General features: G+C 71.9%; 58 protein-coding genes, 1 tRNA gene and 2 pseudogenes (1 of these 61 only partly in view). 26 read left to right on the top strand and 35 right to left on the bottom strand.

The features are described 5' to 3' along the window. Positions 1–812, top strand: the 3' portion of a protein-coding gene (locus Q0116_RS12010; RefSeq protein ID WP_297888585.1) for a DMT family transporter. It extends 124 nt beyond the left edge of the window; 812 of the gene's 936 nt are visible here — the last part of the coding sequence; its start codon lies beyond the left edge, outside the window; it ends in the stop codon at positions 810–812. Positions 813–858: 46 nt separating this feature from the next. On the opposite strand, the gene Q0116_RS12005 is transcribed toward Q0116_RS12010, so the two are convergent. Further along, positions 859–1,431 (bottom strand): hypothetical protein, encoded by a 573-nt coding sequence (locus tag Q0116_RS12005; protein ID WP_297888582.1) that lies wholly within the window; start codon positions 1,429–1,431, stop codon positions 859–861. A gap of 122 nt (positions 1,432–1,553) precedes the next feature. Continuing rightward, positions 1,554–1,934 carry a 2Fe-2S iron-sulfur cluster-binding protein gene (locus Q0116_RS12000; protein WP_297888579.1) on the bottom strand — a complete coding sequence of 127 codons (381 nt, stop codon included), beginning with the start codon at positions 1,932–1,934 and terminating at the stop codon, positions 1,554–1,556. A 77-nt stretch (positions 1,935–2,011) separates the two neighbouring features. On the opposite strand from Q0116_RS12000, the gene Q0116_RS11995 reads away from it, so the two are divergent. Next, on the top strand, positions 2,012–2,995 hold the full coding sequence (locus Q0116_RS11995) for a biotin--[acetyl-CoA-carboxylase] ligase (RefSeq protein ID WP_297888577.1): 984 nt from the start codon (positions 2,012–2,014) through the stop codon (positions 2,993–2,995). A 23-nt stretch (positions 2,996–3,018) separates the two neighbouring features. On the opposite strand, the gene Q0116_RS11990 is transcribed toward Q0116_RS11995, so the two are convergent. Further along, positions 3,019–3,576 carry a universal stress protein gene (locus Q0116_RS11990; RefSeq protein ID WP_297888600.1) on the bottom strand — a complete coding sequence of 186 codons (558 nt, stop codon included), beginning with the start codon at positions 3,574–3,576 and terminating at the stop codon, positions 3,019–3,021. 148 nt (positions 3,577–3,724) lie between these two features. Between Q0116_RS11990 and Q0116_RS11985 the strand changes: the two genes are divergently transcribed. The 3 genes from Q0116_RS11985 to ptsP are packed head-to-tail and all read left to right on the top strand — an operon-like array spanning position 3,725 to position 7,038. After that, positions 3,725–4,927 (top strand): redox-regulated ATPase YchF, encoded by a 1,203-nt coding sequence (locus Q0116_RS11985; protein WP_297888575.1) that lies wholly within the window; start codon positions 3,725–3,727, stop codon positions 4,925–4,927. Between the two features lie 42 nt (positions 4,928–4,969). Next, complete coding sequence (locus tag Q0116_RS11980; RefSeq protein WP_297888573.1) at positions 4,970–5,272, top strand: HPr family phosphocarrier protein; 303 nt, start codon at positions 4,970–4,972, stop codon at positions 5,270–5,272. Next, positions 5,269–7,038 carry a phosphoenolpyruvate--protein phosphotransferase gene (gene ptsP, locus Q0116_RS11975; RefSeq protein WP_297888570.1) on the top strand — a complete coding sequence of 590 codons (1,770 nt, stop codon included), beginning with the start codon at positions 5,269–5,271 and terminating at the stop codon, positions 7,036–7,038. Before Q0116_RS11980 ends, ptsP begins: the two co-directional genes overlap by 4 nt. 31 nt (positions 7,039–7,069) lie before the next feature. Here the strand turns inward: ptsP and Q0116_RS11970 are convergent, their stop codons facing one another. The 5 genes and pseudogenes from Q0116_RS11970 to Q0116_RS11950 form a co-directional block, all read right to left on the bottom strand. Then, entirely contained in the window at positions 7,070–7,477 is a 408-nt protein-coding gene (locus Q0116_RS11970; protein ID WP_297888567.1) for a PTS-dependent dihydroxyacetone kinase phosphotransferase subunit DhaM, read from the bottom strand. After that, positions 7,477–8,193, bottom strand: coding sequence for a dihydroxyacetone kinase subunit DhaL (gene dhaL / locus Q0116_RS11965; RefSeq protein WP_297888597.1), 717 nt, complete (start codon positions 8,191–8,193; stop codon positions 7,477–7,479). Before dhaL ends, Q0116_RS11970 begins: the two co-directional genes overlap by 1 nt. Then, positions 8,190–9,188, bottom strand: coding sequence for a dihydroxyacetone kinase subunit DhaK (dhaK, locus tag Q0116_RS11960; RefSeq protein WP_297888564.1), 999 nt, complete (start codon positions 9,186–9,188; stop codon positions 8,190–8,192). The genes dhaL and dhaK overlap by 4 nt, the downstream gene beginning before the upstream one ends. An 88-nt stretch (positions 9,189–9,276) precedes the next feature. Continuing rightward, positions 9,277–9,680, bottom strand: a pseudogene (locus tag Q0116_RS11955) (PIN domain-containing protein); the annotation flags it as partial. Then, positions 9,681–9,931: pseudogene (locus tag Q0116_RS11950) on the bottom strand (AbrB/MazE/SpoVT family DNA-binding domain-containing protein). A 170-nt stretch (positions 9,932–10,101) separates the two neighbouring features. Between Q0116_RS11950 and Q0116_RS11945 the strand changes: the two are divergent. Genes Q0116_RS11945 through Q0116_RS11935 form a run of 3 tightly spaced genes read left to right on the top strand, consistent with a single transcriptional unit; the run spans position 10,102 to position 13,246 of the window. Beyond that, entirely contained in the window at positions 10,102–10,800 is a 699-nt protein-coding gene (locus Q0116_RS11945) for a hypothetical protein (protein ID WP_297888561.1), read from the top strand. Further along, positions 10,800–11,057 carry a hypothetical protein gene (locus tag Q0116_RS11940; protein ID WP_297888558.1) on the top strand — a complete coding sequence of 86 codons (258 nt, stop codon included), beginning with the start codon at positions 10,800–10,802 and terminating at the stop codon, positions 11,055–11,057. Before Q0116_RS11945 ends, Q0116_RS11940 begins: the two co-directional genes overlap by 1 nt. A gap of 2 nt (positions 11,058–11,059) precedes the next feature. Continuing rightward, the gene (locus Q0116_RS11935; RefSeq protein WP_297888555.1) at positions 11,060–13,246 is read left to right on the top strand and encodes a type B DNA-directed DNA polymerase; all 2,187 of its coding nucleotides are present in this window, start codon (positions 11,060–11,062) and stop codon (positions 13,244–13,246) included. 46 nt (positions 13,247–13,292) lie between these two features. On the opposite strand, the gene Q0116_RS11930 is transcribed toward Q0116_RS11935, so the two are convergent. After that, positions 13,293–14,489, bottom strand: a complete 1,197-nt coding sequence (locus Q0116_RS11930; RefSeq protein ID WP_297888552.1) for a pyridoxal-phosphate dependent enzyme — start codon at positions 14,487–14,489, stop codon at positions 13,293–13,295. A 112-nt stretch (positions 14,490–14,601) separates the two neighbouring features. Here Q0116_RS11930 and trpB point away from each other — a divergent pair, with 112 nt between their 5' ends. Further along, the gene (gene trpB / locus Q0116_RS11925; protein ID WP_297888549.1) at positions 14,602–15,765 is read left to right on the top strand and encodes a tryptophan synthase subunit beta; all 1,164 of its coding nucleotides are present in this window, start codon (positions 14,602–14,604) and stop codon (positions 15,763–15,765) included. Positions 15,766–15,800: 35 nt separating this feature from the next. On the opposite strand, the gene Q0116_RS11920 is transcribed toward trpB, so the two are convergent. The 3 genes from Q0116_RS11920 to Q0116_RS11910 all read right to left on the bottom strand — a co-directional run bounded on the left by Q0116_RS11920 (position 15,801) and on the right by Q0116_RS11910 (position 17,793). Continuing rightward, positions 15,801–16,373: a GNAT family N-acetyltransferase gene (locus tag Q0116_RS11920; protein WP_297888546.1), complete on the bottom strand. Its 573-nt coding sequence runs from the start codon at positions 16,371–16,373 to the stop codon at positions 15,801–15,803. A gap of 76 nt (positions 16,374–16,449) precedes the next feature. Then, the gene (locus Q0116_RS11915; protein WP_297888542.1) at positions 16,450–17,127 is read right to left on the bottom strand and encodes an MBL fold metallo-hydrolase; all 678 of its coding nucleotides are present in this window, start codon (positions 17,125–17,127) and stop codon (positions 16,450–16,452) included. A 54-nt stretch (positions 17,128–17,181) separates the two neighbouring features. Further along, entirely contained in the window at positions 17,182–17,793 is a 612-nt protein-coding gene (locus Q0116_RS11910; protein ID WP_297888539.1) for a peptide-methionine (S)-S-oxide reductase, read from the bottom strand. A 172-nt stretch (positions 17,794–17,965) separates the two neighbouring features. Here Q0116_RS11910 and Q0116_RS11905 point away from each other — a divergent pair, with 172 nt between their 5' ends. Next, complete coding sequence (locus tag Q0116_RS11905) at positions 17,966–18,970, top strand: Gfo/Idh/MocA family protein (RefSeq protein WP_297888536.1); 1,005 nt, start codon at positions 17,966–17,968, stop codon at positions 18,968–18,970. A gap of 56 nt (positions 18,971–19,026) precedes the next feature. Here Q0116_RS11905 and Q0116_RS11900 read toward each other — a convergent pair whose 3' ends face one another. The 4 genes from Q0116_RS11900 to Q0116_RS11885 all read right to left on the bottom strand — a co-directional run bounded on the left by Q0116_RS11900 (position 19,027) and on the right by Q0116_RS11885 (position 22,602). After that, positions 19,027–19,845, bottom strand: a complete 819-nt coding sequence (locus Q0116_RS11900) for a hypothetical protein (protein WP_297888533.1) — start codon at positions 19,843–19,845, stop codon at positions 19,027–19,029. Then, positions 19,838–21,184, bottom strand: coding sequence for a hypothetical protein (locus Q0116_RS11895; protein ID WP_297888530.1), 1,347 nt, complete (start codon positions 21,182–21,184; stop codon positions 19,838–19,840). The genes Q0116_RS11900 and Q0116_RS11895 overlap by 8 nt, the downstream gene beginning before the upstream one ends. 620 nt (positions 21,185–21,804) lie before the next feature. Continuing rightward, a tRNA-Ile gene (locus tag Q0116_RS11890) sits at positions 21,805–21,878 on the bottom strand. A 94-nt stretch (positions 21,879–21,972) separates the two neighbouring features. Continuing rightward, positions 21,973–22,602: an FxsA family protein gene (locus Q0116_RS11885; protein WP_297888527.1), complete on the bottom strand. Its 630-nt coding sequence runs from the start codon at positions 22,600–22,602 to the stop codon at positions 21,973–21,975. A 112-nt stretch (positions 22,603–22,714) separates the two neighbouring features. Between Q0116_RS11885 and Q0116_RS11880 the strand changes: the two genes are divergently transcribed. Together Q0116_RS11880 and Q0116_RS11875 are read left to right on the top strand one after the other, a co-directional pair. Continuing rightward, a complete protein-coding gene (locus Q0116_RS11880; protein ID WP_297888522.1) occupies positions 22,715–23,422 on the top strand; it encodes a DUF1405 domain-containing protein in 708 nt (235 codons plus the stop codon). 59 nt (positions 23,423–23,481) lie between these two features. Further along, positions 23,482–24,528 carry a hypothetical protein gene (locus Q0116_RS11875; protein WP_297888519.1) on the top strand — a complete coding sequence of 349 codons (1,047 nt, stop codon included), beginning with the start codon at positions 23,482–23,484 and terminating at the stop codon, positions 24,526–24,528. Positions 24,529–24,822: 294 nt separating this feature from the next. Here the strand turns inward: Q0116_RS11875 and engB are convergent, their stop codons facing one another. Beyond that, positions 24,823–25,443 (bottom strand): GTP-binding protein EngB, encoded by a 621-nt coding sequence (engB, locus tag Q0116_RS11870; protein ID WP_297888516.1) that lies wholly within the window; start codon positions 25,441–25,443, stop codon positions 24,823–24,825. Positions 25,444–25,522: 79 nt separating this feature from the next. On the opposite strand from engB, the gene Q0116_RS11865 reads away from it, so the two are divergent. Beyond that, positions 25,523–26,272 (top strand): 5-formyltetrahydrofolate cyclo-ligase, encoded by a 750-nt coding sequence (locus tag Q0116_RS11865; RefSeq protein ID WP_297888513.1) that lies wholly within the window; start codon positions 25,523–25,525, stop codon positions 26,270–26,272. A 27-nt stretch (positions 26,273–26,299) separates the two neighbouring features. Here the strand turns inward: Q0116_RS11865 and Q0116_RS14335 are convergent, their stop codons facing one another. After that, positions 26,300–26,503: a hypothetical protein gene (locus tag Q0116_RS14335; protein ID WP_308214397.1), complete on the bottom strand. Its 204-nt coding sequence runs from the start codon at positions 26,501–26,503 to the stop codon at positions 26,300–26,302. Positions 26,504–26,767: 264 nt separating this feature from the next. Continuing rightward, entirely contained in the window at positions 26,768–27,862 is a 1,095-nt protein-coding gene (locus Q0116_RS11860) for an archaeosine biosynthesis radical SAM protein RaSEA (protein WP_297888512.1), read from the bottom strand. A 181-nt stretch (positions 27,863–28,043) separates the two neighbouring features. Between Q0116_RS11860 and Q0116_RS11855 the strand changes: the two genes are divergently transcribed. Continuing rightward, positions 28,044–29,963 carry a bifunctional UDP-sugar hydrolase/5'-nucleotidase gene (locus Q0116_RS11855; RefSeq protein WP_297888510.1) on the top strand — a complete coding sequence of 640 codons (1,920 nt, stop codon included), beginning with the start codon at positions 28,044–28,046 and terminating at the stop codon, positions 29,961–29,963. 49 nt (positions 29,964–30,012) lie between these two features. Here the strand turns inward: Q0116_RS11855 and Q0116_RS11850 are convergent, their stop codons facing one another. Next, on the bottom strand, positions 30,013–30,453 hold the full coding sequence (locus tag Q0116_RS11850) for a hypothetical protein (RefSeq protein ID WP_297888507.1): 441 nt from the start codon (positions 30,451–30,453) through the stop codon (positions 30,013–30,015). Positions 30,454–30,637: 184 nt separating this feature from the next. Here Q0116_RS11850 and Q0116_RS11845 point away from each other — a divergent pair, with 184 nt between their 5' ends. After that, complete coding sequence (locus tag Q0116_RS11845) at positions 30,638–32,569, top strand: aldehyde ferredoxin oxidoreductase family protein (protein ID WP_297888594.1); 1,932 nt, start codon at positions 30,638–30,640, stop codon at positions 32,567–32,569. A gap of 97 nt (positions 32,570–32,666) precedes the next feature. Then, positions 32,667–32,999 (top strand): hypothetical protein, encoded by a 333-nt coding sequence (locus Q0116_RS11840; RefSeq protein WP_297888504.1) that lies wholly within the window; start codon positions 32,667–32,669, stop codon positions 32,997–32,999. Between the two features lie 33 nt (positions 33,000–33,032). On the opposite strand, the gene Q0116_RS11835 is transcribed toward Q0116_RS11840, so the two are convergent. From Q0116_RS11835 to Q0116_RS11815, 5 genes are all read right to left on the bottom strand, one after another. After that, a complete protein-coding gene (locus Q0116_RS11835; protein WP_297888501.1) occupies positions 33,033–33,389 on the bottom strand; it encodes an AzlD domain-containing protein in 357 nt (118 codons plus the stop codon). After that, entirely contained in the window at positions 33,386–34,075 is a 690-nt protein-coding gene (locus Q0116_RS11830) for an AzlC family ABC transporter permease (RefSeq protein WP_297888498.1), read from the bottom strand. The genes Q0116_RS11835 and Q0116_RS11830 overlap by 4 nt, the downstream gene beginning before the upstream one ends. Before the next feature lie 2 nt (positions 34,076–34,077). After that, the gene (locus tag Q0116_RS11825; RefSeq protein ID WP_297888495.1) at positions 34,078–34,956 is read right to left on the bottom strand and encodes an RNA methyltransferase; all 879 of its coding nucleotides are present in this window, start codon (positions 34,954–34,956) and stop codon (positions 34,078–34,080) included. Beyond that, complete coding sequence (locus tag Q0116_RS11820) at positions 34,953–35,540, bottom strand: hypothetical protein (RefSeq protein ID WP_297888492.1); 588 nt, start codon at positions 35,538–35,540, stop codon at positions 34,953–34,955. The genes Q0116_RS11825 and Q0116_RS11820 overlap by 4 nt, the downstream gene beginning before the upstream one ends. A gap of 143 nt (positions 35,541–35,683) precedes the next feature. Then, positions 35,684–36,082: a hypothetical protein gene (locus tag Q0116_RS11815; RefSeq protein ID WP_297888490.1), complete on the bottom strand. Its 399-nt coding sequence runs from the start codon at positions 36,080–36,082 to the stop codon at positions 35,684–35,686. Between the two features lie 131 nt (positions 36,083–36,213). Here Q0116_RS11815 and Q0116_RS11810 point away from each other — a divergent pair, with 131 nt between their 5' ends. Beyond that, the gene (locus tag Q0116_RS11810; RefSeq protein ID WP_297888488.1) at positions 36,214–36,813 is read left to right on the top strand and encodes a DUF192 domain-containing protein; all 600 of its coding nucleotides are present in this window, start codon (positions 36,214–36,216) and stop codon (positions 36,811–36,813) included. 34 nt (positions 36,814–36,847) lie between these two features. Here the strand turns inward: Q0116_RS11810 and Q0116_RS11805 are convergent, their stop codons facing one another. Continuing rightward, a complete protein-coding gene (locus Q0116_RS11805) occupies positions 36,848–37,276 on the bottom strand; it encodes a desampylase (protein ID WP_297888484.1) in 429 nt (142 codons plus the stop codon). A gap of 157 nt (positions 37,277–37,433) precedes the next feature. On the opposite strand from Q0116_RS11805, the gene folP reads away from it, so the two are divergent. Continuing rightward, entirely contained in the window at positions 37,434–38,672 is a 1,239-nt protein-coding gene (folP, locus tag Q0116_RS11800; RefSeq protein WP_297888482.1) for a dihydropteroate synthase, read from the top strand. Between the two features lie 162 nt (positions 38,673–38,834). Continuing rightward, positions 38,835–39,578, top strand: a complete 744-nt coding sequence (locus Q0116_RS11795) for a 6-hydroxymethylpterin diphosphokinase MptE-like protein (protein ID WP_297888480.1) — start codon at positions 38,835–38,837, stop codon at positions 39,576–39,578. Here Q0116_RS11795 and Q0116_RS11790 read toward each other — a convergent pair. Next, complete coding sequence (locus tag Q0116_RS11790) at positions 39,575–40,366, bottom strand: creatininase family protein (protein ID WP_297888478.1); 792 nt, start codon at positions 40,364–40,366, stop codon at positions 39,575–39,577. The two genes, Q0116_RS11795 and Q0116_RS11790, sit on opposite strands and share 4 nt — an antisense overlap. Before the next feature lie 142 nt (positions 40,367–40,508). On the opposite strand from Q0116_RS11790, the gene Q0116_RS11785 reads away from it, so the two are divergent. From Q0116_RS11785 to Q0116_RS11770, 4 genes are all read left to right on the top strand, one after another. Continuing rightward, positions 40,509–40,916: a nascent polypeptide-associated complex protein gene (locus tag Q0116_RS11785; RefSeq protein WP_297888475.1), complete on the top strand. Its 408-nt coding sequence runs from the start codon at positions 40,509–40,511 to the stop codon at positions 40,914–40,916. Continuing rightward, positions 40,913–41,653 carry a methyltransferase domain-containing protein gene (locus Q0116_RS11780; RefSeq protein WP_297888472.1) on the top strand — a complete coding sequence of 247 codons (741 nt, stop codon included), beginning with the start codon at positions 40,913–40,915 and terminating at the stop codon, positions 41,651–41,653. The genes Q0116_RS11785 and Q0116_RS11780 overlap by 4 nt, the downstream gene beginning before the upstream one ends. A 103-nt stretch (positions 41,654–41,756) precedes the next feature. After that, on the top strand, positions 41,757–42,776 hold the full coding sequence (locus tag Q0116_RS11775) for a DUF5821 family protein (RefSeq protein ID WP_297888469.1): 1,020 nt from the start codon (positions 41,757–41,759) through the stop codon (positions 42,774–42,776). A gap of 93 nt (positions 42,777–42,869) precedes the next feature. Next, a complete protein-coding gene (locus Q0116_RS11770) occupies positions 42,870–43,991 on the top strand; it encodes a pyridoxal phosphate-dependent aminotransferase (protein ID WP_297888467.1) in 1,122 nt (373 codons plus the stop codon). A 30-nt stretch (positions 43,992–44,021) separates the two neighbouring features. Here the strand turns inward: Q0116_RS11770 and Q0116_RS11765 are convergent, their stop codons facing one another. Further along, complete coding sequence (locus tag Q0116_RS11765; RefSeq protein ID WP_297888463.1) at positions 44,022–45,008, bottom strand: hypothetical protein; 987 nt, start codon at positions 45,006–45,008, stop codon at positions 44,022–44,024. A gap of 179 nt (positions 45,009–45,187) precedes the next feature. Between Q0116_RS11765 and Q0116_RS11760 the strand changes: the two genes are divergently transcribed. Both Q0116_RS11760 and Q0116_RS11755 read left to right on the top strand, forming a co-directional pair. Next, entirely contained in the window at positions 45,188–46,390 is a 1,203-nt protein-coding gene (locus tag Q0116_RS11760; RefSeq protein WP_297888459.1) for a methionine adenosyltransferase, read from the top strand. Between the two features lie 82 nt (positions 46,391–46,472). Then, the gene (locus tag Q0116_RS11755) at positions 46,473–46,925 is read left to right on the top strand and encodes a DUF5804 family protein (protein ID WP_297888457.1); all 453 of its coding nucleotides are present in this window, start codon (positions 46,473–46,475) and stop codon (positions 46,923–46,925) included. A gap of 20 nt (positions 46,926–46,945) precedes the next feature. Here Q0116_RS11755 and Q0116_RS11750 read toward each other — a convergent pair whose 3' ends face one another. From Q0116_RS11750 to Q0116_RS11740, 3 genes are all read right to left on the bottom strand, one after another. Further along, complete coding sequence (locus tag Q0116_RS11750) at positions 46,946–47,488, bottom strand: hypothetical protein (protein ID WP_297888454.1); 543 nt, start codon at positions 47,486–47,488, stop codon at positions 46,946–46,948. 2 nt (positions 47,489–47,490) lie between these two features. Further along, positions 47,491–48,702, bottom strand: coding sequence for a glycosyl transferase family 2 (locus Q0116_RS11745; RefSeq protein ID WP_297888451.1), 1,212 nt, complete (start codon positions 48,700–48,702; stop codon positions 47,491–47,493). Between the two features lie 121 nt (positions 48,703–48,823). Next, positions 48,824–50,008, bottom strand: coding sequence for an MFS transporter (locus Q0116_RS11740; protein WP_297888450.1), 1,185 nt, complete (start codon positions 50,006–50,008; stop codon positions 48,824–48,826). Between the two features lie 163 nt (positions 50,009–50,171). Between Q0116_RS11740 and Q0116_RS11735 the strand changes: the two genes are divergently transcribed. Continuing rightward, positions 50,172–50,342, top strand: coding sequence for an HVO_0758 family zinc finger protein (locus Q0116_RS11735; RefSeq protein ID WP_004595617.1), 171 nt, complete (start codon positions 50,172–50,174; stop codon positions 50,340–50,342). Between the two features lie 100 nt (positions 50,343–50,442). On the opposite strand, the gene Q0116_RS11730 is transcribed toward Q0116_RS11735, so the two are convergent. The 4 genes from Q0116_RS11730 to Q0116_RS11715 form a co-directional block, all read right to left on the bottom strand. Further along, complete coding sequence (locus tag Q0116_RS11730; protein ID WP_297888446.1) at positions 50,443–51,795, bottom strand: hypothetical protein; 1,353 nt, start codon at positions 51,793–51,795, stop codon at positions 50,443–50,445. Continuing rightward, a complete protein-coding gene (locus Q0116_RS11725) occupies positions 51,792–52,451 on the bottom strand; it encodes a hypothetical protein (RefSeq protein WP_297888443.1) in 660 nt (219 codons plus the stop codon). The genes Q0116_RS11730 and Q0116_RS11725 overlap by 4 nt, the downstream gene beginning before the upstream one ends. Positions 52,452–52,502: 51 nt before the next feature. Continuing rightward, positions 52,503–53,615, bottom strand: a complete 1,113-nt coding sequence (locus Q0116_RS11720; protein ID WP_297888439.1) for an aldo/keto reductase — start codon at positions 53,613–53,615, stop codon at positions 52,503–52,505. Positions 53,616–53,696: 81 nt separating this feature from the next. Beyond that, positions 53,697–54,320 (bottom strand): bifunctional 2-polyprenyl-6-hydroxyphenol methylase/3-demethylubiquinol 3-O-methyltransferase UbiG, encoded by a 624-nt coding sequence (locus Q0116_RS11715; RefSeq protein WP_297888437.1) that lies wholly within the window; start codon positions 54,318–54,320, stop codon positions 53,697–53,699. Positions 54,321–54,483 lie beyond the last annotated feature (163 nt).

Raw genomic sequence — 54,483 nt, 5'->3', positions numbered from 1 at the left:
TGTTCGCAGGCGTCAGGTACGTCGTCGCCGGCGCGGTCGTGCTCGGCTACGCCGCGGTCGCCGCGGACCGGTGGCTCCCGCGCGACCGGGACGAATGGCTCGGCGTCGCCGTCGCGGGCACGTTCGTGATCGCGGCGTACCACGGCTTCCTCTACCTCGGCGAGGTGCGGATCTCCGGGGCTGTCGCCGCGGTCGTCGTGAGTCTCGCGCCGGTGTTGACCGCCGTCTTCGCGGCCGCGCTCCTCCCGAACGAGCGCCTCGGCCCCGTCGAGATCGGCGGCTTCGCGCTCGGGATCGTCGGGGTGGTCGTGATCGCCGACCCGACCGCCGCCGGGCTGGGCAGCGCGGCCGTCGTCGGCGTCGCGCTCGCGTTCGTCGCCACCGTCGCCTTCTCGCTGGGCGCCGTCCTTCTGCGTCCGCTCCGCACCGACCTCCCGGTCGCCGCGCTCCAGGGCTGGGCGATGGTGATCGGGGCGGGGCAGCTGCTGGTCGCCGCCGTCGCGATCGGCGAATCGCCCGCCGCGATCGTCTGGAACCAGACGGCGATCGCCTCGCTCGCGTACCTGACGCTGCTCTCCGGCGTGGTCGCGTTCCTGCTGTACTTCGCGCTGCTCGACGCCGTGGGGCCGTCGCAGCTCCACCTCGTCGGCTACGCGGAGCCGGTCGTCGCCGCGGTCGGCAGCTGGGCCCTGCTCGGGCACCTCGTCGACGCCGAGGCGCTGATCGGGTTCGTCGCGATCCTCGCCGGCTTCCTCGCCCTGGAACGCGAGGAGATCGCCGACTACGTCGGACTCGACCGCCTGCTCGGGTAGCGCTCGGGGACTCGACCCCATCGGAAGAGCGCCCGCGGCCGACCGGTCAGCCCTCGACGTCCCGGCTCAGTCCCGCGCGGAGGTCCCGGCCGAAGTAGTGTCCGAGGAGCGCGAGCGCGAGGCCGACCCCGCCGCCGACCGCGACGAGCGGGAGCCCCCACTGCGAGAGGTAGTCGATCCCGATCGGGAGGAAGCCGACGCCGAGGACGCTCGTCACCGCGCTCGTCGCGCCCGCGGCGGCCCCGGCGACCCCCGTCTCGGCGTACCGGCGCGTCGACAGCACTATGCCGAGGAGGAACGCGGCGAGGAACACGCCGCCCGCGGTCCCGACCGTCCCTCCGATGAGCGGGATCAGGCTCCCGACGAACACGCCGACCGCGACCGTGACGAGCGCGAGGCCGAACGCCTTCGCCGAGAACCACCGCCCCGAGGCGCCGATCCGGCCGGCGTCCCCGGAGCCGGCCTCGCTCCCCGCCGTCGACTCGGGGGTCGCGACGCCGCCGGCGCCTGCGTCGGCGTCGGAGTCACCCTCGCCGCCCGCCAGGTCGTCGTCGAGGAGGTCGTCGAGGTCGTCCATTGGGTCGTCCTCGGACGACTCGCGCTCCTTGGAGGGTTGCATACCGAACGGTTCGGGCCCGCGGACTTGGCTTTTGCGCCGGTCGCCGCCGCGCGGTCGCGTGTGACGCGCTACCGTTCGCCGTTTCACCGGAAACGCGGTGTCCCCGGCCGCCGGTCGCGGGCCTACTCGCCGTCGCTCGGCCGCCGCCCGCCCCACACGCGCTTGTCGACGAGCGCGACCGTCGTCGGGCGGTCGACCGCGATCTGACAGGAGAGCCGCGGGTAGCCGAACCGCTCGGCGAGGCGGTCGTGCCAGTGGTCGGCCACCGGTCCCTCGCGGACGCGGACGCCGCAGGTGGCACAGATCCCCCGCCCGCCGCAGTTCAATCGGCGCGTCGCGGCCGCGTACGGCGACAGGTCGGCGTCGAGCAGGGCGCGGCGGAGGTTGCGACCGCGCTCCACGCTCAGTTCGACGCGCTCGTCGCCGTCGACGACGACGAGCGGGACCGTCTCGGGCCCGCCGTCTGCTCGTCCGCGCTCGCCGTCGCGGTCGGCTTCGGTCATGTGCGACGCTTCGCGCGCCGGGCACAAAGCGTCTCGGACCCGGAACGGCTTTCGGCCCGGGCGGCGGATCGGGCGGTATGGACACGCGGCGCGCGCTGCTCGACGCCCTCGCTGCCGACGACGGCCCGGTCTCCGGGCCCGCCCTCGCCGAGTCGCTCGGCGTCTCCCGGGCGGCGGTCTGGAAGGCCGTCGAGGGGCTCCGCGAGGACGGGTTCGCGGTCGAGTCGACCTCGGAGGGGTACGTCGCCCCCGACGACCCGGGCTACTCCGGGCCGGGGATCGCGTTCGGACTCGACGCCCCGTACTCCGTGGCGTACCACGACCGGATCGCGTCGACGAACGAGCGCGCCCGCGAGCTCGCCGCGGAGGGGGCCGCCGACGTCGCCGTGGTCGCCGACGAGCAGACCGGGAGCCGGGGCCGGCTCGACCGCGAGTGGGTCGCGCCGAGCGGCGGCGTCTGGCTCTCGGTCCTGACGCGACCCGACGTGCCGACGGCGCGCGCGCCGCTCTTCACCCTCGCGGCCGCGGTGGCGACGACCGACGCCGCCCGGCAGGCGGGCGTCGACGCGCGGATCAAGTGGCCGAACGACGTCCTCGTCGGGGGCGACGGCGGCGGCTCGGCGGACGACGACCCGACCGGTCGCGGCGGCCGAAAGCTGGCGGGGATCCTCACGGAGATGGAGGGCGAGGCCGACCGGGTCGGCTGGCTCGTCGTCGGCGTCGGCGTGAACGCGAACATCGACCCCGAGACGCTGCCCGCGGGCGCGACGTCGCTGTCGGCGGAGCGCGGCGGCCCGATCGACCGGCGGCGGTTCGCGGCGACGCTGCTCGAACGCTACGCGGCGCTGACCGCCTCGCCCGGCGCGCTCGACGAGGTCCTCTCCGCGTGGCGCGAGCGGGCGAGCACGCTCGGCCGGCGCGTCCGGGTCGACACCGCCGACGGGGTCGTGGAGGGAACCGCGGTCGACGTGGCGGAGCCGGGCGCGCTCGTGGTCGACACCGACGAGGGTCGCGAGCGCGTCCACGCGGGCGACTGCGAACACCTCCGCGACGCGGCGTGAGCCGGTCGCTCCGGCCCGGCCCGCTACCCGGTCTCCGTCGCGTCCGATACCGAGCCGTCCGCTTCGGTTCCCGGAGCGGCCGCCGACTCGTCGACCTCGGTCCCGGCGGTCGCCGACTCCGCCGCGGTCGCGACCTCGCCGTCCTCGCCGATCCGGACGGTCAACACCGGGATCGACGAGCCCCGGACCACCTTCTCCGCGACGCTGCCGAGGAGCAGGCGGTCGATCCCGCCGCGCCCGTGGGTCCCCATCACGACGAGGTCGCAGCCCGCCCGCTCGGCGTGGGTGATGATCTCGCGGCTCGGCGAGCCGTCGACGACGGACGTCTCGACGTCGACCCCGCGGTCGGCGGCGAGTTCGCACACCGTCTCGAGCGCCGCCTCGCCGTCGTCGTACAGAAGGTCGCCGACGCCCTCCCACGTTGTCTCCATCGGCATCCCGGCGTACCGCGCGGTGTCGACCACGTAGATCGCGCGCACCGAGGCCCCGTGGACCGCGGCGAGGTCGAGCGCGTGACACACCGCCAGCTCCCCCTCTTCGGAGCCGTCGGTCGGGACCAGAATCCGATCATATAGGGGCATGTTCACGTGTAGCATGAATCCGACCACTGATAACCCTTTGTTCTTGCCGGTTTCTCGCCGGCGCCCCCGGCCGACGTTCTTCGTCACCGATCCCCACGCCACGGCGCGTCTCGCATCGCTTTTTACGCCGCGTCGCGCACCGATGGTAATGAGTTACCGGATCGGTCTCGTCGGCAAGCCCTCCGTGGGGAAGTCGACGTTCTTCAACGCCGCGACCATGAACGACGTGCCCGAGGGCGCGTACCCGTTCACCACCATCGACCCGACCGTCGGCGAGGCGTACGTCCGCGTCGACTGCGCCGCGCCCGAGTTCGACGAGACGTGTACGCCGAGCGTCGGCGTCTGCCGCGAGGGGACGCGGTTCGTCCCCGTGAAGCTGGTCGACGTCGCCGGGCTCGTCCCGGGCGCACACGAGGGGCGCGGCCTCGGCAACCAGTTCCTCACCGACCTCAACGAGACCGACGTGCTGATCCACGTCGTCGACTTCTCGGGGAAGACCGACATCGAGGGCGAGGCGACCGAGGGCCACGACCCCCGTGAGGACATCGACTTCTTAGAGGAGGAGCTCGACGCGTGGTACCTCGACGTGTTGGAGAAGGGCTTAGAGAAGTTCGAGACGCGTTACCACGGCGCGGACGCGGCGATCGAGGAGGAGCTCGCCGACCAGATGTCCGCGTTCGGCATCGACAAGGACCGGATGAAGCGCGTCATCCTCGCCGAGGAGCTCGAACTCGACCCGGACACCTGGGACGAGACGGACAGAGTCGAACTGGCCCGCGAGATCCGCAAGCGCACGAAGCCGATGGTGATCGCCGCCAACAAGATGGACACGCCCGAGGCGCAGGCCAACTGGGCGGAGATCACGAGCGACCCCGACTACGACCACCTCTCGTTCGTCCCAGCGAGCGCCCACGCGGAGAAAGCCCTCAAAAACGCGGACGACGCCGGCGTCGTCGACTACACGCCCGGCGACGACGCGTTCGAGGTCGTCGGCGACGTCTCCGGCGAGCAGAAGGCCGGCCTCGATCAGATCGGCGAGTTCGTCGCCGAGTACGACGGGACGGGCGTCCAGGGCGCGCTCGAGGCCGCCGTCTTCGACGTGCTGGGCTGTATCGCCGTCTTCCCCGGCTCCGCGAACGGGAGCAGTGACGAGAAGGGCGTCTTCCGCGACTGCTTCATCCTCCCCGAGGGGTCGACCACCGAGGACTTCGCGTACCACATCCACTCGGACATCGGCGAGGGGCTCCTCCACGGCACCGACTGCCGGAGCGGCCGGCAGGTCGGGACCGACAACGAGCTCTCCCACCGCGACGTGATCGAGCTGATCTCGACGAAGCAGGCCGCCCCTTGAACGCCCGATCAGCTCTTATCGACCGGCGTCGAACGGCCCCGTATGGAACGGACCGTCACCGTCGAACCCGAAGCCGGACTCCACGCCCGACCCGCCTCGAAGCTGGTACAGACGGCGAACCGATTCGACGCAGAGGTGTCGATCGGCCGCGACGACGACGGGCTCGTCCGCGCCGACAGCATGCTCTCTGTGAGCGGGCTTAACGTCGAGCACGGTGAGTCGGTCCGCGTGGTCGCCGAGGGGCCGGACGCCGAGGCGGCGCTCGACGCGGTCTGCGAGCTGCTCACGAGTCCGGTCGAGGAGTCCCCCGACGGCGCGGGCGACGACACGGAGGACGCGCCGTGAGGACGCTCGACGGGATCGGCAGCACGCCTCGGTCGGGCGTCGGCGCGGCGCGCTGGTACCGCCCGGACGCCGACCTGACGCTCCCCGACCGCCCGGACCCGGCGTCCGTCGATCCCGGTGCGGAGCTAGCGCGGTACGAGGCGGCCCGGGACGCGGTCCGCGAAGCGCTGCGTGACGCCCGCGACCGGACGGCCGAGCGCGTCGGCGAGGACGAGGCGGCGGTGTTCGAGGCCCACGAGGGCTTCCTCGACGACCCGACGATAATCGACGACGTCGAGGCCGCGATCCGCGACGGGACGCCCGCGGCACACGCCGTCGCCGACCGGTTCGACGGGGCGGTCGCGCAGTTCGAGGGGATGGAGGGCCGGATGGCCGAGCGCGCCGACGACCTGCGGGACGTCCGCGACCGCCTGCTCCGCGCGCTCCTCGTCGGGGCCGGCGAAGCGGACGCGACGTCCGGCCCCGACTCGGGCGAGTCACTGGGATCGGCCGCGGCCCGCTCGCCCCCGGACCTCGGCGCGCTCCCCGAGGGGACGGTGTTGCTGGCGGAGCGGCTCACCCCGAGCGACACCGCCGCGCTCGACCCCGACGCGGTCGCCGGGATCGCGACGGTCGAGGGCGGTCGCACCTCCCACGCCGCGATCATCGCGCGGTCGCTCGCGATCCCCGCGGTCGTCGGCGTCGGCCCGAATCTCGAATCGATCGCGACGGGGGAGACCCTCCTCGTCGACGGGGAGGCCGGCACGGTCGTCGTCGACCCCGACGAGACGCGCCGCGCCGCGGCGGTCGAGTCCGGCCCGGAGGCGGTCCGCGAGCGCGTCGAGACGGCCGACGGTCGCCCGGTCGAGGTCGCGGCCAACGTGGGCGGCGAGGCCGAACTGGCCCCGGCGACCGAGCGCGGGGCGGACGGAATCGGGCTGTTCCGGACCGAGTTCCTCTTCGTCGACCGCGAGGCGGCACCGACCGAGCACGAGCAGTTCGAGGCGGTCACGGCCGCGCTGTCGGCGTTCCCCGACGACCGCGTCGTCGTCCGGACGCTCGACGTCGGCGGGGACAAGCCGGTCCCCTACCTCAACCTGCCGGACGAGCCGAACCCGTTCCTCGGGCGGCGCGGGATCCGCCTGTCGCTCGGCGAGCACGGCGACCTCTTCGGGACGCAGCTCCGGGCGCTGCTCCGCGCCGCGGCGACCGAGCACGGCGACGGGCTCGCCGTGATGTTCCCCCTCGTCACGCGGGTCGAGGAGGTCGAGCGCGCGGTCGCGACAGTCGAGTCGGTCGCCGCCGACCTCGCCGACGAGGGCGTCTCCCACGCGGTGCCCGAGCTGGGCGCGATGGTCGAGACGCCGGCGGCGGCGTTCCTCGCGGACGCGCTCGCCGAGCGCCTCGACTTCCTGAGCGTCGGGACGAACGACCTCGCGCAGTACGTGATGGCGGCCGACCGCGGCAACGACGCCGTCGCCGACCACCACGACCCGCTCCACCCGGCGGTGCTGCGCGCGCTCGACCGCACGACCGCGGCCGTCGGGGGGACCGACGCGTGGGTCGGGATGTGCGGCGAGATGGCCGGCGACCCGGCGCTGACGGAGCTACTCGTCGGACTGGGCTTCGACGAACTCAGCATGAGCGCGGTGACGGTCCCAGACGTGAAACGGCGGGCCCGCGAGGTCGACGCCGCCGCCGCGCGGTCGCTCGCGGCCGACGCGGTCGCCTGCGAGACGCGCGCCGAGGTGCTCGACGTCTTGGGGCTCGACCAGCGCGGGGCGTAGGCCCGCCCGGGCGCTCGCCGCGGCCCCGAGGTCAGAGCTTGTCGACGTCGCGGGCCGCCTCCGCCTGCTCGCGCACGGACTCGACCGTGGCCGACGGGTCGGTGGCCGCGACCGCCGCGTTGACCGCGCCCTCGAGGACGGGCGCGTCGGCGATGGTCGCCTCCGCGTCGCTCAACTCGACGGCGACGTCCGCGTTCATCACCGCGCTGCCGAGGTCGACGAGGACGACGACCGGGTCGAGGTCGCCCGCGTCGCCGCCCTCGTCGCCGCCGGCCGCGGCGTCGATCGCCGCCTCGATCGCGTCGGGGACGGTGCCGATCCCGCCCTGCCCGTCGCCCCCGACCGGCTCGATGCGAGTGTCGCCGGCCATCTCGGCGGCGATCTCCGAGATCCCCTCGGCGGCGCGCTCGCTGTGCGAGACGACGACGATCCCGACCATCAGTCGTCCTCTGAGGCCCCTTCGTCGGGGTCCTCGTCCGGGATCGTCGGCGACGTCGCGTCCGTCTCCGGCGCGTCGACGCCCAGTCGGTCAGCGGCGACGGCGAGCAGCTCTTCGAGGATGAACAGCGTGCTCGTCGCGCCGGGGTCCTGATGGCCCACCGAGCGCCAGCCGAGGTAGGAGGCGCGCCCCTTCCGCGCGCGGATCGGGACGGTGAACGCGACGCCGCGCTCCGCGGCGTCGACCGCCTTCGCGAGCGCCTCGATCGGCGGGAGGTCGTCGGTCTCGATCGACTTCTTGAACGTGTGGACCGCGGGCGTGAGCGCGTCCACCATCGTCTGGTCGCCGACGCGCGCGTCACCGCGGTCCTCGACCTTCTCGAGGTACGTCTCGGCGAACGCCACGGCGGTCTCGGCGTCGACGCCGCCGTCGAGCTCCGCCGCCGCGAACACGAGCGACCCGCCGAACAGCGGGCCGGAGGCCCCGCCGACCTCGCTCATCAGCGTCTTGCCGACCGTCTTCGCGACGGTCCCGGTATCGGGGTCGTCGAGGTCGCGCGCGGCCTCGGCCGCCGCGGCCCAGCCGCGCGCCATGTTCCCGCCGTGGTCGGCGTCCCCGATCGCGGAGTCGAGTTCGGTCAGGTGGTCGCGCTCCGCTTCGATGCGCTCGGCGACGGCCGCGACGGCCGCGACGGCCGCCGCCCCGTCCTCGGTCATTTCGTCGTCAGCGCCGGGGTGTCGGCCGGCGCGTCGAACAGCTCCTTCAGCTCGTCGTCGACCGCGCAGACCGTGATCGACGCGCCGGCCATGTCCAGCGAGGTCATGTAGTCGCCGACCCACGCGTCGTACGTCTCCAAGCCGTGCTCGCCGAGCAGCTCTTGTAGCCGGCGGTTCACGACGAACAGCTCCATCTGCGGCGTCGCGCCCATGCCGTTGACGATCGTGAGCACCTCTTGGCCCTCGTCGAGGTCGAGGTCGTCGAGGACCGCCTCGGTCAGGTGCTCGGTGATCTCGTCGGCGGGCATCGTCTCCGTGCGCTCCGTGCCCGGCTCGCCGTGGATCCCGATGCCGAGTTCGATCTCGTCGTCGCTCAGGTCGAAGGTCGGCTCGCCCTTCTCCGGGGTGACACAGGAGGTGAGCGCGGTGCCCATCGTGCCGACGTTGTCGACCACCTTCTCGGCGACGCGCTTGACCTCGCCGAGGTCGGCGCCCTGCGCGGCCTTCGCGCCCGCGACCTTGTGGACGAGGATCGTCCCGCAGACGCCGCGGCGGCCGGAGGTGTACAGCGAGTCCTCGACCGCCACGTCGTCGTCCACGACGACGCTCTCGACCTCGGCGCCCTCCATCTCCGCGAGCTCGATGGCGGTCTCGAAGTTCATCACGTCGCCCTCGTAGTTCTTGATCACCGCGAGGACGCCGTCGCCGGCGTCGCAGGCGCCGATCAGCGCCTCGAACTCGTCGGCGGTCGGCGAGGAGAACACGTCGCCCGCGGCCGCGCCGTCGAGCATCCCATCGCCGATGTACCCCGCGTGCGTCGGCTCGTGGCCGCTGCCCCCGCCGGTGACGATTCCCACCTTGTCGTCGACCGGCCCGTCGTCGCGGACGACCACCTGCGTGTCCGGCAGGCGTCGCAGGCGGTCGGGATACGTCGCGGTCATCCCGTCGAGCATCTCGTCGACGACGTCGTCCGGGTCGTTGATCAGTTTCTTCATGATCGATCGAAATGACTCGCCCAGACCGGTTAAGCGTAGTGGGGCCTGCGAACACGTCGCATTCGGCGAGCGTTCGGTTCGGCTCGACGTCGAGGCGCGAGATTCCGTCGGCGGCGTCGAAGCCGCCGTCGAACGCGTACAGGTAATCGATCCCCTCGGCCCGCATGTACGCGACGAGACACGCGTCGACGAGCGAGAACCCCTCGTGTCGCCGGAAGAGGCCCTTCGCGGTCGCGAACGCGTCCGCCGTCAGCGACTCGGCGTGGAGCCGCGCGTTTTCCTCCACCCGGTCGAGGAAGTCGACGGCGGCGTCGTGGCCCACGTGCGTCGTCAGGCCGTCGAGCGTCTCCGCGGGCACGTAGTCTACGATTACCGCCTCCGGGAGCTCTCCGGCGTCGATCCCCCTGAGGATCGGGAGCGCGTCGCCATGCGCGCCGTCCCGACGGTAGCCGCCGCGAAGAGCACGGTCGTGTCGACCAGCGCCCGAGGCATCTACTCGGGGTCGGCGCCCCAGGCGTCGTGCTCGGTCTCGACGTCCGTCTCTCGGCCGCCGTCGTACCCGGCGAAGTCAGCGAACGTCCCGCTGCGCTGTTGAACGATCCGGACGCGAACCGTGCCGTCGTCCTCGATCTGCCACCGGAGCGTGTCCCGTCATCGATCTCCAGCTCCCGGCGAATGTGGGCGGGAATGTTCGCTTGGTTCCACGAGACCGCGCTCTCCGAGTCGACACGCTCGCTGTCCATACTCGGGGGTATGTGAGTGTCCGTGATAGAATTAGTGTGCCTTCACACTACTCGTCGGCACGTCGATCGTCTCTGGACTTGCCGTGACGACCCACCCGCCACGCGCCACTTCCACTTTCACCGCCCACCTATGGCTCACCCATTTTACCAATCTCCCTGTCGTCCCTACCATGTCCACTCGTTCCGACCGACCGCCCGCCGACCTCCCGGAGCTCTCGCCGGGGGTCACGCTCGTCGACGTCGACGACGACCTCGGCGTCACGCCCGTCCAGGCGCTGCTGCTCGACCGCGTGCTCGGGAGCGACGGCCCGGCGTTCTGGGTCGACGGCGCGAACCGCGCGAACACGACGCGCCTCCGCGAACTCGCGCCGGCCGACCGCGTGCTCGACCGCGTCGAGGTGGCCCGCGGGTTCACCGCGCACCAGCACACGGCGCTCCTCGACCGCCTTGCGGGGCGGCTCGCGGCCCGCGACTCGCCGTCGGTCGTCCTCGCGACCGGCCTCGACGCGCGCTACCGCGCCGCCGACGTCGACCGCGAACTGGCCGGAGACATGTTCGTCCGCGCGGTCGCGTCGGTCGCGCGGGTCGCCCGCGTCCACGACGCGCCCGTCCTCGTGACGCGCCGCGAGGCGGACGAGTTCTCGCGCCCGCTCCGCCGCGCCGCCGAGGCGCACCTCACGTGCCGGGCGACGTCGTTCGGCCCGCGCTTCGCGGACGCCGCGGGCGAGACGGAGACGCTCGTCTACCGCGGGGCGGACGGCTGGCTCCAGACGACGCTCGCGTACTGGCGCGAGGTGCTCGCGCACCGCGCCCGGCTCCACGGCGCGGCGACTCCGGACCGCGAGACGGCCGCGCCGGGGGTCCGCTGATGGGGCGGACGAACCCGACGTACCGCGACCGACTGGCGGCGGTCGAGGACGACTGGGGATCGTTCCGCCGCGCGCTGCGCCGCGCGGACCAGCGCCGGTTCGACCGGCTGTTCGGCTACGCCCGCGACCGCGCGGACGCCGCGGGCAACCACAACCACGCCGACCCGCTGGCGGCCGTGTGGCTGTCGATCGCGCTCGAACAGGAGCGCCGCATCGCCGAGCTCGAGTCGCGGCTCGACCGGCTCGCCGACGCGTAGCCGTGGTCCTCACGGTCGACCACCTCGGCGACGGGCGCGTCGCCGAGTGGCGGCTCGCGCCGGACGGCGTCGAGCGCGACGTGCGCGAGGGGTACCGACCGACGCTGTTCGTCGGCGACCCGGTCGACGACCTCTACGGCCGCGCGGGCGGCCCCGACCCGACGCCGCCCGCCCGCGACGGGCTCTCTGACGCGCTGTGTTCCCTCCGGTCGTTCCTCGACGGGCAGGCGGCGGTCGCCGACCTCGGCGTCGAGTCGCACCGGCAGACGTTCCGCACGGCGGCCCGTCCGCTCCTGCGCGTCGACGCGGCGTCGATCGACGCCGTCCGGACAATCGCGAGGCGCGTGCGGCGGTTCGACCGCCCCAGCGCGTACACCTGCTACGACGTCGACCTGACGCGGGAGCTGCGCTACTGCCTCGACGCGGCCGTGCCTGCCGGCCCCGACCGGTCGGTCCGCGACCTCCGGGCGATGCGCCTGACGCTCCCCCGCCACGCGTCGGGCGTCGAGTCGCTGCCGCGGCTCTCCGTGGACGGCGACCCCGTCGGCTCGTCGCCGGGCGAGGTCGTCGCGGGCGTCCGAGCGGTCCTCGACGACCGCGACCCCGACGTGCTGGTCGTCTCGACCGCCGACCTCGTTCCGCTGCTGTTCGAGGCGGCCGACGCCGCCGGGGTCGACTTCGAACTCGGCCGGCGACCGGGATATACGAAGCTCGCCGGCGAGTCGACGTACACCTCCTACGGGCGGGTGGGCCACTCGCCGGCGCGGTACGCGGTGCCCGGCCGCGTCCTCGTCGACGAGTCGAACTCCTTCTTCCACCGCGAGTCGGGGTTGGCGGGGTGTCTCGACCTCGTCTCGCGCTCCGGGCTGCCGCTCCAGGAGCTCGGCTGGGCCTCCATCGGGCGCGTGCTGACCGCGATCCAGATACGCGAGGCGCGCCGCCGCGACGTGCGCGTCCCCTGGCGGGCGTGGCGGCCGGAGCTGTTCAAGCCCGCCTCGACGCTCGACGACGCGGACCGCGGCGGGACGACGCTCGCCCCCGACGTGGGCGTCCACGAGGACGTCCACGAGCTCGACTTCGCGTCGCTGTACCCGAACGTCATCCGGACGCGGAACGTCTCGCCCGAGACGGTGCGGTGCGGCTGCTGCGACACCGACGACGTCCCGGGGCTCGGCTACTCGATCTGCGACCGCGACGGCTACCTGCCCGACGTGCTCGGCCCGCTCATCGACGCGCGGAGCGAGATCAAGGCGGCCCTCGCCGACGCCGACGGCGACGAGCGCGAGCGCCTCGAGGCCGCCTCGTCGGCGATCAAGTGGATCCTCGTCTCCTGTTTCGGCTACCAGGGGTTCAGCAACGCGAAGTTCGGCCGCATCGAGTGCCACGAGGCGATCAACGCGTTCGCCCGCGAGCTCCTGCTCGACGCGAAGGCCGCCCTGGAAGACGCCGGCTGGCGCGTCCTCCACGGGATCGTCGACTCCCTCTGGGTGACGCCGGCCGAGGGTCGCGCGCAGCGGCCGCTCCCGGCGGTGGCCGACGAGATCAGTCGCGAGACCGGCGTCGAACTGGAGTACGAGTGCGCGTTCGACTGGACGGCGTTCTGTCCGACCCGGGACTCCGGATCGGGAGCGTTGACCCGATACTTCGGAAAGCGACGCGGAGAGGAGTACCCGGAGACCGGCCTCGGCGATGCGATCAAGACCCGGGGGATCGAGGGCCGCCAGCGCTCGACCGCGGCGTGGGTCGAGGCGGTCCAGCGGGCCGCGCTCCGCGCGTTCGACGAGACGCGGTCGCCGGAGGCGGTCTGCGACGCCCTCCGCCGCCGGCTCCGCGACCTCCGCGGGGGCGAGGTCGACCCCGCCGACCTCGTCGTCGACACCCGCGTGTCGAAGGCCGTCGGCGACTACACGATGGAGACGCTCACCGCGGCCGCGCTGGAGCGGGCGCGGATCGAAGGGACCGAGATCGCGCCGGGGCAGACGGTCCGCTACGTGGTCGTCGACGCGGACGCGCGCGGCGCGGCCCGCGTCCGACTGGCGTTCGAGGACGGCGACCGATACGACGCCGAGTGGTACGAGGACGCCGCCGTGCGGGCCGTCGAGAGCGTGCTGTCCCCCGTCGGCTGGCGCGAGGCGGACATCAGACGACATCTCGCCGACGCCCGCGACGAGACGCTGGCGGGGTACTGAGACGACACCGCCCGTCTCGTCGAACGATGTGGCCGCGTTCGAGCGCTCACGACACGATCTCGCGGACGGCGTCCGGCACGTCGGCGCGGTCGACCTCTCGGACGGTCGAGCCGTCGGCCTCGCTCGGCCCGTACTTGTACCCCGACCCGGTCAGTATCGCGGCGACGTCGTCTTCGGGCCCGAACTCGCCGGCCGCGGCGAGCTTCCGGACCGCGGCGGTCGCCACCGCGCACGACGGCTCGACGGAGACCCCGGCGTCGGCGGCGAGCCGTTCAGTCTCCGCGAGCATCGCCTCCTCCGAGACGGAGACGACGGCCCCGTCGGTCGCTCGTACGGCGGCCAGCGCCCGGGTCCCGCTCGGCGGGTCGGCGTTGTTGATCGAGACGGCCGCCGTTGGCTCGCCCTCCACGGGCTCGACGCGCGCGTCGCCCCGCCGAAACGCCCGCGCGATCGGGTCGCACCGAGCGGCCTGCGCGAGGTAGATCCGCGGGACCGCCGGGAGCAACCCGGCCGCGTCCAGCTCGCGGAGCGCCTTCCACACCCCGCTCGCCTGTCCGCCGCTGCTGACCGGGAGGACGATCGCGTCGGGCGCGTCGGGGGCGAACGCCTCGCAGATCTCGTACGCGACCGTCTTCTGGCCGGCGACCCGGAGCGGGGCGTCGGAGTTGAGGAAGGCGACCCCGAGGTCATGCTCGAGCGTGTCCTCGTAGAGCCGCCCGTACTCCCCGCGGACCCGGAACAGGTGCGGGTCGTGCTGGGCGATCATCGCGAGCCGCGAGTCCGGGGTGTCCTCGGCGACGAGGATCACGGCCTCCCGGTCGAGCGCCGCCGCGTGCGCGGCGACGCTCAGCGCCATGTTGCCGTGCGAGACGGTCCCGACCGGGCCGTCGAGGCGACCGATGCCGACGGCCGTCCCGCGGTCCTTGAAGCTCCCCGTCGGGTTGGTCCCCTCGACCTTGAGGTGGATCCGCGGGCCGTCCGCCGGTTCGACCGACGGCGCGCGGAACAGCGGCGTGCCCCCGGCGGCGGCTGCGAGACCGCCCGGCGGCGACGCGGGCAGGACGGACTCGTAGCGCCAGAGGAAGTCCCGTCCGAGTCGGACCCCGCCATCACCGTCGCTCGCGTCGGGCCACGAGAACTCGGTCCCGTCGGTGTCGAACCAGAGCGGCTCGCCGCACGCGCAGCGGGCCGCCTCGCCGGCGGGGGACGTCTCGCCGCAGTCGTAACAGACCAACCGGTCCATACGCCACCGTCTCGGCCGCGACACAAATCGTTGGCCACGGGCGGGCGTCGCGACCGCGGCAGCGCCCGGGGGTTCCCTCGTCTTTTTTGAGCCGCGGCCACACCCGTTTCGCATGGGTACGTCAGGCGAGTTCGGCGAGTTCGGCGGCCGACACGTCCCGGAACCGCTGGAGGAACCGTTGGCTGAGCTGGCGGCGGCGTACGAGGAGGCCGTCGCGGACGAGGAGTTCATGGCCGAGTTCCGCGACCTGCTCGAACACTTCGCGGGGCGGCCGACGCCCGTCTTCTACGCGGAGACGCTCAGCGAGCGGTACGGGGCGGACATCTACCTCAAACACGAGGACCTGCTCCACGGCGGGGCGCACAAGCTCAACAACACGCTCGGGCAGGCGCTGCTGGCGAAGCGGGCCGGGAAGGACCGCCTGATCGCCGAGACCGGGGCGGGCCAGCACGGCACCGCGACGGCGATGGTCGGCGCCCTGCTGGACCTCGACACGACCGTCTACATGGGCCGGCACGACATGCAGCGCCAGGAGATGAACGTGTTCCGGATGCGCCTCATGGGCGCCGACGTGGAGCCGGTCGACCGCGGCAACGAGGGGCTCGCGGAGGCGGTCGACGCCGCGTTGGAGGACTTCGCCGAGCACGTCGACTCGACGCACTACCTCGTCGGCAGCGTCGTCGGCCCCGACCCGTTCCCGCGGATGGTCCGCGAGTTCCAGTCCGTCATCGGGACCGAGGCCCGCGAGCAGATCCAGGAGCTCCACGGCGACCTCCCCGACGCGTGCGTCGCCTGCGTGGGCGGCGGGTCGAACTCGATCGGCCTCTGGCACGCGTTCAAGGACGACGACGTGATGTTCTACGGCGCCGAACCGGGCGGCACAGACGACGCGAACCACTCGGCCCCGCTGTCGAAGACGAAACAGGAGGAGCCGCAGATCTTCCAGGGGATGAAGACGAAGACGATCGGCGACGACACCGAGAACCACTCCATCTCGGCCGGCCTCGACTACCCGGCCATCGGCCCGGAGCACGCCGCGCTCCAGGAGATGGGCCGCGCGGAGTACCACGCGGTCTCCGACGACGAGGCGCTGGCCGCGTTCCGCGAACTGAGCGAGGCCGAGGGGATCATCCCGGCGCTGGAGCCGGCCCACGCCCTCGCGCTGGCCGCCAAGCTGGCCGAAGAGGACCGGCACGACACGCTGTTAGTCAACCTCTGCGGCCGCGGCGACAAGGACATGCAGACGGCGGCGGAGCACTTCGACCTCTCCGGGTGACTCGCCGTCTCCGGGGACTCCCCCCGGAGTGGGCCTCAGAGTTCCTTCTCGAAGTGAACGAGTTCGTACGCGCCCGCGGCCGAGGTGGCCGCCCGCTCGTACCCCCGACTCGCGTAGAAGTCGAGCGCCGCGGACTGCCGGGTCGACGTCGTCGCGAGGAGCGTCTCGAACCCGTCGGCGGCGGCCCGCCGCTCCAGTTCGTCGAGCAGCGCGCGCCCGTAGCCGCGGCGCTGGGACGGCGGCGCGACGCGCATCCGGTGGAGCTCCGCGGCACCGGATCGGTCGCGCTCGTCGCCGTGCCCGGCCTCGTTCGGCACGTACCCGCCCATCGCGGCGAGCGTCCCGTCGTGCGTCGCCAGCTCGTCCACCTCGCGTGCCGACGTCGAGTCCCCCGGCAGTTCGCCCGACGACGGATCGGCGTCGACGACGCCGACGACGAACGCGCCCCCCGAATCGAGGTACGACGCCGTCACGGACCGCAGGTCGTCGGTCCCGGGGATGTCGGACGGGTCGACGCCTGTCTCCCGCATCGCCCATTCGTGAAGCGCCCACACGGCCGCGTCGTCGCGGGGGTCGTACGACCGGAGCGAGAGTTCGTTCGCGTCCACGACGAATTGTGACGGCCGGTCGGGCTTGAAGACACGGATCGCGCCGCACTCCGCTCGTCGGCTCGCGGCGCGACGGCTACCGCTCGGCCGCGATCTCCGCGATGCGCTCCGTCCCGGCCTCGACGTGCCCGCCGTGGAAGCAGAACGTCTCCGCCACGTCGCGGTCGGCGAGCGTCACGACGCTCTCGCGCGCCGTCTCGAGGTCCTGCGTCACCTCCGGGCGCGGCCCGACGAGATCGCCGTCGACCACGTTGAGCGCGTCTGCGCCGACGAGCAGTTCCGCGTCGGGGAAGTACGCCGACACGTGTCCCGGGCTGTGACCGGGGGTCGGGACCACTACCATCGGCCCGGCCGCCGTCGCGAACGTCTCCCCGCCCGTCAGTCGGACGTCGACGGTCGTCGGCTCGATCGCCATCGGTCGCTCCTCGCTGGACTTGACGAGCTCCTTCTCGCCCTCTAGGTACGGGGCCTCGACCTCGTGGGCGAACACGACGGCGTCGGTCCGGTCGGCGACGGTCGCCAGGCAGCCTGCGTGGTCGACGTCCTGATGCGTGACGAGGATCCCCCACGCGTCGTCGAGGGCCAGCCCCTCGTCCGCGAGCGCGGCTTCGAGAACGTCGACCTCGTCGGGCAAGCTGACGTCGATCAGGAGGAGCCCCCGCGGGGTCTCGACCGCGGTCGGATTGAACGTCGCCTCGCGGTCGTCCATCGATACGTGTAGCGGGAGCCCGTGTACGCCCGGCGCGAGTTCCATAGGAAAACGTGGTCGCGAATCGACTTCAAACGGACGGGCGGGCGCATTCCGAACTCACCCGGACGCGGGGAGCTCCTCGGCGACGTCGACCTCGTGTCCGGCGGCGTACCCGTTCAGCTTGGCGGCGAGCGGCGACTCGCGCAGGTCCTCGTCGTCGTATCCGGCCGCGTCGAACGCGTCCACCAGCGACGAGGCGGAGCGGAGCTTGTACTTCTGGTGGTAGTCCTCCGCGGGGTAGAACCGCGACAGCTGCTCGACGCGCGTGTCGATCCCCTCGGCGGTGAGGCCGCGCCCCGCGAGGAACTCGTCGATTTCCTCCCGCTGGGCCGCGCTCTCGGCCAGCACGACGTTCTGGTACTGCGCCTTCCGGGTCTGTCGCCGCGGGTCGTGCGACGCGAACACCCGTTCGAGGATCTCCCGGTACGTCGTCCGGTCGGGGTCGAACTCGACTTGGACGACCTCCGTGTGGTCGCCCAGCGAGTGGTACGTCGGGTCGCGCTTCGTACCTCCAGCGTACCCCGCGCGGGTTCGGACGACGCCCTCCATCGCGCCGAACTGCGCGTCCGGCCCCCAGAAGCAGCCGACGCCGAACGTCGCCGTCTCGGTCTCGCCGCCGTCGGGCGCGCGGCGGTCGTACTCGCGTACCTGCGTCTGTGTGATTTCCATGGGAGTCACCTGTCTGTAGAGTCGCCGGAGCGCCGTTCGCGGGTCGGACCGCATCTACCACGTATGGGGCTCGGAGAGGGATATATCTCGCGTCGACGCGGGCGCTCGCCGGCGAGCGAACACCGCGCCGGGGGACCCAAACCACTTGAGGTGGGACCGCGTCGCCGCGGACATGAGCGCTCACTCGTCCGACTCGGCCAGCCTCGAGTTCGGCGTCCTCGGCACCGCGGGGATCGCCGACACGGCCGTCGTTCCGGCCATCGCCGCCAGCGACCACGCGGTCGGCGCGGTCGCGTCCCGCGACGCCGATCGCGCGGCGGCGTTCGCCGCGCGCCACTCGATCCCCCGCAGTTACGACTCTTACGAGGCGCTGCTCGACGACGACGCCCTCGACGCCGTATACGTTCCTCTGCCAAACGGACTCCACGCCGAGTGGACGAAGCGCGCCGCTGACGCCGGGCTGGACGTCCTCTGCGAGAAGCCGCTGGCGGCCGACGCCGCCGAGACGCGAGACGTCGTCGACCACTGCGAGCGCCGCGGGGTCACCCTGATGGAGGCGTTCATGTACCGGTACCACCCCCGGACGGAACGCGCCGTGGAGCTCGCCGCGACGGCGCTCGACGACGTCCGCACGGTGACCGCGACGTTCCGGTTCCCGCTGTACGACCGCCCGAACGACGTCCGACTCGACCCCGAACTCGCCGGTGGCTCCCTGATGGACGTCGGGTGTTATCCGGTCTCGCTGGCCCGCGCCGTCCTCGGCGTCCCCGACCGGGCGTACGCCCACGCGGGCGACACCCGCGACGCCGGGGTCGACACCGAGCTCGCGGGCGTGCTGGCGTACGACGACGGCCGGTCGGCGCGGGTCGCGTCCGGGTTCGACACGCGACACGTCGAGCGGTACCGCGTGGACGCGACGAACGGCTGGGTCGAGGTCGAGAACGCGTTCGACGCCCCGGCTGACGAGCGGCTGGAACTGAGGTACGAGGTCGACGGCCGCAACGGGGTCGAGACGTTCCCGGCGGTCGACCAGTACCGACTCCAAGTGGAGCACTTCGCCGATCGCGTCGCCGCCGACGAGACGCCCCTGACCGACGGCGCGGCGGCCGTCGAGAACATGCGCGTCCTCGACGCGCTGGCCGAGAGCGCCGCGACCGACGCGCCGGTGGACCTCTGAAGCGGACCGCAGCGGCGCTCGTCCCCCGTTCGCGTCGCGGCGAACCGTCCGTCGAGCTACGGCGCACCGCCCGTCGCGTCCGCGCTCCGTTTCAGCCGGATTATCAGGCTGATCAGGAACGACCCGATCATCACTAAGAGGACGTTTATCGCACCGGCGACCGCCGGCTGCGGCACCGGCGCGACGACGGCGCCCTCCGTGACGCTGACCGCGCCGACGCAGAGCAGGACGGCGATGGCGTACGTCACGGTGGCGTCAAGCACCGTCCCCTGGGTCACCCGCCGGGCCCGGATCGCGTGGCCGAACGAGACGCCGTACACCGTGAACGCGGCGGCCGCGACCGCGAGGATCACCCGCGCGACCGCCGTCGGCCCCACCCAGACGACGATCGGGAACTGGACCAGCGCGAGCAGCATGAACGCGGTCTCCACCCGCCGCGCCGTCGACAGCGACAGCCGGTCGCCCTCGGTGGACGTCGTCGGCTGCGCGTAGTACAGCTCCCGCAGCGACAGCGCGAGGAAGACGGCGAAGAACAGCTGCGCGAGGAGCCTGAACGCCAGCACGGTCGTCCCGACGCCGGTCGAGACCGCCTCGACGACGGTCAGGGCGGCGAACGCGCCGCCGACGGCCGTCGACAGCGCGACGTACCGCCAGACGAGCGTGTCGTGGGGCTCCCGGCTCGCGTTTAACAGCGCGTACCGCGTCGTCCCGAGGCACGCGACGAGCACGAGCACCCCCGCCACGAACCGGGTGACTCCGCCGCCGACGGGGACGGTCGCGGCGCCGACGACGCTCGGGACGGCGTCGCCGACACCCGGAACGAGGCCGACGCTCGCGAGGCGACCGGCGAGGGCGTCCACTCCCGTCTCAGGCATCGTCACCCCCCGCCGCGAGCTCGCGCTTGAACGCGGCGGCCGACGCGTACCGCTCCATCTTCGCGGGCTTGAGACACTTGGCGAGGACCGTCGACAGCTCGGCGGGGAGCCCGGCGGCGACCCCCTCCGGAAGGCCGGCGGTCCGCTCCTCGCGAACGGGCGCACCGCCGGTCAGCAGCTCGCACCCGAGCGCGCCGAGCCCGTAGATGTCGGTCGCTGCGTCGACGCGGCCGAACCGGTCGGGGGCGACGTGCTCGGGCGCGGCGTACCGACGCGGGAGCTCGAAGCGCCCCTCGCTCGGGCCGAACGTCTCCCGTAGCCCCCAGTCGCCGACCCGCGGGTACGCCCACGCGTCGGGGTCCTCGACGGCGTTCACGAAGGCGACCGACGCGGGCTGGAGCCCGCCGTGAACCACGCCGGCGGCGTGCGCGTACTGGACCGCGTCCGCGATCTGCGCCAGGACCCAGCGGGCCTCCGACGGCGGAAACGGGGTGTGCCGCTCGGCGAGCGAGTCCGGACCGCCGCGCTCCGAGACGAGCCACGGCGTCGGTCGCGTGCCGCCGTCGACGACGCGCGCCACGGCGTCGTGGTCGTCGATCCGACGCCAGCGGTCGAGCGCGCTCCGGTACTCGTCCTCGTCGGCGGCGCCGACGCTCACCGAGCGCCAGTGCGTCCCGGTGAACTCCCTGCCGCCCTCGGTGAACCGGACCTGCTCGCCCGGCGATTCGCTCCGCCGCCCCCTCGCCGCGTCCGGCTCGTACTCGGTCAGCGACCGATCGAGCCGCGGCGGCTTGGTGGGCGGTTCGCTCGGCGGGTAGCCGGCCGTCTCCGCGTCATCCGCGTCGGCCGCGTCGTCGGCCGAGGACGCTTCGGAATCGTCCCGTTCCCCGACTGCGGCCGTCGAGGTCGGCGCGTCCGTCTCGTCTCCCTCGTCCGTGACCACCGAGCCGTCGGCCGTCGGATCGACGGGCCGATATCCCGCGACGACCCGCCGCGCGACGGCCCCGTCGATCGTCCGTTCCTCGACCGCTCCGTCGACGATGTCGGCGACCGCCTCCCGGTCGTGTTCGGCCGCGACCGCGAGCGTCCGGAGGGCGGCCGGCCGGGCGTCTGGGTCGCGGAGCGCGCGACGGAACCGCCCCGCGCAGTCGCCGACGAGCGACGGCGTCTCCGCGGCGACGAACCGGATCGCCCACGACGCGGCTCGTCGGACCTCGTCGTCGTCGTGCTCCAACGCCGCGACCAACCGAGCGGTCCGCGCGGCGTCGTACGACTCCGGATCCGTGAGCGCCGGTTCGAGCAGGTCGTCGGGATCCGGGCCCTCGTCGGTTCGGTCCATGATAACTCGGGCGGCGAAGCGCCCCTCTCGCGTCTGCGTCGTGGGACGGGAGCCCGATACATAAATCGCTCCGACTTCCGCCAACCGAGACTTCCCGTCACCGCGAGCTCTGAGTCTACATCTCGCGGCCGTGTGACTGCTGCTCCGAGCGTAGTCAGGAGCGTTGAGTAATTCGAGACGACTGGTCCGAAGGTCGCCGTATCACTGCCGAATTCGGTGTCTCGATTCCTCGACGGTCGTCTCTCCCAAGCGCGGAGTCGTGTCCGGGCAGTACTCGGCGCTCATCGGCGAGCGCGCGCGGCAACATTCCAGCAAATATTCTCGCATTTAACCCCTCCGACGAGTCGGTGTGTTCGGCACACCACGTCAGAGGCACACGACTGCGTGTTCCCACGTTCTCTCCCGCCGGAGCCGCTTTCGGTTCCTCGTTACTGTGAGTGACGTGACGACAGTGTGACATCGGCGTACGCAAATTAAGGGACGGTGGAAACTCCCGGCTTGGCTTTCGTCCGCTCTAGGCGCGCTAACGATGTCTCTAGCGGGTTGAAACGACGGAATTGGGTGGCTGGGGAGTCCCAGCCCACCAATCCCGCACGGCCAAAGACCGTGCGCGTTGTAGGTGGGCCAACACGGATTTGAACCGTGGACCTCCCGGTTATCAGCCGAGCGCTCAACCTGACTGAGCTATTGGCCCAGGTGAGCGCATTCAGTCGTTGCGCGGGTAGGATTTTAAGGGTTTCCTTTCGCGAGCCGCCCGCCGTGTGGCGGTTTCACGGGGGTCCGCGCAGTCAGTCGGTTCCCTTCCGCTCCTCCTCTTCGACGGTGAAGTCCACGTCGACGACGTCGTCGTCGGTCGTCGACCCGCCGCCGGCGTTCGCGTCTCCGCCGACGCCCCCGTCGGGGTCCGCACCGTCGCCGCCGGGGAATCCGTCCGGGCCGCCGTCGGCACCGCCGCCGGGGAAGCCGCCACCCATCGAGAATCCGCCTTCACCGTCGCCCGGGAAGCCGCCGACGTAGACGTTCCCCGAGAAGAAGCCGTCCGTCTCGCGTTCGAGGTACGGGACGACGACGTATTTCTTCAGGGCCATCCGAATCGGGACCCGCGAGAGCGGGAGCGCAAGCAGGAACCCGACCGCGTCGGTGACGAGCCCGGGCGTGAGCAGGAACGCGCCCGACGCGATGAGCAGCCCGCCGTCGAGCAGTTCGTCGGTCGGTGGCGACCCCCGCGCCAGCTTGCGCTGGATGCGCGCGAGGGTCGCGCGCCCCTCGGCGCGCAGGAGCAGCATGCCGAGGACGGCCGTCAACACGACGAGCGCGACCGTGACGGCCCACCCGAGCCGCGTCGCGACCACGATCAGGAACAGCGCGTCCACGAGGGGGACGACGAGCAGCAGCGCGAGCAGCGTTCGCGGGCGCATACCCTCGCCTTCCCGCCGGGCACGCATAGCCCTTTTCGTCGCGGTCGCCCGCATCGCCGGTCGCGTCCACCGCGACCGCCACCGCTTTGCCCGCCCGGTCCGAGCCCGCGGTATGGACATCGTCGGCGCGCTCGGACGCGACCCGCCGGACCGCGAGTCGTTGCCGCGGTGGGTCGCGCCGCTCCCGAAACGGCTGGAGGACGTCGCCTTCCGGTTCGCGTGGGTCATCGTCGTCATCAACCTCGTCGGCACCGCGTTCGGCTTCTGGTACTACCGGTTCCAGTTCCGCGCCCTCCCGACGGAGATGTGGCTTTTCATCCCCGACAGCCCCGGCGCGACGCTGCTCATCGCGCTCGCGCTCGGCGCGTGGGCGCTCGGGCGGTCGAGCGACACCCTCGCCGCGCTCGCCTTCTTCGGCAACGTCAAGCTCGGGCTGTGGACCCCGTACGTCCTCGTCGTCTTCTGGCCGGAGTTCCTCGCGGTCAACGGCCCCGCGCTGTACGCGTTCCTGCTCGTGAGCCACCTCGCGATGGTCGTCCAGGCGTTCGTCCTCCACCGCATCACCGACTTCCCGCTCCGCGCGGTGGCGATCGCGACCGCGTGGTACACCGTCGACCTGCTGATGGACTACTTTGTCCCCGTGATCGGCGACGTGACACACACCGCGCTGCCGTACGCCGACGGCGAGCCGTGGTTCACGACGACCGTGCTTCAGGTCGCGGCCGCCGGCGCGGTCGTACTTACCGTGATCCCGCTGTTCTGGACGCTCGGAACCCGGATCGCGACGCTCCGACGTCGCGGGGGCGACCTCGGGACGTAATCGGTCCGACGCCGTTTCCCGCTCACCTATTTAAGTGGTCGGCTCGCCTCGACTGTGCCATGAGCCACTACGAGCGGATCGCCGACATGTCGGTGACGATCGAGTCGGTCGCCCGCCGCCGGCAGGTCGCCGACACGACGAGCGGCTTCGAGCGGACGACGACGGAGTACCGGCTCTCGGGCGACGGCGTCGTGGGGCGCGGCGAGGACGTGACCTACGAGACGGCCGACCACGACGCGCTCGCCGGGACCGACCCGATCGACCTCGAGGGCGAGTGGACGATCGACGCGCTCTCCGACCGCCTCGACGAGGTCGACCTCTTCCACGGAAACCCGCCCGAGAACGAGACCGCGCGCAACTACCGGCGGTGGGCGGTCGAGAGCGCTGCGCTCGACCTGGCGCTCCGGCAGCGCGAGGAGACGCTGGGCGACCGGCTCGGCGTCGACCCCGACCCGGTCCGGTTCGTCGTCTCCACGCGCCTCGGCGACCCGCCGTCGACCGACCGCGTCGAAGGGCTGCTCGCGCGCAACGCCGACTTGGAGTTCAAGCTCGACCCGACGCCGGAGTGGCCGGAGTCGGCGTTCGAGGCGCTCCGGGAGACCGACGCCGTGCGCGTCCTCGACCTCAAGGGGTGGTACGAGGGGACCGAGGTCGACGTCGAGCCCGACCCGGAGCTGTACCGCGACGTGTTCGCGGCGTTCCCCGCGGCGGTCGTGGAGGATCCCGCGTTCACGCCCGCGACGAGCGCGCTCGTCGAGCCGCAGGCCGACCGCCTCTCGTTCGACTACCCGATCGACGGCGTCGAGAGCCTCGAATCGCTCCCCGTCGAACCGGGATGGTGTAACGTCAAGCCCTCGCGGTTCGGAACCCTCGAATCGCTGTTCGAGACGATCGCGTACTGCGAGCGAGAGGGGATCCGGATGTACGGCGGCGGCCAGTTCGAACTCGCCAGCGGCCGCACGGCGATCCAGACGCTCGCCGCGCTCTGTTACCCGGACGGGCCGAACGACGTCGCGCCGCGCGCGTTCAACGACCCCGACGCCGAGCCGCCGTACCCGAAGAGCCCGCTCCGACCGAGCGACGACGCGGTGGGCTTCGAGTTCTGAAACGGGCGATTCGAACCGGAGATTTGGTCACCGATTTATCAATACATCTGCGGTGGCGCGTGCCTGCGAGCGACCGCCCCCGGCGGCTGCGAAGCCAGCACGCGCGAGGGAGTCGGTCGCCGAGCGAAGCTCTCTCGTTATCACGAGACGCCTCCGGCGTCTCGAACGACAGCGAGCGCACCGACCCCCCGCGACTGGGGATTTGGAGGTGTTCACCGTCGATCAGCAGCTGATGACCTGAAAAAATACTCCCGAGTTCACGTAGCGATCGCCCCCGTGATCAGCCGTCACTACTTATGAGACGAACTTCAGCAGGTCGTCGCGGTTGTGGTCGTGGAAGCGCGTCCGGAGGCACTCCTCTAACGCCTCGACGTCGCCGCGCTTCGCACAGATCGGAGCCACCCGGTCGGACCACTGCTGCCACGGCGGGTACAGTCCGAGACGGTCACAGATCGCGTCCAGCCGTTCGTCGATGTCGTCGATCTTGTCGGTCTTGTTGACGGCAACGATGGGTTCGACGCCCACGTCCTCCAGGAAGCCGAACATCTCGACGTCGTGGGGGACGTTCCCGCGCTCAGCGTGGCGGTCGATGATGTCGACCGCGGCCTTCCCGTCCATCACGACGACCCCCGCGAGGATCGAGTCGGCGTTGTCCTCCAGGTAGCGGACGATGTCGGTCTTGATCTGCTCCCGGTGCTCCTCCTCGACGCCGGACATGAAGCCGAAGCCGGGCAGGTCGGTGAACATGAACCCCTCGCTGGCCCAGTCGAAGTGGTTCGGCTGGCGGGTGACGCCCGGTTTGCCGCCGGTCGAGAAGTCGTGGCCCGTCAGCTCGCGCATCAGCGTGGACTTGCCGACGTTCGAGCGCCCCACGAGGACGACCTCGGCGTCGCGGTCCGGCCGGTCTTCGAACATACCCGACCGTGCGCGCCTGAACGGGTTAAAAGGCGCGTCGCGGCGGCGGCTACTTACCGCCGGCCCCGCACCCTCCGACATGGACAAACAGGCCGTCCGCGAGGCGGTGTGGGACGCGTTCGACGAGGGCGACCAGGCGCGGTTCCCGTTCCCGCCGCACGACCGGATCCCCAACTTCGCCGGCGCGGACGCCGCGGCGGAGCGGCTCGCGGAGACCGAGGCGTGGGACGCGGCCGCGACGCTGAAGGCCAACCCCGACGCGCCGCAGCTGCCGGTGCGCCGGGCCGCGCTCCGCGCCGGGAAGACCGTCTACGTCGCGCAGCCGCGGCTCCGCGACCCGGACCCCTTCCTCCGGCTCGATCCGACCGAGATCCCGCCCGACGAGATCGACGACGCGACGACCGTCTCCGGCATTTCGGAGTACGGGACGCCGACCGCGCCCGAGGACGTCGCGCGCGTCGACCTGATCGTCGCCGGCTCCGTCGGCGTCACGACGGACGGCGCTCGGATCGGCAAGGGCGAGGGGTACAGCGATCTAGAGTGGGCGGTCCTCCGCGAACTCGACGCGGTCGACGACGGCACGACCGTCGCGACGACCGTCCACGAGCTCTCCGTCCTCGACGGGCCGGAGTCGGCGGTCGGGACCGACGTCGACCTGCCGACGCCCGACGCCCACGACGTGCCGCTCGACCTCGTGGTCACGCCGGAGCGGACGCTCGCGACGGAGGCGACGGACGCGCGACCGGACGGGGTCGACTGGGACGCGCTCGACGCGGAGAAGCTGTCCGAGATACCGGTCCTCGCGGAACGGGCGCCGGAGAGGGGGTAACGACAGTTGCGGGCCGCGTCGGGAGGATTAGTCTGCGTGTTGCGGCGTCGGTGCCGATCGCGCCGTCCGATGGTCGGCGACGTGGCCGCACTCCGGACAGACGATCGTTCGTTGGTCGCCGTCGCTGACGACGAGCCACCCGTCCGACAGGGGGCTTTCGAAGCGACACTCCGGACAGAAGAGGACCGACTTCCCGCGGGAGGGCGGGGAACCGCTGGCGTCTGCGTTCATGCTCTACCGTACGGGTCCGAAGTATAAGGGCCTTGTTCGACCTGATCGTTCAGTATGATCGACTTTACCACGCCGAATCGTGACTCTTAGTCGAGTATTCTGGGCCATTCGTTCACAGAACGAGAGAAATACTGATCGGCATCGTTCACAATCGTTCCGCGGAGACCGGCGCGGGATCGGCCGGCCGCGTCCGGGGGTTTGGCGGGGGCCGTGCTCGCGCGAGGGCGCTCCCCTGCCCGCTGTGGGTCGACGCGCCGACCGTGCTTACCGCGCCAGCGGCATGTTGTAGCTCGTCTCCTCGTCCATCACGTACTCCCAGGTGGCCTCGCACTCGCAGGAGACCTGCTCGAACACGCTCGGGTCCTGCCGTTTGTCGAAGTCCTTGATCGCGGTCTGGACGCGGTCGTCGCACTCGCCGCAGTTGTGCGCGCCGCGGTCGGAGCCGTGGCCGACGGGGTCGGAGACGACGATTGCGTCGACGTCGGCGGTCTCCTCCAGCACGTGCGCGACCGACCAGAGCCACGGCGGCCGGTAGCCCCCCTCGAAGAACAGCTCGTCGACCATCGTGTAGCGTTGGACGTTCGTCGGATTCATCGAGACGGTGTGGCAGCCGTCGACGGCGGCGCATCGCCGGATCGAGTCGACCATGTCGGCGGCGGCCTCGGGCTCCGCGAGGAAGGGCGGCTTCATCAGGAGGTACGCCTTGATCCCCACGTCGGCCGCGAACTCCCCGTCGGCCGCGTCGGCCTCCTCGCAGGCGGCCTCGAAGTCGGCGAAGTCGAAGTACTTGTTCACGCAGTCGTGGCGGACGCGGTCCGTCGCGGTCTCCAGCCCGACCGCCACGTCGGTCGCGATCCCGTGGTCCGCGAAGTCGGCGATCTTCTCGCGGTCGACGAAGTCCGGCAGCGACTCGACGACGATCCGGTCGCGGTCCGCGAACGTCTCGGCGATCGCTCGCCGCGTCTCCGCGGGGACCTCGCGCTCGTCGAGGAAGGAGCCGGAGGTGTAGATCTTGATCAGCTCTGCGGGTTCCTCCGCCTCCTCGGCCTCGTGGTCGAGGCACGCGTCGATCTGGGTCATCAGGTCCTCGTGGGCGACGCTGCCGCCCTCGACGGACTCGGCGACGTAGCCGCACATCGTACAGCCGCCGGCGCGCGCCCACCGGCAGCCGCCGGTGTTTAAGATGATCGTGAGGGAGTTCACGACGCCGTCCGGCGTGTTGTCCTCGTCGATCCAGACGCGGGTCGGCTCCGTGGGGTCGTACGTCTCCGAGCGCTCGGCGCGGATGTCGCGCATCACGTCGTTGTGCGCGTCCATCCCGCGCCCCTGCTCGTACGCCTCGGGGCTCGGCTGGCTCATTGTCGGACGGAGCGGCCGAGCGCGTAAAGCCGTGTCGTCATCGCCGACCGACCCGGGGTCCGCGTTCCTCAGTTGAGAGTCTTTGTCTCACCCGTTGTGAGAATCTCTCAAAAGAACTTATTGATAAATATATAGTCAATTATAGAAAGATTTTATAAATTTCTCTACTTGGAGCAATTCGATGTCACGGGACCGTGACTTCGGACGGCGCGAGGTACTGCGAGCGGGTGGAATCGTACTCGGCGGGTCGCTCCTGTCCGGTTCGGCGACGGCCGCAGAGGGCGACGGATCGACGACGCTCACAGTTCTGTCGTACAACGACATTCAGACGGCGGCGGCGGAGGACAAGAAGTTCCCGCGGCTGGTGACGCTCATCGAACAGCGCCGCGCGGCGGCCGACGGCCCGGTCGTCGTCGTCGGCGGCGGCGACGAGATCGGGCCGCACGCGCTCAGCCCGGTCTCGCAGTGGCGCGCGCCGGTGGACGTGCTCAACGAGGTCGGGCCGGACGCCGACGTGATCGGGAACCACGAGTTCGACTACGGGCTCGACCCGATCTCGGACGTGACGACCGACTCCGAGTTCCCGTGGCTGGCGACGAACCTCGTCGACAGCGAGGGCGAGGCGTTCGACGGTACGGAGTTGACGGAGATCGTCGAGCGCGGCGGCGTCAGCGTCGGTATCATCGGTCTCGCCGACCAGGGGGCGACGACCGGGAAGACGAACATCGACTTCGAGGGCGAGGGCATCACCATCGAGGATTACACCGAGAAAGGCCCGGCGACGGCGAAGCGGCTCAGGGATGAGGAGGACGTCGACGTCGTCGTCGCGCTCGCCCACACGGGAATTGACGACGCCGAGGACCTCGCGGAGGCCGACGCGGACGACGATATCGACCTCGTGGTCGTCGGCGACGACGAGCAGTTCTATCCGCCCGAGTCAGTCGACGGGTCGATCATCTCCGAGGCGCGGGCCCGCGCGGCGTACCTCAGCGAGATCGAACTGACGGTCGCCGACGGCGAGGTCACCTCGTTCGACGGACGGCTGATCGAGGTCACGGATGACATCCCGAAGGACCCCACCGCCTCCGAGATCATCAACGACTACCGCGCCGAGGTGGGGCTCGACTCGGTGATCGTGGAAACGGAGACGCCGCTCGACGCGAGGTTCGGCTCGAACTACCACCGCGAGACCGGGTACGGCAACCTCGTCACCGACGCGATGCGCGAGCGAGCCGACGCCGACGTGGCGATCACGAACGCCGGCGGCATCCGCTCTGACTCGGTGTACGGCCCCGGCGAGATCACCGGCGGCGACATCTTCAACACCCTCCCGTTCCCGAACACGCTCGTCACGCTGGAGCTGACGGGCGAGGAACTCGTCGACGCGCTGGAGAGCCAGGTCATCACCCTGGAGAGCGAAACCGGCCAGAGCTTCGGCGAGGAGATCTCCCAGCAGGTCAGCGGCGTGCGCTTCGAGTGGGTGCCCCACGAGGGCGTCGACGAGCAGATCCGCGACGTGCGCGTCGGCGACGAGCCGCTCGACCCCGACGAGACCTACGATGTGGCCGTCAACAGCTACATCGCCAACGGCGGGAGCGGCTACCCGCTCGAAGACAAGCCCGTGATCGAGGACACCGACGAGCTGCTCGTGACGCTGGTCGTGGACTACCTGCGAGAGCGGGACACCGTCGCCCCGGAGCCCGAAGGTCGCATGCAGCGCGTCGACCGCGACCTCCCCGACGCGTCGGTCACCGTCGACGGGAACGGCAAGGTCGTGACGCAGTTCGACGCGCCCGACGACGTCCGGTCGGTCGCCGACGACACGGTCGCGGTGTGGACTCCGGACGGCGAGCACCTCGACGCCGAACAGGTCGTCTTCGGCGAGGGCGACGAGACGCTTGTCGTCCGCGTCGACGACGGCGACCTCGCCGAGGCGGTCGACGACGCCGACGACGGCGACGAGATCGCGCTCGACTGCTACGCGGAGTACGAGTCGAGCGAGTTCGAGCAGATATACTTCGAGCGCTCGCGGCTGAACGCCGACGTCGCGGCGACGGTGCGGCGTCGGGGTCGCGGTCGCGCCGGTCCGCCCGGCCGCTGACGACCGCGCCGTTAGTTCCGGTTCGGCTCGATCTCTCCCGGTTCCCGGTTCAGCGGACCGTTCGCCACGCTAAGAAGGCCCCCGCTCCGACCGTCGCGCCGACCGCGTTGACCGCGGCGTCGCTCCACGCGAACGACCGCCACGGGATCGGGGCTTGAACGAGTTCCACGCCGAACCCGAACGCGGTCGCGGCCGCGACGCCGACGGCGGCGGCCCTCGCCGTCGTCCCGCCCCGTCCTACGAGCACTCGGACCGTGAGGGCGGCGAGCGCGGCGTACCCGATCAGGTGAAAGGGCGTGGTGAGCCCGATCCACTCCGGGAGGAGTGGGAGCGTCTCCCCGCCGGTGCCTCGTCCGGCCGGCACCGGGATGACCGACGCCGTGAGAACGAGCCCCGCGACCCCGGCGGGGGTACGCCGATCCTCGCCGCCGGCCGATCGCTCGCGCGGGTCTTGACCGCGTCCGTCGGCCTCCTCGTCGCGGCTGTTCACGCTCTCTCCTCGGTCCCGATTCGGGTTAATTCTCCGTTTCGACGGCCCGTCGCCTCTCCCGGCGAAGCCGGCGCACCGAACGCCGCACCCGCCGCGAGGAGGCCAGAGTCGGTAACCGCTATCGGTTACGCCGCCGAATCAACAACTAACCCGATACGGTCCTAATATAATGATAGAGCATTACATGACTGAAATGGGCGGCTACAGAGACCGTGTGGCACAGGTCGATCTCGGCGGCGGGGAGGTCAACTATCAGGGGATCGACGACGAGGACGCGGAGAAGTACATCGGCGCCCGCGGGCTCGGCGTCAAGTACGTCTTCGACAAGGGTCCCGACGTGGACCCGCTGGGGCCGGAGAACCGACTGGCGTTCATGACCGGGCCGCTCACCGGCACCCAGACCGTGATGAGCGGTCGGATCGCCCTGGTGACGAAGTCCCCGCTGACGGGGACCGTCACCGACTCGCACCACGGTGGCTGGTCCGGCGCGCGGCTCAAGTGGGCCGGCCTCGACGGGGTCCTCCTCGACGGGGAGAGCGACGAGCCGGTCTACCTGTTCGTCGAGGACGGCGAGGTCGAGGTACGCGACGCCTCCCACCTCTGGGGCCAGGGCGTCCACGACACGATCGACCAGATCGGCGAGGAGGTCGACGGCAAGGTCGGCCGTGACGTCTCCGTGATGGCGATCGGGCAGGGCGGCGAGAACGAGGTGCGCTACGGCTGCGTCATCAACGAGGACGACCGCGCCTCGGGCCGCGGCGGCACCGGCGCCGTCATGGGCGCGAAGAACGTGAAGGCGGTCGTCGTGAAGTCGGGCACGAACATGCCGAAGCCCGCCGACCCCGAGACGTTCCAGGAGGGCTACCAGCAGGCGATGGAGGTCATCCGCGAGTCCGACGTCACCGCGCCCAACGAGGGCGGCCTCTCGATGTACGGGACGAACGTCCTGATGAACGCGACCGAGGAGATGGACGGCCTCCCGACGAAGAACGCGAAGTACACCTCGACGGAGGCGTACCACGACGCCGAAGGCGCGGACATCGAGGCGGAGCGGGTCTCCGGCGAGAACGTCCGCGAGAACATCCTCGTCGACGAGCCGACGTGCCACTCCTGTCCCGTGGCGTGTAAGAAGGAGGTCGAGGTCAACGTCACCCACAAGGGCCAGGAGATGAACGTCCGCACGGAGTCGTACGAGTACGAGTCCGCGTGGGCGCTCGGCCCGAACTCGGGCCACTCCGACCGCGACGAGATCGCCCGCATGTTAGAGCAGTGTAACGACCTCGGTCTCGACACCATCGAGGCCGGCAACATGATGGCGATGGCGATGGAGATGAGCGAGGAGGGCAAACTCGACGGCGTCGGCCACCTCGACTGGGGCGACTCGGAGACGATGATCGACCTCATCGAGGAGATCGGTCACCGTTCGTCCGACCTCGGCGACCTCCTCGCGGAGGGTCCCGAGCGCGTCGCCGACGCGAAGGACGCGCACGGCAACAAGCTCTCTGTGAAGGGCCAGACGATGGCCGCCTACGACCCGCGCTGTATGAAGGGAATGGCGATCGCGTACGCCACCTCCAACCGCGGCGCGTGCCACCTGCGCGGCTACACGCCGGCCGCCGAGATCCTCGGGATCCCGGAGAAGGTCGATCCGTACGAGTGGGAAGGGAAGGGCGAACTCACCGCCACCTTCCAGGACCTCCACGCGGTGTCGGACTCGTTCGACATCTGTAAGTTCAGCGCGTTCGCGGAGGGGATCGAGGAGTACGTGCTCCAGTACAACGGCGTGACCGGCCAGGACCTCTCGGAGGACGAGCTGTTCGAGGCGGGCGAGCGCATCTACAACCTCGAGCGCTACTACAACAACCTCGCCGGCTTCGGCGGCGCGGAGGACACGCTGCCGAACCGGTTCATCGAGGGCCACCCGGACGCCATCCCCGGCACGGGTGCCAGCGAGGGCGAGCTCGTCGAGCTCGACCAGCTGAAGGCCGAGTACTACGAGACCCGCGGCTGGGTCGACGGCGTCGTCCCGGACGAGAAGCTCGCCGACCTCGGCATCGACGTCGGCCCCGGCACCGGCGTCTCCGCAGGCGACTCCGCGGCCCCCGCCGACGACTGAGCGAGACGCGCCGCGAGCGAGGGCAATCACGCTCGCGCTCGCCGTCTCTCGCCGCTTCGCGTTTATTTTTAAGTGAGTTCCGTCGGAAGCTCCGCGTATGGCACACGACCCGCTTTCGCCCGCCGAGGCCCTCCGCACGCGCGTCGGCGGCGCGCTCGCCGCCGTGAGCCTGTTCGTGTTCGTCTACTCGCTGCTGATCCTCGGACAGATACTGCTCGGCGTCTGGACCGTCCTCGTCCTCACCGTGGGACCGTACCTGTCGTACCGGCTGTTCGCGGCGCTCGACTCGCTCGCCGACGCCGCCCAGCGCATCGCCGCCGCCCGCGAGCGCGAGGCCGACCGAGACGCTCGGTTCGACCGACCCGTCGACCGCGACGAGGCTGACGCGCGCGAACGCCGAACGGAGCGACAAACCGAACGCGAGCGCTGACGACCGCGTCGCCGGCCGGACGCCACGCCGGTCTCACGCGAACACGACGAATCGGAACGCCCAGAGCGTGACCATCCCGGTCGCGATGGTGGCGAACACGTTCTCCGTCCGCCACGCGACCGCGCCGGCGACGAGGCCGGCGACGAGTCGCTCGTCGAGCAGGGTCGCGGCGACGGACGGCTCGAGCGTCACAAGGTCGGGGAGCACCAGCGCCGCGAGGACCGCCGGCGGGACGTACCGCAGCGGCCGCTGGAGCCGCGTCGGGACGCCGTCGATCCGGCCGAACAGGTGGATGAACGAGAGCCGGATCCCGTAGGTGAGGACCCCGATGGCGACGATGGCGACCCAAGCGCGCGGCGAGGCGACGACCGACGCGAGCGCGCCCGTCACGCCCCGGTCACCTCCGTCACCAGTCCGGCCGCGATCCCGCTGAGCGCCCCGACGAGCAGGCCGAGGTTGAGCGGGAGGCCGGCCGCGACGACCGCGACCGCGCCGCCGGCCACGCCCGCGACGGTGGTCGGCCGGTCCTTCATCGCGGGGACGAGGAGCGCGAGGAACACGAGCGGGACCGCGAAGGTGAGCCCCCACGCGTCGGGGACGCCCGCGCCGAGGACGACGCCGGCGACCGTCCCGACCTGCCAGACGACCCACAGCGACGCGGCCGCGCCGAGGTAGTAGCGCCACCGGCTGCGGTCGGGGTTCTCGTCGAACTCGGCGACCGAGAGGGCGTACGCCTGGTCGGTGAGGAGGTACGCGAGCCCCGCGCGGAGCCGGCGACCGTACTCCGCGAAGTGCGGGGCGATGGAGGCCGAGTACATCAGCATCCGGAGGTTGATGACGACGGCAGTCCCGACGACGACGGCGAGCGGCGCGTTCTCGCCGAGCAGTTCGAGCGCCGCCAGCTGGGAGGCGCCCGCGAACACGATCACGGACATCCCGACCGCCTCGGGCAGGCCGAGGCCGGCGTCGACCGCGGCGATGCCGGCCACCAGCGCGAAGGGGACGATCCCGAGCATGAGCGGGGAGACGTCGCGCACGCCGGCGACGAGGTCCTCGTCGATGGCGGGGCCGCGCACGGCTACCGCTCCGTGGGATACGGCGGCTCGTCGTACTTCGCCGCGAGGTGGTCGGCGTGCTCCAGCTTCGCGTTCGCCTTCCGGAACGTGCCGAGCAGGGTGTGGATCTCGCGCTCGGTGGGGTGCGCGCGGCCGAGCAGCCGGCGCATCAGCAGCTCGTTCTTCTCGCGGACGTGCTCTCGCTGGCCGGTCGCCGCGAGGAACTCCCCGTAGAACTCGTGGAAGCGCTCGACGTCCGCCTCCGGGGCGCGGGTGACCTCGGTGTCGGGCTGCTGCGTCTCGTCGACCGTGAGACCGCGCAGCTCGTACAGCAGCACCGTCGCGGCCTGGCCGAGGTTGAGGACGGGGTAGTCCTCGTCGGCGGGGATCGAACACACCTCGTCGAGCCGCGAGAGCTCCTCGTTGTTGAGGCCGCGCCCCTCGCGGCCGAAGACGATGGCGGTGGGCGCGTCGACCGTCTTCAGCGACTCGCGCAGCTCGACGGGCGTCTTGAACGGGTAGCGCTCGTGGCTCCGGTCGTCCTCGCCGGTGATCGCGGTGGTGCCGACGGTGTGGTAGTTCGCGACGACCTCGTCGAAGCTCACCTCGTCGGCGTTCGGCAGCACGTCCTCCCGCGCGTGGCCGGCGAAGCCGTACGCCTCGCCGTCCTCCGGGATCTCCGGCGGGTTCACGAGCTTGAGGTCCGTGAGCCCGAAGTTCTTCATCGCCCGGGCGATGGTGCCGACGTTGCCCGGCGTCTCCGGCTCGACGACCACGACGACGGGTTTCCGCCGCGACCGCGCGGGCTCCGAGTCGTCGGTCGCGTCCGGCTCCGCGCCGTCGGCAAGCTCCGCATCGTCCGCGGGCTCCCCACCGCTCCCCGCCTCGTCGCCGTCGCTCATCGGTCCGACGGGTAGTCGGTCGAGAGGTCGAGGTCGGAGTCGGCGACCTCCTCCTCGGTCAGCTGCTCGTCGGACCGCTCCTGCCCGGCGAGTTCGAGGATGTCGATCCGGTCGCCCTCGAAGTCCTCTTCGAGCCGCTCCTGGACCTCCTGCTGGTCGGGGAGGTCCGGGAGTCCGTCGGGGTCCTCCTCGACGTGCTCGACCGAGCCGTACCCCTCCGGCGCCTCGTTGCCGGCGGCGACCCACTCGTGGAAGCGGTCGGCGAACTCGACGGACCCCTTGTGGTCGCTGCCGCCAGCCTCGCGGAACCAGTAGAGGAGGTCGCGCTCGTGTTCGGGGCAGAGCAGCACCTCTCCCTCTGGCTCGCCGTACACGATCTCCGCCTCCTTACACCGGTGGACCTCCTCCTCGCCGTAGTCGAGGTAGCAGACGTCGCAGGGCTCCTCGACGAGCTTGACGAGCCGCAGGAGCCGCTCTCGCGGGTCCTCCGGGATCTCGTCGAGGGGCTTCAGCTCCTCGTCGTCGGTGAATATCTCGTCCTCCTCGAAGCGCCACCCGCGGAGGCCGATGCTCACTTTCGCCATGTCCCACGCTACGCTCCGGCGGCGATAAAAGCGCGTCCTTCCCGGCACGAGGGGTCGCTACGCCGCGTCGGAGGCCCGGCGTCCGAGCGCGGTCTCGGTGCCGGTGGCGGCTCGACGACCGGGCCGCGGGAGGGACGGGAGGTTCATACCGCGGACCGGGTTCGTCCGGGCGGATAGCATTTGTCGGAGCCGTGATAGCACGACGGTGACGCGACGGCGACGGCTCCCGAGAAGCCGGGGTAGTCCACGGCGAAGAACGCGAGACCCAGCGCCGCCGCGAGCGCCGCGAGGCCGAGTGCCACGCGGCGGCGCGTCCCCGCTGAGAGCCCGGTCCGGCCACCGACCCGGTCGACCGCGAAGACGCCGGCGAACACGAACAGGAGACCGACCGCGGCGATGTGGCTTCCACCGCTCGCGGACGCCTGATACAACAGGAGACCGGACAGCGAGACCGCCGCCCCGGAGACGATCGCCGTGCCGCCGAGAACGCTCGCGTTGTCTGGCGTCCCTCCGCGCGACTTTCGGGTACTTCTACCGCTCATGCCGACGACTGTTCGCCGGCGAACATAATTTCCTCGGACCGTGCCGTGCCGACCGCAGCCCCGCCGTTCCGAGCGCGCTCCCGACGCGAGCGACGCGGCCGCTTATATCCCCGGCCGGCTTGGTTACGCCCATGAGACGGCGGCGACTCCTCGGACTGACCGCGGCCGCGACGGCGGGCGTCGCGGCGGGCTGTCTCGGGGGCGACGGCGCGCCCGGAGCGAGCGACGGGGATACCGGTGGCGGCGACGGCGGAGGCGACGACTCGGGGGCCGGCGGAGGCGACGAACCGGGCGAGGACGGAACAGACGACGTCGACTGGCCCAGCGGGACGTACGCCGATTACGAGACGACGACCGTGACCGTCGAGGGCCCCGCCGGCGAGGCGCGCGGGTCCGTCACCGCGGCGGTCGCCGACACCGGAGACAAGCGCCTGCTCGGGCTCAGCGACGCCGAGTCGCTGCCCGAGGACGGCGGCATGCTGTTCGCCTACGATTCGCCGCAGGACACGCTCACCTACGTGATGCGCCGGATGAGCTTCGGCATCGACATCGTCTACGTCGACGGCGACCGGCAGATCACCCGGATCCACAACGCGCCCGAACCGGGGCCGAACGAGGACGGCGAAGAGCAGCAGTATCCCGGCTCCGGCCAGTACGTGCTGGAGGTCCCCTACGAGTGGACCGACCGCCACGGCGTCGCCGTCGGCGACTCGCTGCGCTTCGAACGCTGAGCAGAGCCTGCGAGGGGTCGCTCGCCCGGCGGCGTCACCGCTCGGACCGCACCGAGACGGTCTCCTGTTCGAATCCATCCTCGTCGCCCCGCCACCGCCAGGACCCCACGAACGGGTAGCCGTCGAGCGCGCAGATCACGTACGAGCGGTCGGGCCAGGTCGCCCGCGCCGCGTCGGTCTCGCTCGGGCGGGGCGGGCCAGCCGGGTGCGAGTGGTAGAAGCCGACCACCTCGAGCCCGTCGCCCTCGATCGCCTCGATGAGCTCGAGCTGCTCCTCGGGGTCGATGCGATAGCGGATCTGGGGCCTACCGGCGACGTTCTCCGCCCGGCGCGCGTCGCTGACGACGGCCGGCTCGTCGGCTTCCCCGCGAGTCCCGGCGAGCACGCCGCAGACCTCCGCCTCGCCCCCCTCGTACGCGTGGCGGACGACGTCGTCGTACGCCTTCCGCGACAGCGCTATCATACTCGCGAAGAGGGGCGTCTCGGTCATAAGTGCCACCCGCCCGACGAGGGCCGCCGGCGTCACTCGGAGCCACGCGCCGGCCGCGCTCGGCGTCAGTTCTCCGGCGAGCGCGTCGGGTACTCGCCCCGTTTATGTCTCTCGCGCCCGTGGTAATCGTATGCGAAACGTGGACGCCGCAGGGCTCGGGATCGGCGACGACCACCCGCCCCGGATCATGGGCGTACTCAACGTCTCGGAGGAGTCGCCGTACGACCCCAGCGTGTACGACGACCCCGGCGAGGCCGCGGCGTACGTCGACGAGGAACTGATCGGCGAGGGCGCCGACATCGTCGACGTCGGGCTCGAATCGGCCAACAAGGACCTCGACGTGCTCTCCGCCGAGCAGGAGCTCGACCGTCTCGACACCGCGATCGAGACGCTCGAGTCGACCTCCGGCGACGCCGTCTGGTCGATCGAGACGCGCTACCACGAGGTGGCCGACGAGGCGATCTCGCGCGGCTTCGACATGGTCAACGACATCTGCGGGTTCGCCGACCCCGAGATGCCCCGCGTCTGCCGCGAACACGACGTGGCGGTGTCGAAGATGGCCTCGCCGCCGGACCTCGAACGACCCGGCGCGATCGAGGACGTCGACGACATCTACGAGGCGCTCTCGATGAACGGCTTCACCGACAAGACGATCCTCGACCCCGCGTTCGGCGGCTGGTCCGCGGCCAAGACCCACGAGGACGACCGCGAGACGTTCCACCGCCTCCGCGAGTTCCGCGGGTACGGTCGGCCGCTCCTCGTCTCGATCAACCGCAAGAGCTTCCTCAGGACGGTCGCGGGGCGCAGCACCGAGGAGGCGCTCCCGGTCTCGCTCGCCGCGACGTCGATGGCGGTCGAGCGCGGCGCGCACGTGATCCGCACCCACGACGTGGCCGAGACGCGCGACGCCGCCCTCATCGGCGCTGAGTTCGCGCGCGACCGCTATTCCGGACGCGGGGGCGACGCCGTCACCGTCGAGGAACTCGACGTGACGACGGTCCGCGAGGCCGAGCGGCATCTCGACCGGATCGGCGCGGCGGGAGCGACCCAGGGGAGCAACGCCGTCGCCGACAGCGCCGCGGTTCGCACCTTCGAGCTCTCCGGCCTCGACGAGGCGGCGATCGGCGCGTTGCGCGCCGCGACCGTCGGCGGCGACGCGACCGGGGCGGCGTTCGCGCTCGGCGACTCGAACCGCGCGACGGTCGCGACGCCTCACTCGGCGACGGACGGCGGCGACGAGGCCGCTGGCGACGACCGCGGGCTCCTCGTCGGCACGCCCGCGGCCATCGATTCGGTTCGAGAGGCGGTATCCGGCGTCTCGGAGTCGCTCGACGCCGCGCTCGCCGATATCGACCGTCACGTGAATTAAGAGAAAGTTTATGCCCTCGTGTAGACAACCGATCGACCGGACGCCGGAGGGGCACGCGGGTAGGGGTACTCTGTGCCACTCCGGCCCATACCATCTATCGACCGATGAGCGGCGGCGCCGCTCCGCGGCGAGCCCGACCGGACCTCCGAGCGTGACCTCCTCGTGAACTTCGACACCTTCGAGCCGGTCTACGAGGCGATCCTCGACGACTTCGGCTTCGGCCGCGACGCCGACGAGCGCGTCCGCGACGTCGCCGCCGACCTCGCGACGCCGTTCCCGCTCGACCGCCTCGGCGACTGGGACGGCAAGACGGTGGCCGTCGCGGGCGCGGCCCCCCGCCTCGCCGACGACGCGGCCCTCGCCCGCGACGCCGACGTCGTCGTCGCGGCCTCGACGGCGGCGGACGTGCTCGCCGACCGCGGCGTCGGCGTCGACTGTATGGTGACCGACCTCGACAAGAACCCGGAGACCGCGGTGGAACTGACCCGGGATGGGACCCCCGTCGCCGCGCACGCCCACGGCGACAACCTCTCCGCGGTCCGGGAGTGGCTCCCGCGCTTCGCCGACGAGTGGACGCTCGCGACGACGCAGGCGGGCCCCGCCGGACCGGTCCGGAACACCGGCGGCTTCACCGACGGCGACCGCGCCGCCTTCCTCGCCGACCACGTGGGGGCCGGCGAACTCGTCTTCCCCGGCTGGGAGTTCGACGACCCCGCCGTCGACCCGATGAAGGCGCGGAAGCTCGACTGGGCGGCCCACCTGCTGCGCTGGCTCGAACGACGCCGCGGCGAGCGCTTCGCCGTCTTAGACGGCCGGCGCGAGGCGGCCGACGCCGCGCTCGAAGAGATTCTCGGGGACGACCTCGCTGGCGGGAGCGGGCCCGAAGGCGGTTCTACCGACGGTTAGCGGATCTCCTCCTCGCCCTCGATCCGCGGCTCGGGGAACAGCTCGTCCGCGTCGCGGTCGCCGATCCACTCGGCGAGCCGGACGAGTTGCTCCGCGGCCGCCTCGAACAGACGCTCCGCCTTCTCCGGCGTCACGTCGGTCGGGTCGCCGAACGCGCCGTTCGGCGAGTTGTCGATCGCGTCGTAGAACGTCCGGGCGCCGTGGACGACCGCGTCCGACTCCGCGAGGTCGACGAGCCCGCCGTCGCGGGCGTCCCCGAGCCGGTCCTCGCGGACGAGGTCGGGCGCGAGGTGGGTGACCATCGCCGTCTCCTTGGGGCCCGCGTGGGGGCCGTTGCGCTCGAAGAGGTCGTCGACTAGCTCCGGGATCGACTCGTCCCACATCCACTCGACGGCGTAGGCGGCCTCGTCCTCGTGGAGCCGCCGGCCGACCTCCCGGAGGTGCTGGACGTTGCCGCCGTGGGCGTTCACGAACACCACGCGGTCGATCCCGTGGTACGCGAGGTTCCGGGTGAACGACTCGACGTAGTCGCGGAACTCCGGCGGGTCGACCCACATCGTCCCCGGGAACTGGCGGTGGTGCGGGCTGACTCCGACGTTGATCGTCGGCGTCCGGAACGCGTCGGCGCGCTCCGCGGCCGCCGTCGCGAGCCCCTCGGCGATCAGGTGGTCGGTCGCGAGCGGGAGGTGGGGCCCGTGCTGTTCGGTCGAGCCGAGCGGGACGAGCGCGACGGAGCCGTCGGACAGCGCGTCGCCGAGCTCCGGCCAGGTGTGGTCCGCGAGGTACATACCGCCGCCTCGCGCGCGAGACGTATCAACCCCGCCGTCGCGGTCGGGTTCGCCGCCACCCTCCGGAAGCGGTTCGCCCCGAGCGACGGGGTCTCGCCCCGTGTCGACACCCTTTTTGTATCGTCCGGCCGAACGTTCGGGCATGTTTGGAGGCGGCGGCATGAATCCGCGGAAGATGAAACAGATGATGAAACAGATGGGGATCGACGTCGAGGAGCTCGACGCCGAGCGGGTCGTCATCGAGACGACCGACGGCGACGACCTCGTCTTCGACGGTGCGCAGGTCACCAAGATGGACGCCCAGGGTCAGGAGACCTACCAGATCGTCGGCTCGCCCGACGCGGTGGCCGACGCTGGCGGCGCGACCGCCGTCGAGGGCGACGCGGACGCGGCCGCGATCGAGGCCGAGGACGACGCCGACGAAGGGGCCATTCCGGAGGAGGACGTCGAGCTGGTCGCTCAGCAGGCGGGCGTCTCGAAGGACGAGGCCCGCGAGGCGCTGGAGGCGGCCAACGGGGAGCCCGCGCGGGCGATCTCGGACCTGCAGTGACGGACGCCGCGTACCTGCTCGTCCACGAGGACCGGGAGTACCTACTGGAGCCGGGCGAGGAGTTCGGGACCGACCTCGGCGTGATCGAGGTCCCCGAGGACGTCTCGGCCGGCGACGAGGTCGAGACGCACCTCGGCACCGTCTTCGAGGTCCGCGCGCTCCGCGGCCCGGACCTGTTCAACCACCTCGACCGCACCGGCGCGCCGATGATGCCCCGCGACGTGGGGCTCGTGATGGGCCACACCGGCGCGTCCGGCGGCGACCGCGTCTTGGACGCCGGCACCGGGACCGGGATCCTCGCCGCGTACCTCGGCCGGGCCGGCGCCGACGTCACCTCCTACGAGGTCGACGACGAGTTCGCTGACGTGGCCCGCGAGAACATGGTGACGGCGGGCGTCGCCGACCGCGTCGACGTGCGGACCGGCGACCTCACCGAGTCGCTGGACGCGCTCGCCGACGAGGGGCCGTTCGACGTCCTCACGCTCGACACCGGCGACGCCCCGGCGGTCGTCGATCGCGCGGACGACCTCCTCGCGTCCGGCGGTCACCTCGCCGTCTACTCGCCGTTCGTCGAGGGGACCCGCGAGGCGGCCCTCGCCGCCCGCGAAGCGGGGCTCTCCGAGATCGAGACGCTGGAGACGATCCAGCGCGAGATGGACTTCTCCGACCGCGGCTCCCGCCCCTCCACCGCCGGCGTGGGCCACACCGGCTACCTCCTGTTCGCGCGCGCTCCCTGAGGCGGCCGCGCGCCGCTTTCCCAGACTCCTGTCGACCCTCGGACCGGCGCGTCGCCCCCCGAGCGGCGCAACTCTCTTTCGGATCGCGCCGGTTGTCGACGGTGTGTCCGACGACGAAGCCGAGCGCGACGCCGCCGCGGACGGCGAGGGCGACCGCGGCTCTGTCCCCGATCCCGACGGCGTCGAGGGCGGCCCCGAGGTCGCTGACGTCCTCCCCCGCGGCGACGACCCGTTCGCGGAGTCGGTCGAGGCCGCGCTCGCGGGCCGGTCCGCGGTGGTCGCCGTCGGCGTCCCCCTTCGGCTCCTCCCGGCGGTGCTCGCGGCTCGCGAGCGCTCGTCGGGAGCGCCGTGGCGGATCGCGTGTCGTCCCGGCGTCGTCGACGCCCTCTCTCGCGCGCTCGTCCTCGGCACGGCGATCGCCGAGGCGGTCGAACGCGACGAAATACGGATCCGGACCGGGGAACCCATCGACCACGGGGCGGGCGGGACCGTGTTCGCGAGCCCCGACGGCGTCGACGCCGTCGTCGGTCCCCGCGGCGACCGCTCGCTCGCGACGACGGCGGTCGATGACGATCCGGAGACGGTCGACGCGGTCAGCGGGGCCGCCGCGTCGCGGTTCGAGGCGGCGACGGCGGAGTCGGTGGCGATGCCCTCGCGGACTCGCCTCCTCGCGGCCGCGCGGGAGGTCCTCGACGACCGGTTCGCCGACGACCTGGCGACCCTGCTGGAGTCGCTCGAGCCCGGCGAGTTCGGTCGCACGACCGGCATCTCCGACCGCACGCTCCTCGTCGCGCTCGCGGCGCGCCACGACCACCTCTTCCGGGACCTACGGCGGTGGGTCGGAACCGACGGGGTCGGTATCGCGCCGGAACAGGAGTTCACCGCCGACCGTCGGACGCTCGTCGACCGGGAGCTGATCGAGTCGATCAAGGTGCCGATGGGGCCGGGGAGACCGATGTTCCGGCTCCGCGCGGTCGACGACGCGCTGTTGCGCGCGCGGCCGGAGGAGGTGCCGAGCATCCTCGAAGGGCAGTTCGCGCTGCCGACCGACGAGGACGGACGCCCGCGACGCGAAGAGAGCCGGAAGGAGCGACGCCCGGTGTGGGAGCGGCGGCGGTGGTGATGGCGCGGGCCCGCTCGCCGCGGGGTCGCCTCCCGACCTGCGGACCGCCCGGACGTGACAAGAACTAACTCTCGGCGGCGCCCTCGAACTGGTATGACGACGTTCTCCGAGCGGGTGGAACGGATCTCGATAAGCGGGATCCGCGAGGTGTTCGAGGCGGCCGGCGACGACGCGATCAACCTCGGGCTCGGCCAGCCCGACTTCCCGACCCCGGCCCACGCCCGCCGGGCCGCGGTCGACGCGATCGAGTCCGGGAAGGCGGACGCCTACACCGAGAACAAGGGGACCCTCGGGCTGCGCGAGGCGATCGCCGAGAAGCACCGCGCCGACCAGGGGGTCGACCTCGACCCCGGCAACGTCATCGCGACCGCCGGCGGCAGCGAGGCGCTCCACGTTGCCATGGAGGCGCACGTCGACGCGGGCGACGAGGTGCTGATCCCCGACCCCGGGTTCGTCTCCTACGACGCGCTGACAAAGCTGGCGGGCGGCGAGCCGGTCCCCGTGCCGCTCCGCGACGACCTCACCATCGACCCGGCCGCGATCGAGAACGCCATCACCGACGACACCGCCGCCTTCGTCGTCAACTCGCCCGGCAACCCCACCGGCGCGGTCTCCTCCGAGGCGGACGTCCGCGAGTTCGCGCGCATCGCCGACGAGCACGACGTGCTCTGTATCTCCGACGAGGTGTACGAGTACACGGTGTTCGACGGCGACCACCGCTCCCCGATCGAGTTCGCCGAGACGGACAACGTCGTGGTGGTCAACTCCGCGTCGAAGCTGTTCTCGATGACCGGCTGGCGGCTCGGCTGGGTGTACGGCTCCGCTGAGCGCGTCGAGCGCATGCTGCGCGTCCACCAGTACGCGCAGGCGTGCGCCTCCGCGCCGGCCCAGTACGCCGCGGAGGCCGCGCTGCGGGGCGACCGCGGCGTGGTCGACGAGATGACCGCCTCCTTCGAGCGCCGCCGCGACATCGTGTTAGAGGGGTTCGCGGAGATCGGCCTCGACTGCCCGACGCCGCAGGGCGCGTTCTACGCGATGCCGCGGGTCCCAGACGGGTTCGTCGACGAGTGTATCGACCGCGGCGTCGTCGTCGTCCCCGGCGAGGCGTTCGGCGAGAACGGCGCCGGCCACGCGCGGGTCTCCTACGCGACCGACGAGGCGCAGCTCCGCGAGGCGCTCGACGTGATGGCCGAGGCGTTCGAGGCGGCGCGCTGACGCTCCGGTCTCCGAGCCTAGGCTCTCCCGTCAGTCGCCGCCCGAGAGCCGCAGCTCCCACTCGTAGTAGTCGTCGCCGTACCGGATCATCTCCTTCCGCTCCGTGAGAACGCCGGCGTCGTTCCGAACCCCGCCGTCGAGGTAGGGGCGCGCGTCGAGCGCGCGGAGCAGCGCCGTGTACTCGTCGGAGTACGGGTAGCGCTCGCCGTACTCGTCGGCGTCCGCCCGGTCGACGATCCGCCTGGCCTCGGCGGAGAGGTCGTCCGCGCCGATCCTCGGGCCGACGAACGTGGCCCGGAGGATCGCCTCCATGCGTTCGGGTCGCTCGGCGACCGGCTCCGCAGTCGGCCGGTACACGGTCTCGTGGAACCGCTCGCGCTCTCTCTCGACGCGGTAGGTAGTGTCTCGGTGGCGGACGTGGTCGGGGGCGTCCGCGGCGAGGAGCGCGCTCTCCTCGCGGGCGGCCGCGGTCCGGTAGGCGTAGCCGCCGCGGTCGACCAGGTCCGCCGGGTACCCGCCCTCGTCCCCGCGGGCCCGTGCGGCGAAGTGCGCGATCCGGACCGCGCGCTGATCCACCCGCGGGAGCTCACCACCCTCGCTGCCGTCGACCGGCGACTCCACCTCGCCTTCCGCCTCGAAGAGCCGGAGGACCGGGTGCGTCTCGGCGACCTCGTCGACGGCGACGGACCGGAGCTGGTAGTACGTCCCCTCGTCGCGGACGTACGCGGGGTCGTCGGGTTCCGCGAAGAACGGTTTCCGGTGTTGGGTCGTGTACGGTTCGTCGGCCAGTACGGCGTCGAGCGCCGCCTCGTCCCAGTGGTTCGGCGGGTCCTCGCGGCCGCGAACGTAGCGGTCGCGCAGCGTCCCGTCGACCCGCGAGAGCGACAGGGAGAGCATCGGGTCGTCGCCGCCGCTCTGCTCGTCGTCGTCGTTTCCGAGACAGCCCGCGACGGCGCCGAGACCGCCGGCGACAGCGCCGGCGAGGAGGGTGCGCCGAGATGGCGCGAGTTCGGTCATGACGTCACGTTCCGCGGGGGGACGGAAAAACGTCGCCGAGACGCAAACGTCCGCTTGCGTGACCGGAGACGCGGTGAGCGTGAGGTTCGTTATCCCGGTTCACAAATTACTATTGGTAATTCGGCGTCGTCGAAGAGTTTCCGCAAGTTATACCGTCGCCCGCGGAGTATCCGGCGCTAATGGACCGGAACATACAGGTCAGCCGCCTCGACCGGCAGGCGGTCGAGGACCAGGAGGTCGAAATCGTCGAGCGAAAGGGGATCGGTCACCCCGACTCGATCTGCGACGGCGTCGCGGAGTCTGTCTCGCGGGCGCTCTCCCAGCTCTACCTGGACCGCGTCGGCAAGGTGCTCCACTACAACACGGACGAGACGCAGCTGGTCGCCGGCCGCGCGGCCCCAGCGTTCGGCGGCGGCGAGGTCGTCGAGCCCATCTACATCCTCATCGTCGGCCGCGCCACGAAGGAGTACGACGGCGAGCAGCTCCCCGTCGACTCGACCGCGCTCGCGGCCGCCCGCGAGTACCTCTCCGAGGCGATCCCGGAGCTTGAGTACGGTACCGACGTGGTCGTCGACGTGAAGCTCGGCGAGGGGTCGGGCGACCTCCAGGACGTCTTCGGCGAGGAGACGCAGGAGGTCCCGATGGCCAACGACACCTCCTTCGGCGTCGGTCACGCGCCGCTCACCGAAACGGAGACCATCGTCCACGAGGCGGAGCGCGCGCTCAACACGACCTACCACGACGACCACCCCGAGCTCGGCCCCGACGTGAAGATCATGGGCAAACGCGAGGGCGACCGGATCGACATCACCGTCGCCGCCGCGATGGTCGACGCCTACGTCGACGGCCTCGACGAGTACGACGACGCGGTCGCGTCCGTCCGCGAGTACGTCGACGACCTCGCCCGCGAGTACACGGACCGCGAGGTCCACGTCGACGTCAACACGGCCGACGACTACGACGAGGGGTCCGTCTACCTCACCGTCACCGGCACCTCCGCCGAGCAGGGCGACGACGGCTCGGTCGGGCGCGGCAACCGCGCGAACGGGCTCATCACCCCCAACCGCCCGATGTCGATGGAGGCGACCTCCGGGAAGAACCCCGTCAACCACATCGGGAAGATCTACAACCTCCTCTCTACCCGCGTCGCCGAGTCCGTCACGAGCGAGGTCGACGGGATCCGCGACCTCCAGGTCCGGCTCCTCTCGCAGATCGGCCGGCCGATCGACGAGCCGCACGTCGCCGACGCGCAGATCGTCACCGAGGACGACGTCGAACTGGGCGACATCGAGGCGGACGTCCTCGCCATCGTCGACCGCGAGCTGGCCGACGTGACGGACGTGACCCGCAGCGTCATCGAGGGCGACGTCTCGACGTTCTGACCGGGGAGCCGTAGAACCCTCCGCCCGCCCCCGCCGCCGGACGACCGCAACGGATTTGCGCCGTCCGGTCGGAGGTGCGTCCATGACGCGGGTGTGTCTCCTCGGCGACCCCGACGTGGAGCTCTCCTACGAGCTGCTCTCCCGCGAGACGGCTCGCGACGCGCTCGCGACCTACGCGATCGAGGAGCCGTTCGAGAACAGCGTCGCCGTCGACACGGTGAGCCTCGGGGCCGCCGTCTCGCTGTTGAACGACCTCGACTGGTACCTCGTCCGCTTCGTCGACGAGGCGCTCGTGTTGGAGCCCTCGGTCGCGACCGACGAGTGGCTCTCCCGCGACCTCGCCCGCGAGGTCCGCGACGGCGACGTGCCACCGGAGGAGACGGACCAGCGCCTGAAGGTGTTCGGCCTCGTCGACGGCCGGCCGGTCGAGCCGCTGTTCGTCCGCCGGCGACAGGGCGAGACGCCCGAGTACGACCTCAGAGACGTCGACGAGACGGTCGTCGTCCGCGTGAGCGAGGCCGAGTTCTCCGGGTGAGCGACGGGGTCGCGCGCCGGCTACGCGTCAACTTCCGCGAGGATCCGCGTCCGGACCGGGTCTACGTCGACCGGGGCCCACGCCTCCACGTCGTAGGTCACGTCCGCGAGCGTCTCCAGCCGCGCGGCGTCGCCGTCGTTTATCGCGGTCACCGCCTCGCGGCGGAGCCGGTCGAGCACCGCGTCCGCGAGGGTCTCGCGGTCGACGCCGCGGTCGGGCACGTCGAGGATGTGCGGGAGGTCCGCCGCGCCCTCCGGGAGCGTCGGGAACGCCGCCGGGCCGACCGCGAGGGGAGTCTCGTCATCGATGGCCCCCTCCGCGTCGTCCCCGGCCGAACTGCGATCGCCGGAGAGCGCCTCGTCGGGGGCCGGCACGAGCGCGTACTCGTCGACCGCGAGGTCGATGGCGTCGTCGATGGCCCCCTCGTCGACCTCGGTCCGCTGTTTGAACGCCAGCTCCGAGAGCGCCCGCGAGAGCTCCGCCCGGGTGAGCCACTCGAACAGGTCGACGACGCCCGCGAGGTCGTCGCGAGCGGCGACGCTCGGCCCCCCCTCGTCGGCCATCGTCAGTCCTCCCCCGGCGCGGGCTCCGCCTGTCGATTCTCGACCGCCGACCCGCCGGCCGCGTCGCTCCGGTCGTCCGTCGGACCCGTCCCGCCGCCGCCGCCGGCGTCGTCGCCGCGCGCCGCGTCGAGGTCGGCGGTCGCGGCATCGAAGACCTCGTCGGGGTCGACCGGGGCGTTCCGCCAGGCCGGCAGCCGGGTGTCGGGCCCCGGCGCGGCCAGCGCTTCGGCGTACGTCGCCACCTGCGAGCGCTCGTCGCCGGCGTCGTACGAGAGCCCGTTGAACGCCGCGTCGGCGGCGTAGCTCTCCGTCAGCGACTCCGCCGTCTCACGGTAGCGCTCGGCGAGGCCGTCGTAGTCCACGTCGACGCCGGCGTCCTCGACCGCGCGCAGGGTCGCCGCGCCGACCGCCCGGCTCATGTCGGCGAGGCCGGTCGGCCCGTCGACGGAGCGGTGGTCGTGCTCGTAGCGTCCCAAGTCGACCTGCGCGCTGTCGGCGAACCCGGCGTGGTCGAACGCCTCGCCGAGCGTCCCGACCTCCAGCCCCCAGCCGCGCTGGACGCGGAGCCGGGAGACGAGGTCGCTCGTCGCCGCGAACTCGCCGGCGAGCGCGTAGCGGAACGCCGAGAGGTACCGAAGGACGTCGGGCTCCCGCCCCGGAGCGGCGTCGCCGAGCGCCCGCACGAGCGGTCGGAAGAACAGCCGGAACAGCCGCCCGTACAGCGAGCCGTCTTCGACGCGGGCGTAGTACCCCTTCGAGAACTCGTAGCCGCGCCCGAGCGGGAACAGCAGTCGGTTCACGAACGCCGCCGAGTACGTCTTCGTGTCCGCGTCGTGGACGACGACGAACTCCTCGTCGAGCGCGCGACCGAGGGCGAGCCACACGTCGCGGCCCTTGCCGCGGTCGCCGTCGAGCCCCCGCGCCTCCAACAGCGACGCGAGCCGGGGGCCGTCGCACCAGAGCGTCTCGACGTCGAGGTCGAACCCGTCGAGCCACTCCGCGAATGGGCCGGCGCGGTCGGCCGACGCCCGCAGCGGGACGATCACCCGGGCCGGGTCGACCGTCTCCAGCGTGGAGAGCACGCGCTCGGCCGCGAGCGTGCCGTACTCGCGCTCGGTCATCGGCACGACGACCGCCGCGCGGTCGGTCGGCGCGTCGGGCCGGTGGTCGGTCAACGCGTGGAGGGTCGTCACGCGCTCCTGAACGTACTCCATTTACCGATCACACGGGAGCGACGACCAAAACAGGTGCGGTACCACACCCCCATGCCGGTCCCGGGGTGCGGGGTCGGGATCGGCGTCCACACCGTCGCCTCGCGTGGCCCGCGCCGTCGCCTCAGACGGTCCGGCTCGCGCCCGCCGCGCCCCCGGGGACGCGGCCGAACCGGTACAGCACGGCGTACGTCGCGACGAGGAGCGCCAGCCCGCCGGCGAGCGCGAGGAAGACCGCGTCGTACGTCGCGCCCGCCTCGATCGCCTCGCCGACGACCCAGGAGCCGGCCGCCTGCGTGGACATCATCCCGGCCGAGAACATCGCGTACGCCGAGGCGCGCGACTCGTCGGGCAGCGACGCGAGCAGGTACGTGTCGCCGGCCGGGAACAGCATGTGGATGGCGAAGCCGACGACGACGCTCGCGGCGATCACCGCCGCCAGCCCCTCGGCGACGACGACGAGGACGACCCCGCCGACGAACGCCGTGACGATGCCGAGCAGGTACGGGACGTGGGGGAGTCGGTCAGCGAGGTCGCCCGAGACCAGGAACGCGGGGACGCCGGCCGCGAAGATCACCGTCAGGAGGTTCCGCGCGGTCGCCCGCGCCAGCCCCTTGTCGATCATGTACAGCTCGTAGAAGTTGAACAGCCCCTGCCAGACGAAGCTCGTGAGCCCCATCAGCACGATGCCGGCGAAGATCAGCTTCCACTCGCCGCGGGCGGCCCCGAGGAAGTCGGTGTCGCCCGCGCCGGCGTCCGGGAGGTCCGTCCGCCGCGCGAGCGCCGCGAAGACGAGGGTGCTGGCGGCCGCGGCGACCGCGAGCGCGTAGAAGGCGTACCGCCAGTCGTACCACAGCGCGACGGTGACCGCGGGCGCGGCGATGACGGCCGAGAGCTGGCTCGCCATGCCGTGGACGCCCATCACCCGGCCGACGCGCTGCGGGAACAGCTCCGCGATGAAGGGGTTCGCGGCGACGAAGTAGACGCCGGAGGCCAGCCCGACCGCGAAGGCGGCGACCATCAGCGCGAGCACGCTCGGCGCGAGGGCGACCCCGAGCGCGCCCGCCGTCAGCATCGCGCCGGAGACGAGGATGACCCGCTGCCGCGTGAAGCGCGTGAGCGCCCAGCCGGCGGGGAGCCGCGGGGCGGCCGAGCCGAGCCACGCGAGCGTGACGATGAGCCCGGCGGTCCCCTCGCGGATCCCGAACGCGTCGATGAACTCGCCCACGAGGGGCGCGAACACGACGCGCGCGAAGTTGACGAGGAACACCAGCGCGCAGAGCGATCCGAACAGCCGGGTCCGTGACACGACGGCGATTCCGCGCGCCCGGACACAAGCGTTGCGAAAGCGGCCGGGGACCGCCCCGAGGTCGGTCGCGGCGGGCGACGCCGCGTCTCCCGGCGGTTTCGGCCGCTCCGTCAGCCCGACGTCGGACGGGGTTTTTATCCGCCCCGCCCCCGAACGGCGGGGTATGAAATCCACGCGCAAGGGGCTCCGCGACGGCGACCTGATGAAGGACACCTACGAGCGGCTCAACTGCGCCGACTGCGAGCAGGTGCTGAAGAAGGAGAACGACCCCGACGAGGTGTTCTCGGTCCGGATCTGTCCGGAGTGCGGCGCCCGGTTCAAGGAGCTCCGCTGACCGCCGTCGTCGCGTCGTCCCCGCGCCAGTCGCCCGCTGCGCTCTTTTCACTCCTCCCGCGGCCGATCTCTCGCGGTCCGGTCCCGGCCGCTCGCTCCGGTCACGACTCGAACTCGCTCGCGACCGACGCCGCGACCGCCTCGGCCTCGCCCGTCACCGTCTCGATCCACCGGTACTCGGCGTACGCCTCGGCAGCCGAGCGTACGCTCCGCTCGTCGGCCGCGAGCGCCTCGTCCTGCTCCGCGAACAGCGGCAGGAACTGCGTCGCCAGCCACCGGGCCAGCGGGTTCTCGTGGTCCGCGAGCGACGACGCCGACGCGACCGCCGCCCCGCGCGCCGCGCCGATGGCGTCGGGACCGTCCGGGAACATCGTCTCTCCGGCTTCGACGCGCGCGGCGATGTCGTCCAGCGCCCGGAGGCGCGTCAGGACGAGCGCGGTCCGCGTCAGCCCGGTCGCCGGGTGATCGGGCTCGTAGTCGCCGAGCGCGACGGGGTCGAACCACACCCCGTCGAAGCTGCGGTAGACGGCGCTCGACAGGAGGGAGTCGCTCGGCGCGTCTGTCGCCACCCCGCGCCCGTCGACGAAGGCCTCGGGGCCGGGGCTCTCCCGGAGGTCCTCGACCCCCTCGCCGTGGAGCTCGCGGAGGCGGTCGCCGACGACGCGGCCGAGACGGTTCATCTCCCGGCGGATCGGCTCGGCGACCGGCTCCGGATCGGCGAGCGAGGCCGCGTACCGGTCCCGGAGGTAGCGCCCCGCCTCGACGTACGACTGGACGCGCTCGACGTTGCCGACCGCCTCTCCCGCTCGGATCGGGTTCGCCTCGTCGGCCGGACTCCCGCCGCCGACCAGCGTCCGGCGGAGCGACTCGTCGTACCACCGTTCGATCGGGCCGTAGACCGCGGTCCCCGCGAGCGGGTCCGCGGCGGGTCCGGGGAGCGCGTCGAGCGCCCCGGACGCGCGGCCGCGAACCGTCCCGCCGTCCGCCGCGACCGCCTCCGGTTCGCCCTCGACGGTCACGCCCGCCCACGTGCCGACGGCGGTCGCGGCGTGATCCCGCGCCGCCGCGTACCGCCCGGCCGCTCCGAGCGGCGGGAGCGGCTCGTCGGCTCCCGGGAGCGCCTCGCGGGCCGCCGCGCGCTCCGACTCGATGCGCTCGCGGAACCCGCCGTGCGGGAGCCGCTCCGCGGTCAGGGGGTCGGGGATCGGGCCGAGCAGCCGGTCGACGCGGTCCGCGAACGCGGCGGCGACCTCCGGCTCGAAGCCGACGGGGACGATCCGCGGCCGAGCCGGGACGGAATCGTCGAACTCGCGTGGAACGGCGTCGACATCGAGCGACGGCGGGTCGTCCCAGAACCCCGGCTCGCTCCCGACGCCCGAACACCCAGCGAGGGAGCCGAGCGCTGTCGCACCGACGGCCGCGAGCGCGTGCCGGCGGGTCACCCGCCGCGTCACCGGGAGTCACCCCCGGCGTCTATCGCGGTGTCGTTCCCCGGCACGGTCGCGTTCCCCTCGATCACCGCGTACTCCGTCTCCGTGGTCCGACACGGCGACCGCCCGCTGGACCCGGAGCCGGTGATCCGGCCGTCGAGCGCGACCGGCAGCCGGAAGAACAGACCGAGCGTGACCCACGCGTCGGCCACGCACGCCTCGTCCGGAGGCCTGAGTTCGCGGCAGTACTCGTAGTCCACGCGACCGGGTTCCCACGAGACGGACTCGATGTGAAGCCGCTCGCACGACCTGACGCCCGCGGGCGAGACGTACACCGTCTCCGCGTCGTAGTCGGTCGCATCGAGGAACGACCGGATCCGCTCGCGGTCCGCGTCGGCGACGCCCTCGGCGACGAGCAGGTCGCTCGCTCGCTCCGCGCTCGTGACGAGTTCGCGGCCGACGGAGATCGGTTCCCCCTCGCCGTCGACCTCGCTCCCGTCGAGGAGGATCCGGTCGCCGTCCGGGTTCCGCGGCTTCAGGACGGTCGGGTCCGGATCCGTGCCCGACGCCTGTCGCCGGACCGACGCCGACTCGGGGTCGCTCGCGCCGGAACACCCGGCGAACGTGCCGAGCACGCCGAGGGCTGCGCTACCGAGGAGGGATCGTCGCGTCGGGGACATGCGACCGAATTGACGGGGCCTCGCTAAACGCTTTGTGGCCCGCGGTTCGGCTCACTCGAAGACCGCGTCGAACGCCGACGCGCCCAGCGGGTCGAAGGTGCCGGCCGCGACGTTCTCGCGGACGTGGTCCGGGTCGGCGCTCCCGACGAGCGACGAGGTGACGCCCGGCGCGCTCCGCGCGAAGTTGAGCGCGCGCTGGGCGGGCGTCTCCCCCGCGAGCGTCGCGTCGACGTCGGCCGGGACCGCGCCCTCGACCGCGAGGTCTCCCTGTCCGATGCTCGCGCTCGTCACCACCGAGAGCCCGGCCTCGTGCGCGAACGAGAGTGCCGAGACCGGTCCGTCGGCGTCCGAGCCCGCCGGCGCGGGGTGGTTCCGTCGGGTGAATGCGTCGGCCATCGCGACGTTGAACGGGAGCTGGACCGCCTCGAACCCGTGGTCGTCGTCGGGGCCGACCGCCTCGCCCGCGGCCTCGGCGCGCGCGAGCACCTCGGCGAGCGAGAGGTACCGGTCGCCGTCCTTTCCGACCCGGAACGCGTCCCACGTCGCGACGCCGTAGGCCCCGACGTCGCCCGCGGCGCGGCGGCGCTCCAACGCCTCGAACGCGGCTTCGAGCGCGTCGTACACGTCGGCCTGCGACCTGACGGCGAGCTGCGTCTCGGGGTTGTGGACGTAGAAGCAGTCGACCGCGTCGAACCCGAGCCGGTCGAGCGAGCGGTCGAGCGACCACTCCAGGAAATCCGGGGTCATCGCGTGCGAGCCGTTCGCGAGGTCGTCGGGGGCGACGATCCCCGGCTCGACGAACCGCTCGCGGACGTACGCGCTCGGGTCGCTCGGGCGCTCGCCGTCGAACGGGAGGAAGCCGCCCTTCGTCGCGACGACGACGGACTCGCGGTCGACGGGGGCCTTCCGGAGCGCCTCGCCGACGACGCGCTCGGCGCGACCGCATCGGTAGTTGGCCGCGGTGTCCACGTGGTTCACGCCGGACCGGAGCGCCAGCTCGATCGACTCGCGCGAGGCCTCGTCGACCGCGGGCGTCGGCTCGCCGAGGTACGTCCCGATCCCGACGCTGGAGACGACGCCGGGGCCGAACCGGCGGAAGTAGGTGCGCCCGAAGGCGTCGCCGAACCGGTCCCGGTATCCCCAGAGGGCCTCGCGAGTCGCCATGTGGCTCGGGTAGTCGGCTCGCGGGTAAAAGTCGCGCGGGAGACCGGGCCGCGGTCCGGATCGGTCCGCCCGGACGGTCGGTCAATCGGCGACGCGGAACGTCCGCGTCGTGTCCCTGTCGCCGCGGACGACGTCGACCTCGGTGAGCCCTAGGGAACCGAATATCTCGCCCCAGTCGCGGTAGTAGAGCGGCGTGTCGTCGTCGACGAAGTTCACGTCCGGGTCCGCCGACGCCGACTCCGCCGCCGGCGGCCCCTCGATTTCCGCCGTGACGAGGACCGCGTCGGTGATCCGCGCGATCTCTCCGAAGACCGACTCGGCCTCGGGGGGGACGTGCTGGAGCGTCTCGACCGAGTAGACCGCGTCGAACGCGCCGTCGTCGAACTCCTCAAGGACGTCGGCTAGCGCACCGCAGTGGAACGTCCCGGCGGCCGCGAGGTCGGGATAGGTCTCCCGCATCGTCTCGAAGGCCCCGGGGTCGATGTCGACCCCGGACAGGTCCTCGAAGCCGTGCGCCGCGAGGTGTCGGAGGTGACGGCCCGACCCGCAGCCGAGTTCGAGGACGGCGGCGTCGCGGTCGAGACGCGCCGCGAGGGCCTCTCGGACGGCCGCGCTCGTCTCGTTCGGCCCGCGGTACGCGTAGTACGCCGGCGAGTACTCTCCCGCCCGCTCTCGCCACGCGTCTCGGACGGTGTCGGGGTCCACGGGTAACGACTCGGACAGCGAGTGATAACGGCGTCGAACGCCGCGCGGCGACGAACGGTCCCGAACCCTCGCCGGTCGCGGACCGGGCACAGTTAACTGCCGGTGACCCGCATGGTTGTCTATGACAGACACGGAATACGACTTCGTCGTCGTCGGGGCCGGC

The organism is uncultured Halorubrum sp. (assembly GCF_937146585.1).
GTDB classification, from domain to species: domain Archaea; phylum Halobacteriota; class Halobacteria; order Halobacteriales; family Haloferacaceae; genus Halorubrum; species Halorubrum miltondacostae.
This window is presented reverse-complemented; position numbering and strand designations above follow the sequence as displayed.

Bases quoted from the DNA above. Each gene is read 5' to 3' on its own strand.
- Q0116_RS12005 (WP_297888582.1), bottom strand. From the start codon at position 1,431: ATGCAACCCTCCAAGGAGCGCGAGTCGTCCGAGGACGACCCAATGGAC.
- Q0116_RS12000 (WP_297888579.1), bottom strand. From the start codon at position 1,934: ATGACCGAAGCCGACCGCGACGGCGAGCGCGGACGAGCAGACGGCGGG.
- Q0116_RS11995 (WP_297888577.1), top strand. From the start codon at position 2,012: ATGGACACGCGGCGCGCGCTGCTCGACGCCCTCGCTGCCGACGACGGC.
- Q0116_RS11990 (WP_297888600.1), bottom strand. From the start codon at position 3,576: ATGCCCCTATATGATCGGATTCTGGTCCCGACCGACGGCTCCGAAGAG.
- Q0116_RS11985 (WP_297888575.1), top strand. From the start codon at position 3,725: ATGAGTTACCGGATCGGTCTCGTCGGCAAGCCCTCCGTGGGGAAGTCG.
- Q0116_RS11980 (WP_297888573.1), top strand. From the start codon at position 4,970: ATGGAACGGACCGTCACCGTCGAACCCGAAGCCGGACTCCACGCCCGA.
- Q0116_RS11970 (WP_297888567.1), bottom strand. From the start codon at position 7,477: ATGGTCGGGATCGTCGTCGTCTCGCACAGCGAGCGCGCCGCCGAGGGG.
- dhaL (WP_297888597.1), bottom strand. From the start codon at position 8,193: ATGACCGAGGACGGGGCGGCGGCCGTCGCGGCCGTCGCGGCCGTCGCC.
- dhaK (WP_297888564.1), bottom strand. From the start codon at position 9,188: ATGAAGAAACTGATCAACGACCCGGACGACGTCGTCGACGAGATGCTC.
- Q0116_RS11945 (WP_297888561.1), top strand. From the start codon at position 10,102: ATGTCCACTCGTTCCGACCGACCGCCCGCCGACCTCCCGGAGCTCTCG.
- Q0116_RS11940 (WP_297888558.1), top strand. From the start codon at position 10,800: ATGGGGCGGACGAACCCGACGTACCGCGACCGACTGGCGGCGGTCGAG.
- Q0116_RS11930 (WP_297888552.1), bottom strand. From the start codon at position 14,489: ATGGACCGGTTGGTCTGTTACGACTGCGGCGAGACGTCCCCCGCCGGC.
- trpB (WP_297888549.1), top strand. From the start codon at position 14,602: ATGGGTACGTCAGGCGAGTTCGGCGAGTTCGGCGGCCGACACGTCCCG.
- Q0116_RS11915 (WP_297888542.1), bottom strand. From the start codon at position 17,127: ATGGAACTCGCGCCGGGCGTACACGGGCTCCCGCTACACGTATCGATG.
- Q0116_RS11910 (WP_297888539.1), bottom strand. From the start codon at position 17,793: ATGGAAATCACACAGACGCAGGTACGCGAGTACGACCGCCGCGCGCCC.
- Q0116_RS11905 (WP_297888536.1), top strand. From the start codon at position 17,966: ATGAGCGCTCACTCGTCCGACTCGGCCAGCCTCGAGTTCGGCGTCCTC.
- Q0116_RS11900 (WP_297888533.1), bottom strand. From the start codon at position 19,845: ATGCCTGAGACGGGAGTGGACGCCCTCGCCGGTCGCCTCGCGAGCGTC.
- Q0116_RS11895 (WP_297888530.1), bottom strand. From the start codon at position 21,184: ATGGACCGAACCGACGAGGGCCCGGATCCCGACGACCTGCTCGAACCG.
- Q0116_RS11885 (WP_297888527.1), bottom strand. From the start codon at position 22,602: ATGCGCCCGCGAACGCTGCTCGCGCTGCTGCTCGTCGTCCCCCTCGTG.
- Q0116_RS11880 (WP_297888522.1), top strand. From the start codon at position 22,715: ATGGACATCGTCGGCGCGCTCGGACGCGACCCGCCGGACCGCGAGTCG.
- Q0116_RS11875 (WP_297888519.1), top strand. From the start codon at position 23,482: ATGAGCCACTACGAGCGGATCGCCGACATGTCGGTGACGATCGAGTCG.
- engB (WP_297888516.1), bottom strand. From the start codon at position 25,443: ATGTTCGAAGACCGGCCGGACCGCGACGCCGAGGTCGTCCTCGTGGGG.
- Q0116_RS11865 (WP_297888513.1), top strand. From the start codon at position 25,523: ATGGACAAACAGGCCGTCCGCGAGGCGGTGTGGGACGCGTTCGACGAG.
- Q0116_RS14335 (WP_308214397.1), bottom strand. From the start codon at position 26,503: ATGAACGCAGACGCCAGCGGTTCCCCGCCCTCCCGCGGGAAGTCGGTC.
- Q0116_RS11860 (WP_297888512.1), bottom strand. From the start codon at position 27,862: ATGAGCCAGCCGAGCCCCGAGGCGTACGAGCAGGGGCGCGGGATGGAC.
- Q0116_RS11855 (WP_297888510.1), top strand. From the start codon at position 28,044: ATGTCACGGGACCGTGACTTCGGACGGCGCGAGGTACTGCGAGCGGGT.
- Q0116_RS11845 (WP_297888594.1), top strand. From the start codon at position 30,638: ATGACTGAAATGGGCGGCTACAGAGACCGTGTGGCACAGGTCGATCTC.
- Q0116_RS11840 (WP_297888504.1), top strand. From the start codon at position 32,667: ATGGCACACGACCCGCTTTCGCCCGCCGAGGCCCTCCGCACGCGCGTC.
- Q0116_RS11825 (WP_297888495.1), bottom strand. From the start codon at position 34,956: ATGAGCGACGGCGACGAGGCGGGGAGCGGTGGGGAGCCCGCGGACGAT.
- Q0116_RS11820 (WP_297888492.1), bottom strand. From the start codon at position 35,540: ATGGCGAAAGTGAGCATCGGCCTCCGCGGGTGGCGCTTCGAGGAGGAC.
- Q0116_RS11815 (WP_297888490.1), bottom strand. From the start codon at position 36,082: ATGAGCGGTAGAAGTACCCGAAAGTCGCGCGGAGGGACGCCAGACAAC.
- Q0116_RS11810 (WP_297888488.1), top strand. From the start codon at position 36,214: ATGAGACGGCGGCGACTCCTCGGACTGACCGCGGCCGCGACGGCGGGC.
- Q0116_RS11805 (WP_297888484.1), bottom strand. From the start codon at position 37,276: ATGATAGCGCTGTCGCGGAAGGCGTACGACGACGTCGTCCGCCACGCG.
- folP (WP_297888482.1), top strand. From the start codon at position 37,434: ATGCGAAACGTGGACGCCGCAGGGCTCGGGATCGGCGACGACCACCCG.
- Q0116_RS11790 (WP_297888478.1), bottom strand. From the start codon at position 40,366: ATGTACCTCGCGGACCACACCTGGCCGGAGCTCGGCGACGCGCTGTCC.
- Q0116_RS11785 (WP_297888475.1), top strand. From the start codon at position 40,509: ATGTTTGGAGGCGGCGGCATGAATCCGCGGAAGATGAAACAGATGATG.
- Q0116_RS11770 (WP_297888467.1), top strand. From the start codon at position 42,870: ATGACGACGTTCTCCGAGCGGGTGGAACGGATCTCGATAAGCGGGATC.
- Q0116_RS11765 (WP_297888463.1), bottom strand. From the start codon at position 45,008: ATGACCGAACTCGCGCCATCTCGGCGCACCCTCCTCGCCGGCGCTGTC.
- Q0116_RS11760 (WP_297888459.1), top strand. From the start codon at position 45,188: ATGGACCGGAACATACAGGTCAGCCGCCTCGACCGGCAGGCGGTCGAG.
- Q0116_RS11755 (WP_297888457.1), top strand. From the start codon at position 46,473: ATGACGCGGGTGTGTCTCCTCGGCGACCCCGACGTGGAGCTCTCCTAC.
- Q0116_RS11750 (WP_297888454.1), bottom strand. From the start codon at position 47,488: ATGGCCGACGAGGGGGGGCCGAGCGTCGCCGCTCGCGACGACCTCGCG.
- Q0116_RS11745 (WP_297888451.1), bottom strand. From the start codon at position 48,702: ATGGAGTACGTTCAGGAGCGCGTGACGACCCTCCACGCGTTGACCGAC.
- Q0116_RS11735 (WP_004595617.1), top strand. From the start codon at position 50,172: ATGAAATCCACGCGCAAGGGGCTCCGCGACGGCGACCTGATGAAGGAC.
- Q0116_RS11725 (WP_297888443.1), bottom strand. From the start codon at position 52,451: ATGTCCCCGACGCGACGATCCCTCCTCGGTAGCGCAGCCCTCGGCGTG.
- Q0116_RS11720 (WP_297888439.1), bottom strand. From the start codon at position 53,615: ATGGCGACTCGCGAGGCCCTCTGGGGATACCGGGACCGGTTCGGCGAC.